We start from the raw sequence: 57,671 nt of genomic DNA on the forward strand, positions 1-57,671 counted from the left end.
GAAGTCGAGGGCGTCGATATGGGCCTTGAGCTTGGGCCAACTGCTGAAGCCGAGCTGTTTGGCGATCTGCCATTGAGCCTTGGACAAAGTCGCAGTCGGGTCCTGGGCTTTGAGGCGCGCCAACAGCTCCTTGGCGCGCTTGCGCTGCTGCTCAAGGTTGAGACGGCCATCGGTGTTGGAAGATAACGGGCGTTGCGGCATACGATCTCCTTGCACAAACCTTTTCCGCTTTCAGGTTGGGAGTCGTAGAAGTGTGATATTCAGTCAAGGATCCTGGGCGCAGCCCTTTCCGCGGAAGGTGGCGTAGACAGCGCCAGGCACGGAATATAGGCAGCGAGGCAGTGGATTGCAAGCCGTTCAACCGAGTAAAGAGTGCATGACTGACACCCCTTTGATACAGACCCGCGGCCTGACGCGCATGGACGAGCGCCGCCAGGTGGCGTTGCTGCAGCCCACGGATTTCACCCTCAAGCGCGCCGACCGCGTGTCTATCACCGGTTCATCCGGTTCTGGAAAAAGCGTGTTCCTGCGTGCGCTGGCCTTGCTCGACACGCCGAGTTCCGGGCAAGTGCTGTGGAACAACCAGCCGATCGCCAACGCGCAGATCCCCCATTACCGCAGCCATATCAGCTACCTGTCCCAGCGCCCTGCGCTGCTTGAAGGCACGGTGGAGGACAACCTGCGTTTCCCGTTCAGCCTTAAGACCCTGCGCCAACGCCAGTTCGACCGGAATGCGGTGACGACCTTGCTGGGGCATGCCGGCAAGGCGGCGGATTTTTTGAGCAAGAACGCGTTGGACCTGTCGGGCGGTGAGTCTCAAGTGGTCTCGCTGATCCGCACCCTGCAACTCAATCCTGAAGTGCTGTTGCTCGACGAACCCACCGCCGCCCTCGACCCTGCGTCATCGCGCGATGTGGAAGCGTTGATCGATGCCTGGTTCGCCGGCGACAAGGCCCGTGCCTATATCTGGGTGTCCCACGATCTGGAACAGGCCCGGCGCATGAGCGACATCCACCTGCACATGAGTGCCGGTGTCCTCAGCGGAGCGGCCCAGCCATGAACTATCAAAACCTTACCGCGCTGGACATGGGCATCGCCGCGTCGCTGATCCTGATCAACGGCGCGTTGTCGTTGCTGCTGCGCCTGGGCCTTGGGCGCCAACTGTTGTGGGCGGCCGTGCGCACCGTGGTGCAATTGCTGGCCATCGGTTATCTGCTGGGCTGGGTGTTCGAGTTCGCCTATTGGTACGTGGTGCTGCCCTTGATGTGTGCGATGACCTTGATCGCGGGGTTGTCGGCGGCGGGGCGTGGGCGCAGGACTTACCGTGGGCAAAAGGTCGACAGCATCCTGTCGGTGTGGGGCAGTTCGTGGCTGGTGACAGCGGTGGGCCTGTTTGCGGTGATCCGCATTCACCCCTGGTACGAGCCGCAATACGCGATCCCGATCCTGGGCATGATCCTCGGCAACACCCTGACAGGCGTGTCCCTGGGCATCGAACGCATGACCCAGGAACTCACTTCGGGCCGCAACACCATCGAAATGATTCTGGCCCTCGGCGGCTCACGCTGGGAAGCCGCCCAGGAAGCCATCCGCCAAGCTGTGCGCGCCGGCATGATCCCGACGCTGAACCAGATGACCGTGGTCGGCATCGTCAGCCTGCCCGGCATGATGACCGGCCAGGTACTGGCGGGGGAAAGTCCGGTGGACGCGGTGCGGTATCAGATCGTGATCATGTTTTTGATCGCCGCATCGTCGGCGTTGGGCACGGTAGGGGCGGTGCTGCTCACCTACCGACGGTTGTTTTCGGTGAGTCATCGGTTTTTGCGCGATCGGCTTGAAGAGCGTGCGTGATTGTTTCGCCAGGTGAAATACTGGATTGTAGTTCCTGGTGATTCCAACGATCAGCGCAGCGGCGGACGATGCTGGTCGTCGATACCCCACTTTTTGGAGCCGTTCATGTCCCCGTCCGCGATCAAACTCTATGGTTTCCCGCTGTCCGGCCACTCCCACCGGGCTGAGCTGATGCTCTCCCTGTTGGGCCTGCCTACGGAATTTATCCTGGTTGACCTCAAGCAAGGCGCGCACAAATCCGCCGAGTTCACTACGACGATCAACCGCTTCGGCCAGGTGCCGGCGATTGACGACAACGGCACCGTGCTCGCCGATTCCAATGCAATTTTGGTTTACCTCGCCACGAAATACGGCAATGGCCAATGGCTGCCGAGTGATCCGGCAGGGCAGGCGCGGGTTCAGCGTTGGCTGTCGGCGGCTGCCGGGCAACTGCATGCAGGGCCCGCGACGGCGCGGTTGGCCACGGTGTTTGGCGCTGACGTGGATGCGGCGGCGGCCATCAGCCGTGCCCATGCCTTGTTGGTATTGCTGGAGCAGCAACTGAGTGAAACCCGCTTCCTGGCCGGCGAGCAACCGAGCATTGCCGATATTGCGTTCTATACCTACGTCGCCCACGCGCCGGAAGGTAATGTGTCCCTGGCCGACTACCCTGAAGTGCGTGGCTGGCTCGCGCGCATTGAGGCACTCGAGGGTTTTGTCGGCATGCCGCGTACGGCGGTGGGGTTGCAAGCGGCATGATATGAACCCCTGTGGCGAGCGAGCTACTGTGGTGAGCGAGCTACTGTGGTGAGCGAGCTACTGTGGTGAGCGAGCTTGCTCGCGCTGGAGTGCGCAGCGCTCCCGGCTTTTCAGTTCCACTGCGCAACCCAACGGGAGCAAGCTCCCCCGCCACAAAAAACTACAGGAGCCCCCGATGGACCGATTTCACGAAATGCAGGTGTTCCTGGCCGTGGCCGAGGAGGAGGGCTTCGCCGCCGCCGCTCGCCGCCTCAATACCTCGCCACCCAGCGTAACCCGTGCGATCGCGGCCATGGAGCAACGCATCGGCACCCAACTGCTGGCGCGCACCACGCGCAGCCTGCACCTGACCGAAGCCGGCCAGCGCTACCTGGAAGATTGTCGACGCATCCTCGCCGAGCTGGACGAAGCCGAGGAAGCGGCGGCGGGCAGTTATTCCATCCCCTGCGGTCAGCTGACAGTGACCGCACCGGTGCTGTTTGGCGAGCTGTATGTGGCGCCGGCGCTGGGTGACTATCTCGACCGCTTTCCCCATGTGAACATCAATGCCTTGTTGGTGGACCGCGTGGTGAACATGACGGACGAGGGCGTCGACGTGGCCGTGCGCATCGGCCATCTGCATGAGCCGGCGCAGCAGGCGATCCGGGTGGGCGAGTTGCGCCGTGTGGTGTGCGCGTCGCCCGGCTATCTCGACGAGCACGGTCGGCCCGAACACCCCGACCAATTGCGTGGGGCCAGGATCATTTCCTTATCCTCTGGCGGCCAATCGGTAAGCGAGTGGGCGTTTGTCCAGGGCGACCAGACGCTGACGGTGCCCATCGAACCGCGCCTGGTCGTCTCGGCGAACAACGCGGCGATCAGCCTGGCGCGCCTGGGTTGGGGCATGACTCGTGTGCTGTCGTACCAAGTCGCGGCGGCAGTGGCGGCCGGTGAATTGGAGATTGTGCTGGAGGCCTATGAACCGGCACCGCTGCCGATCCAGTTGGTGTTCCAGAACAGCGGCCGTGTCCCGGCCAAGGTCAGCACCTTTGTGGATTTTCTCAGCCAGCGCCTGGGCCAGGACGCGGCGCTCCAGCGGCGCGGCTGATGGAGCGTTATCGCGATATGCAGCTGTTCGCGGCCTTGGCCGGTCAACCGAGCCTGGCCTCGGCGGCGCGCCGTGCGTGTGTCTCCGGCCCGACCCTGGTGCGCGCAATCGCCCGGTTGGAAACGCGACTGCACGTGACGTTGCTGCAACGCAGCACCCAAGGCGTGAGCCTGACCGACGCCGGCAGCGCCTACCTGGCCGACTGCCAGCGCCTGCTGGCCAGTGTGGACGCCGCCGAAGCCTCGGCCAAGGGGTTGCACGTGCAGGCCCAGGGCACTCTGCGGGTATTTTTGCCGTTATTGTTCAGCCGTTACCTGATGGCACCGGTATTGGCCGACTACCTGGAGCGTTACCCCAACGTGCGCGTAGTGGCGCGTTATCACGACTACGACCCCAACCTGCACGAAGATGGCCTGGACGTGGCGATCCTGGTGGGCGCGCTGCCCAGTTCTGCGCTGATTGCGCGGCCGCTCGGGCACGTGCGGCAAATCCTCTGCGCCAGCCCCGATTACCTCACCGCCCACGGCGAACCCCGGCACCCGAGCGAGCTCAAGCAGCATCAGTTGATCGCCAGTGCCGATCAGGTGCGGTGGGAGTTTCCCGGCTATTTGCTCAAGGCCCGTGCGCGGTTGGGTTGCTCCACGGTGCAAGGCGCGATCAACGCAGCCGTGCAGGGTGCCGGTGTGGTGCGTTGCCTGAGCTATCCGCTGCACGAGCCGCTGCACAGCGGGCAATTGCGCCGGATCCTGCCGGCCTTTGAAGGGCCGCCGCTGCCGGTCAACGTGGTGTATCGCGAGGGCCGCAATGCGCCGATGCGCGTGCGCAGTTTTGTCGACCATTGTGTGGCGGCGTTGCGCGGTCATCCGGCATTTCAGCTGGCGTAACAGTGGATTGCCTGGCGTGGGTATTCTCTCGCCGCCGTGCAGCGCGCAGCATCGACACATCCCATTGGAGGTGCTCGCCATGAACCCTATCGAACAGTCCCCCTGGCATGCCGGTGAACGGCAGATGCAGGAAAGCGCCGGCGTGGCCGAACGCATGGCCGTGGTTGGCCCCAAAGTGATTCGCGATCATTTGCCGGAGCAGCATCGCGACTTTTATCCCTGGTTGCCGTACCTGCTGCTCGGCGTAGTGGATGAGCAGGGCCTTCCTTGGGCGACGCTGGTGGAAGGCGCGCCGGGGTTCGCCCACTCGCCCGACCCGCACGACTTGCAGGTCGACAGCCTGCCGTCTGCCAGTGATCCCGCCCGCACGGCCTTGCACCTCGGCGCTGCGGTGGGTGTGCTGGGCATCGACCTCAACACCCGCCGCCGCAACCGCATGAACGGCCGCATCGGCGCCCTGGATCACGCGGGGTTTTCGGTAGACGTGGTGCACACCTTCGGCAACTGCCCCAAGTACATCCAATTGCGGCCCGTGGAGGGCGTCGCACGCAAAGCCGGTACCGTGGCCGAACGCACTGCCATCCTGGACCTTGACGCACAAACGATGATTCGCCAAGCCGACACCTTCTTCGTCGCCAGCTATGTGGACGCGGATGGCGAACGCTCGGTGGACGTGTCCCATCGCGGCGGCAACACCGGCTTTGTGCACGTCGATGGCAATGTCCTGACCATCCCGGACTTTGCCGGCAACCTGTTCTTCAACACCCTGGGCAATCTGGCAGCCAACCCGGTGGCAGGGCTGCTGTTCATCGACTTTGAATCGGGGGACGTGTTGCAGATTGCCGGGCGTACCGCGCTGATACTCGATGGCCCCGAAGTGGCGGCGTTTGAAGGTGCGCAGCGGTTGTGGACGGTGACCGTGGAGCATGCGGTGTGGCGCCCGGCGGCCTTGGCGTTGCGCTGGGCGTTTGCGGGTTTTTCGCCGTTCAGTCTGGCTGTGGGGAAAGAGTAGGCCGGGTGGTGCTGTAGGCCGCTTCAGGGAACAGCTGGTTGGTCATTTCAATGATCTTGCTCTGCGCATAGCGAGCTTGCTCTATGTGGTGAGCGGGCTTGCCCCGCGCTGGGCTGCGCAGCGGCCCTAACACCATTCGCCACAAAGTCTCGGGTGAGCGGGGTTGTTGAGTAATGGGGCCGCTGCGCAGCCCGGCGCAGGGCAAGCCTGCTCGCCACCAGGATGTTGCTCGCGTCTGGGAAGTCATAGTGAGCTTGCTCTATGTGGTGAGCGGGCTTGCCCCGCGCTGGGCTGCGCAGCAGCCCCAATACCATTCGCCACAAAGTCTCGGGTGAGCGGGGTTGTTGAGTAATGGGGCCGCTGCGCAGCCCGACGCAGGGCAAGCCTGCTCACTACAAGGAAGTTGCTCGCGTCTGGGAAGTCGTAGTGAGCTTGCTCTATGTGGTGAGCGGGCTTGCCCCGCGCTGGGCTGCGCAGCGGCCCCAACATCATTCGCCACAAAGTCTCGGGTGAGCGGGGTTGTTGAGTAATGGGGCCGCTGCGCAGCCCGGCGCAGGGCAAGCCTGCTCGCCACCAGGATGTTGCTCGCGTCTGGGAAGTCATAGTGAGCTTGCTCTATGTGGTGAGCGGGCTTGCCCCGCGCTGGGCTGCGCAGCAGCCCCAATACCATTCGCCACAAAGTCTCGGGTGAGCGGGGTTGTTGAGTAATGGGGCCGCTGCGCAGCCCGACGCAGGGCAAGCCTGCTCACTACAAGGAAGTTGCTCGCGTCTGGGAAGTCGTAGTGAGCTTGCTCTATGTGGTGAGCGGGCTTGCCCCGCGCTGGGCTGCGCAGCGGCCCCAACATCATTCGCCACAAAGTCTCGGGTGAGCGGGGTTGTTGAGTAATGGGGCCGCTGCGCAGCCCGGCGCAGGGCAAGCCTGCTCACTACAAGGATGTTGCCCATAGGCATTGCTCTAGCGCTGCGTCGTCAGCACTGCCCCATCCCCCCACGCCCCACCCAGCGCGGTGTACAGGTTCACCTGCGCCACCAACTGTGCCAGCCGATCCACGATCAGTGCCTGTTGCGCGCTGAACAGCGAGCGCTGGGCGTCGAGGAAGGTCAGGTTGCTGTCCACGCCGCTGCGATAGCGGTGTTGGGCCAAATCGTAATACGCCTGGTTGGCGGCGACGAAATCCCGTTGTGCATTGAGCTGGTCGGTATAGGTCTGCCGGGCCGCCAGGCCGTCGGCGACTTCCTGGAAGGCGGTCTGGATGGATTTTTCGTACTGCGCCACCGTGATGTCCTTTTGCAGTTTGGCGTAGTCGAGGCTGGCGCGCAGGCTGCCGGCGTTGAAGATTGGCAGGTTGATTTGCGGCTGGAACGTCCAACTGCCAGAGCCGCCCTTGAACAGCCCCGACAGTTCGGTGCTGGTGCTGCCGGCGTTGGCGGTAAGGCTCACCGACGGGAAGAACGCGGCGCGGGCGGCGCCGATATTGGCATTGGCGGCGCGCAGTTGGTACTCGGCCTGGAGGATGTCCGGGCGGCGTTGCAGCAGATCCGAGGGCAACCCGGCGGGCACGCTGGCCACCAGGTCATCCGCCAGTGGACGGGATGGCAACGCTTGATCCACCGGGCCACCCACCAGCAGCGCCAGGTTGTTGAGGTCTTGCGCCACCTGGCGCTCATACCGGGCCACGCTGGCGCGGGTGCTTTCGACGCTGGTGCGCGCTTGCACCACGTCCAGGGCTGACGCTTTACCCGCGGTTTTACTCCGGCTGGTCAGGTGCAGGCTGTGGTCGTTGGCCGTCAGGGTTTGCCGGGCCAGGGCCAGCAGTTCCTGGTCGGCGCGCCAGGTCAGGTAGGCATTGGCGACGTTGGCCACCAGGCTCAATTGCGCGCTGCGCCGCGCCTCTTCGGTGCCCAGGTACGTGAGCATTGCCTGCTCGCTGAGGCTGCGCACGCGGCCGAAAAAATCCAGCTCATAGGCGCTGATGCCAAGGGTGGCGGAATAGGTGGAGGTGATCGCCGACTTACCGGTGCCATTCACCTCCCCAGGCACACGCTGGCGGGTGCCGGCACCGGTGGCGGACACCGCCGGGAACAGGTCGGCACGCTGGATACGGTACTGCGCCTGGAAGGCCTCGACGTTCAACGCGGCCACCCGCAGATCACGGTTGTTGACCAATGCTTCGCGGATCAGCTGTTGCAGCGCCGGGTCATGGAACAGTTGCTGCCAGTCCGAGGAGGGCGCCAGCGTGCCGGCCTGCGCCAGCGCATACACGCCGGCCTGCGGATATTGTTCAGGCGTCGGCGCCACGGGCCGCTGGTACTCAGGGATCAGCGAGCAGCCAGCGAGCACGAAGGCCATGCCGGCGAGAGAGAGTGTTTTCATCAAGCGCCCACCATCCACTTCGCCAACCCATGTCGGCCACTCACACCCAGCTTGGCGGCGGCGCGCTTGAGGTAGGTCTCGATGGAGCTGTTTTTCACGCTGAGCTTTTCCGCCATCTGCGGCACGGTGCCGCCGGTCAACAGGCCGAGGCACACTTCCTGCTCACGGGCCGACAGGGTGATGTCTCCAAGGGACAGGCGCTTGTAGAACTCGCGTTGCAATTGCGATTGCTCAAGCAGCGTATAGCTCGGCTCCGCCTGGGCCTGTGGCGCCTGGCGCAGCACGTTGGCGTGGCGTTCGATCAGTGGCAGCAGGGTGTCGGACAGGCACTTGAGAAACGACAATTGGGCCAAGGAAAACCCGCGCTCGCTCGGCGGCCGGTAGAACGAAATCACACAGCGCCGGTTGCCCTGGCGCGACACCAGGTTGCACTGGTGCGAGGTGCCGCGAGGGTGGGCACTGTTGGGTTTGGCGCTCATCTGGATCAGCAATGGGTCCTGCATGCTGAGCATTTGCTGCAGCAGCGGGTGGTCGTCCAACGGGCGTACGGCCAGAGGCGCAGGCAAGTCCTGCTTCTGGCCAGCGCTGCCAAGGAGCTTGATATCGAGCACGCGGTCGCGCAGCTCGTCGAGGGTCCATTCACTGAGGTCCACCAAGTGGATCGGTATCCATTTGCTGACCAGATGCAGCATATGGTCGGCAAACGCCTCATGGCCGCTGTGTGCAATCAATTCACCCATTTCAGCGTAGAAATTCGGGCTCTGTGTGTTACCCATGCTGCGCTTCAAACTCATAGCCATCTCATCCTTGATGTCGAAAACCGTCAACGAACTCCCTGGGCCTCTGGGGGGCGATCCGTTCCTCATGAACGAGAGTCGGCACTCGAGATTTTATTTAGCCAGGGGATTTGTCCTACGTATGTAGCGGAAACGAGGGACACAAGCTGCCATAAAAACCACGTCATTAATTCGACGTTTCTGAAAGCTGTTTCCGGTCAAGAAAAACGCAGCGCAAATCTGATGACCGATTAAGTTAATGATTTATATAGAAAATAGTTATTTTAAAGGGCCGTTGTAAAAAACCAGCAGCGACCAGATGTAGTCGATGTCCTACAACTCTTTAATCGTTTCAGCAGTGAACCTTCAGCCAACCCGGATCCATCCATTTGAATGTCCGGGTTTCGGGTGACAGACAGCCCCCGACCCCCATGCTCAAATCCGGCAATTTCGCCGTCATGGGGCTCCCTGCGCGGCCAGCGCCTGACACCCATGAGAAGGATCTTATGCAGCAATTTCCCAACCTGCCGGCCAGCTTCCCCCTCACCTCGGCCCAACAGGACATCTGGCTCGATCAACTGCGGATGGGCGACTCACCGCTCTACAACATCGGCGGTTATGTCGACTTCGAAGGTGCGGTGGTGCCCGAGTTGATCCAGCGCGCCGTCGAGCAGTTGGTGGCCCGGCACGACGCGCTACGCACTCAACTGCACAGTGATGACCACGGCCTGCCTCGACAAACCTTCGCCCCTGCGTTGGTGACCGAAGTGGCACAGCACGATTTCTGCGCACTGCCCGACCCGCATGCAGCGAGCCAGGCCTTGATGCAGGCGCACATGGCACGGCCGTATCCGCGGGAGGGCGCGCCGCTGTTCCATTTTTTCCTGGTCAAGCTTGCCGACAACCACTACCGGCTCGGCACCCAGGCCCATCATGTGATCCTCGACGGCTGGGGTTTTGGACAGATGCTGCAATCGTTGGCGCACCTGTATACCGCTCTTGAACAAGGCTACCCACCCGAGCCACCGGCGCTGTCCTATATCGACTTTATCGACGCCGACCAGCGCTACCGCGACTCAACACGCTTCGCCCGCGATCGCGCCTACTGGCTGGATAAATACCAGGTACTGCCGGAGCCTTTGTTCCCGTCGAAGTACGTCGCCAACACGCCCAGCAACACCCTGGCGCAACCCTTTCCCATCGCCCTGCTCAAGCGCATGGAACAGCTGGCCAGCCGTTACCAGGCCTCGGCGTTCCATGTGCTGCTGGCGGCGATGTATGTGTATTTCACCCGCACCGCCCAGCGCCCCGATTGGGTGGTGGGGCTGCCGATCCTGAACCGTTCCAACGCGCGTTTTCGCGCCACCGTGGGCTTGTTTGCCCAGGTCAGCGCAGTGCGTTTGCAGTTCGATGAACACCTGCCGTTCTGTGCCTTGGTGCGCGGCGTGCGCGACCAGCTCAAGCAGGATTTCCGTCACCAGCGTTTCCCGTTGAGCGAGATGAACCGCGAGCTGGGCCTGCACCGTGCCGATCGCGCCCAACTGTTCGACCTGTCGGTGTCCTTCGAGCAGGACGCCCATGAACTGCGCTACGGCGCCACCCAGGCCCGGGCGATCAAGGTGTCCAACCACCATGAAGCGCTGCCGCTCGCCTTCCACCTGCGCAGCAACCGCCACCAGGACACCGCAAGTCTGCATTGCGTCTACAACGAAGCGTACTTCCAGCACGACGAGGTGTTCGCCTTGACCCAGCGCTTTACCTGGTTGCTGGAGCAGGGGCTGGATAACCCCGAGTTGCCAGCCGGCGCGTTCTGCATGGTCACGCCCGCCGAACAGGCCCGACTGCAGCAGTGGAACGCCACTGAACAAGCGCACGCGCAGCCACACACCCTGCACGCCCGCATCGAAGCCCAGGCCGTGCGCACGCCGGACGCTGTGGCCGCGATTTACCAGGGCCACCCGTTGACCTACGCCCAACTCAATCAAAAAGCCAATGGCTTGGCCCATCAACTGATCGAGCTGGGTGTGCAACCCGATGACCGTGTGGCCGTCCTGGCGCGGCGCGGGCTGGACACGCTGGTGGGCCTGCTGGGGATTCTCAAAGCTGGCGCCTGCTACGTGCCGGTCGACCCGGCCCATCCCGCCGAACGCTTGAGCTATCTGCTGCAAGACAGCGCGCCGGTGGTGGTGCTGACCCAGCATGATTTGCTGCAGCGCCTGCCTGCCCAGGCGGCGCCAGTGATCGAGCTGGACCGACTGACGCGCCAGTTCGGTGCCAACCCGCACGTGGCGGTCAAGCCGTCGAACCTCGCCTATGTGATCTACACCTCGGGCTCCACCGGTTTGCCCAAAGGCGTGATGGTCGAACACCACAGCGTCTGCAACTTGGTGGACTGGCACTGCCAGGCCTTCAACCTGCACGCGGGCAGCCACACCGCCAGCGTTGCAGGCTTTGGTTTTGACGCGATGGCCTGGGAAGTCTGGCCGGCGTTGTGCGTGGGCGCCACCTTGCACCTGCCACCGGCCCATGACGGCGCGGAGGACATCGACGCGCTGCTCGGTTGGTGGCGTGCGCAGCCGCTGGATGTGTGCTTCCTGCCGACACCGGTGGCTGAATACGCCTTCAGCCAGCGGCTGGAGCACCCGACCTTGCGCACCTTGCTGATCGGCGGTGACCGTCTGCGCAGCTTCTCGCGTGCGCAGACTTTCGATGTGATCAACAACTACGGTCCCACCGAGGCCACCGTGGTTGCCACCTTCGGCCGCGTCGAGGCAGGCCAGCCGTTGCATATCGGTGCGCCCGTCGCCAACGCGGCGATCTACCTGCTGGATGAGCGGCAGCGCGCTGTTCCCATCGGCGTGGCGGGGGAGGTGTACGTCGGCGGTAAAGGCGTGGCGCGCGGCTACCTGAATCGCCCGGAACTGAGCGCCGAACGTTTTCTCGACAACCCGTTTGCGCCGGGCCGGATGTACCGCACCGGCGACCTCGCGCGCTGGTTGCCTGACGGCAACCTTGAATATCTGGGCCGCAATGACGACCAGGTGAAAATCCGTGGCATGCGCATCGAGCTGGGGGAAATCGAATCGGCGCTGGCCACCCATGCGGATGTTCAGGAAGCCGTGGTGCAATCTCGCGACGGGCAATTGCTCGCCTGGTTTATCCCACGCCAGCCCGTGGACATCGAAACCCTGCGCGCCCACCTGCACGCCTCATTGCCTGACTACATGCTGCCGGCGGCCTACATGCCCCTGGAGGCGTGGCCCCTGACCGCCAACGGCAAACTCGACCGCAAGGCATTGCCGGCGCCGACCCAGGTGGCGTTCGTCACTCGCCGGTTCGAAGCGCCGCGAGCCGGTGTGGAAACCGTCCTCGCCCAACTCTGGGCCGAGCTGTTGCAGGTGCAGCAAGTGGGCCGTCACGACCATTTCTTTGAACTGGGCGGGCACTCGTTGCTTGCCGTGCAATTAGTGCAGCGCATGCGCCAGGCCGGGTTGCGCGCCGATGTGCAGGTGCTGTTCGGCCAGCCGACGTTGGCGGCGCTGGCGGCGGTGAGTGAAGGCAGCGACGTGGAGGTGCCGGCCAATCGCGTCCCCGCTGATTGTCGCCATATCACCCCGGAGTTGCTGGCGCTGGCCGAGCTCGATCAAGCCAGCATTGATCGTATCAATGCCGGTATTCCCGGCGGTGCGGCCAACGTCCAGGAAATCTACCCCCTGGCGCCGTTACAGGAAGGTTTGCTCTACCACCACCTCACCGACGAGCATGACCCGTACCAGCAACAGGCACAGTTCAGCTTTGCGCGGCGCGACCAACTGGACGCCTTTGCCCTGGCCCTGCAACAGGTAATCGACCGCCACGACATCCTGCGTACCAGCCTGGCCTGGGATGCCCTGGAGCAGCCGATGCAAGTGGTGTGGCGTGCGGCCCGCCTGCGTGTGGAACCTTGGCGTGACGGTGACAGCCCGTTGGATTTGCGCCAGGCACCGTTGATGGCGCTGGACTATGCCGAAGCGCCCACGGGTTGGGTGGCCCGGCTGCGCTTTCATCACCTGGTCAACGATGCGACGTCCACCACGATTCTGATGCAGGAAATCCGCGCCCACCTGCTCGGCCAACAGGCGCAATTGCCGGCACCGGTGCCGTATCGCAATGTGGTGGCGCAGTCCCGCTCACCGGCGCGCCAGGCGGCCCATGAGGCGTTTTTTCGTGCGCAACTGGGCGATGTGGATGAGCCCACGTTTGCCTTCGGCGTGCAGGAGCGCCAGGCCAATCGGGCGGATACCGAAGAAGCGCAGCGTGCTCTGAGTGACGACCTCAACCGGCGCTTGCGTGCCCAGGCCCGTGGTCTGGGCGTCAGCGCCGCCAGCCTGTTCCACTTGGCCTGGGCCCAGGTGCTCAGCCGCGTTGCGGGCCGTGCTGACGGGGTGTTCGGCACCGTGTTGCTCGGCCGTTTGCAGGCGGGCGAGGGCGCCGATCGCGCCTTGGGTATGTTCATCAATACCTTGCCGTTACGCCTGCACCTGGCCGGGCAAAACGTCGCGGATGCGTTGCGTGACACCCATCACCAACTCAGCGCCTTGCTCGCCCATGAGCAAGCGTCGCTGGCCTTGGCCCAGCGTTGCAGCGGCGCGGCGCCGCTGTTCAACAGCCTGCTCAATTACCGTCATACCGATACCGAGCGCGACCTCGTGCTGGTGCCGGGCATTGCCCTGGTCAGTGCCGAAGACATTCTCAGCTACCCGCTGATGCTCAGCGTGGACGATACCGCCGGCGGTTTTAACCTCAAGGCCAAAGCCCCGCGCACGGTGGGCGCCGAACGTACCCTGGACTACCTGGAAACCACGCTGATCAACCTGGCCGAGGCACTGGAGCGCACGCCGCAAGCGCCTTTACGTGACGTGCAGGTGCTGCCCGCCCGCGAAGTGCAGACACTGCTGCTGGACTTCAACGCCACCGCCACCGACTACCCTGAAACCCTCACCGTCCAGGCGCTGTTCGAAGCCCACGCGCGGCATATTCCCCACGCGGTGGCGGTGCAGGCCGGTGAGCTGCAACTGACTTATCGCGAACTCAACGAGCGCGCCAACCGCCTGGCCTTCCACCTGCGCGAGCGTGGCGTGCAGCCAGATTCGCGCGTGGCGCTGTGCGTCGAGCGCGGCCTGGACCTGGTAGTGGGGTTGCTCGCGATCCTCAAGGCTGGCGGCGCCTATGTGCCGCTGGACCCCGGCTACCCCCGCGAACGCCTGGCCTACATGCTTCAGGACAGCCAACCGGTGGCGCTGCTGGTGCACGCGGCCACCCGCGACTTGCCCGGTGAAGTCGCCATCCCGGTGATCGATTTTGACCACTGCGCCTGGAGCCACGCGCCGGACGGCAACCCCTCGGTGCCAGGGCTGAGCGTCGCCAACCTAGCCTACGTGATGTACACCTCCGGCTCCACCGGCACGCCCAAGGGCGTGATGATCGAACATCGTGGCCTGGGCAACCTGATGCACTGGGGCTCGCAGTTGTGCCCCAATGCCGAGGGCGGCGCGCTGTTGCAACGGGCGCCGTTCAGCTTTGACGGCTCGGTCTGGGAGTTGTTCTGGCCGCTGGCCAATGGCATGCGCCTGGTTCTGGCGCGGCCCGATGGTCATCGCGAGCCGGCTTACCTGGCGCAGGTGATTCGCGAGCAACAGATCACCGTGATCAAATTCGTACCGGCAATGTTGCAGCAGTTCCTTGAACTGGAAGAGTCCGCGCTGTGCACCAGCCTCACCGATGTGCTGTGCGGCGGCGGCGAACTCACCGAAGCCCTGGCCCGTGGCGTGCAGGCGCGTTTGCCCAAGGTGCGCCTGCATAACGTCTACGGCCCCACCGAAGCCACGGTGGACAGCAGCGCCTGGACCCTGGAACCCGGCGCACCGGTCCCGGCGCTGCAATTGCCCATCGGCCGGGCGATCAACAATACGCGCCTGTATGTGCTGGACGAACACGACGCGCCGGTGCCCATGGGCGTCAGCGGCCAGTTGCATATCGGCGGCGTCGGCGTGGCCCGTGGGTATCTGGGGTTGGAGCAGATGACGGCCGAACGCTTTATCGACAGCCCGTTTGTGCCGGGGGATCGGCTGTACCGCACCGGCGACCTGGTGCGTTACCAGCCGGACGGCAACCTGGAATTCCTTGGGCGTAACGACTTCCAGGTCAAGCTGCGCGGCGTGCGTCTGGAACTGGGCGAAATCGAATCGTGCCTGCTGGCGCATCCAGCGTTGCGTGAGGTGGCGGTGCTGATTCGCGATGAGCGACTGGTCGCTTACTTCACCCTGCGCGGACCGGCGCCGAGCCTGGAAGACTTGCGCGTTCATGTACTGCAGCAGTTACCGGAATACATGGTACCGGCGGCCTTCGTGGCGCTTGAAGAACTCCCCCTCAACCCCGCCGGCAAACTCGACCGCAAGGCGTTGCCAGAACCGGGTTTGGAAGCGGTGCTCAGCCGCGCCTATGAAGCGCCCCAGGGCGAAGTGGAAACCCTGATGGCCGGCATCTGGGCGCAGGTGCTCAAGCTGGAACGGGTAGGGCGCCACGACCACTTCTTCGAACTGGGCGGGCACTCGCTGCTGGCGGTGAACCTGGTCGCGCGCCTGCGCAAGGCCGGGCTGGAGGTGGATGCGCGCAGCCTGTTCAGTCAGCCGACGCTGGCGCAACTGGCCGCCAGAACTGTGGCGCAGGTGCAGCGGGTGGAGGTGGCGCAGACGGCGATTCCGCAGCTTGATCGGCGGCGGCGGATATGAAAGGCAATCAATGTGGGTTTGCAAACTCCCGCAATGATCGCCCGCTTCTAATCCACTCCTGATTTATTCGCTACGGGGTTGTAAATCATCCTTCGAGTACCTTTTTCGACGATAAAGCACGAGCGAGCCAGACGTTAGGGACTGGTATGGACGACTGATAAGAATATATAGGCCGTTTGTCGGATATTTTTGTTGGTTCCCTCGGTACAGCTCTGAATCTTTAAACCCCCCTCGGGGGTAGGAAAGATTTTTAGTGCGAATCTGCGGTTCGTAAGTTGTTAATTCTATAAGTGTTCACATCTTCCCATCCTTGGTTGGTTGGAGGCCGACGTTGCTCGCAAGTATTTAACTTCTGAAATTAGTGAGGGAAACTTCCTAAATTCGGTAGTTAATTTTCCTACGAGGAATTTTTTATCTTTTGGGCTTTTCTCCATGCGTGTACTAGATTGTTTTTGTCACTTTTCGGGAAGTGGCTGAGAACAACTTGTGTGAAAGGAGAGATGAAGTGATGGCAAAATTTTTGAGGAGTCTACGTCGCATTGGTATATGTGTGATTGTCGATGCTGGTTTCCCGGAAGGATAGAATGGTCCCGTTTCCCTGAGGTGTGTAATGAATCGCTACTCATTCGTTAAGCCTGTGTTGCTGGCGTCACTATTCGTTAAAGAACAATTAAAAGAGCCCGTTGCGCTGTTTTGGTCGGTGTTGTCTCCGGTGGTTACTTACTATTTAATAACTTATTCGAGAGGGGCGAATAACGACGCGCCCAATGACTATTTGTCCAGTGCCTCGTGGTTCTATTCCTTCGTCGCTTCAAGTGTTGCCTTGTTTGGATTGGCGTTTTATATCGTTGGTCGCAGGGAAAGTGGGTTTTTGAGGTCTTTTGTCTATACGGATGATAATAAAGTTATTTTTCTTTTTGGGCATTATTTAGCCTATTCTATAATATCGCTCGTATATTGTTGTGTTTTTTATTTGCTGACCCGCAGCTATAATGGTGCGGTCGAGGTAGAAGAGCTTCTTGGCATCCTTGGGCGGTTCTATATTTGTTTTTTATTGTTTTCGATACCGGCTCTCTTATTGACTCTTGTTCCCTTGGGTTTTCAAAATTCAAGCACGGTTTTTTCCATTGCGTCGCTTACAATGTTAGCGCTTGGAATCGTCAGCATTGGGACGTCCAGCCCTGTTCTCGAAAGAGTAAGCTTTATTAATCCTATGTGGTGGGCTAACCATATTATGTTGGTAGGTGTCGCTGAGTGCTGGTTCATAGCGTTGGTTATTGGTGTTTCGTTTTTTGTTACGCTTTGGATTGTGTTTCGGTTTTTAACTATTAACCCTGTATGGAGTCGTTATTGATGAAGCGGCTTGTTGTGAATTCGCTTGAGGTCAGGTGTGCGCGGAAAACTTTGTTTGAAGATGCCGCGCTGACCGTTGAGGCTGGGTCAATATGCGGGTTGTTAGGTGCTAACGGGTCTGGTAAGACAACGTTCTTTGATGTGGTGTGTGGCTTGAAAAAAATCGAAGCGGGTGAAGTCGTTCGGTCTTTTTCGAAGTTACTTTACTTGTCACAAGTGATTAGTACGCCACCTGTGTTTCGTATGTTTGATGTTTTCAGGATGACAATGCTTTTTTGCTCTGACAGTAAGCTTGATAAACAACATGCGCTGGAGAAAATTGAGAAGTGGAGTCCTGGGATAGCAGATCGGTATTGCGAAATATGGACAAAAAAATCATCTCTGTGCAGTTATGGGGAAAAACGCTGGTTTTTTACGTTGTCTCTTCTTAGCGCCAACGCTGATCTGGTTATCTTGGATGAGCCTACCGCGGGTGTTGATCCTGAGTTTCGTCATCATATTTGGAAGTGTCTGGAGGGCGCCGCCGAGGAAGGAGTCGCCGTACTGGTCTCGTCGCATAATGTCGATGAGATCGTTGCTCACTGCGATGATTTCTACATGGTCAGTCAGCGGCGGTTCAATCGTTTCACTGATGCCCAAGGTTTTATGCGGGCGTACGGCGCTAAGAGTCTGGACGAGGCTTTTATTTATGCAGCGAGTCTACGTCTGTAGCAGGCAACTGCGGATACAGAATCAGCTGCAAATACCCCTTGGAATAACGCTTACCCCCAAGCGGCAACTGCCCGGCCTCGCGCATTTCGCTGGTGCTGTCGACCCGCATCAGCACGCCCACCGAGCCGTGCTGGCGCGCCTCGGCGAGCCAGGCCTGTACTTGATCCAGATCGACTTTACGTTGGCCTGCATCGGCGAACTGCAAGCCGTAGCGCAGTTCGCCTTCGGTGCCATACAGCGCCACATCGGTGCGTTGCAGGCGCCAGGCCAGGGCGCTGGCGCTGCCCAGTTCGTTGCTCAGCAGGGCGTGGGTGTGTTGCAACGCGTCCAGGTGTTCCAGCACGAACTGGTCGGGCATTTCGTTATCGGCGATCTGCGCCGGCATGCTCGCTGGCAGCAGGATCACCAGCACGCCGATGCCCACGGCCGGCAGCGCCCATAGCGTGAGCGGGCGCACGGCTTGCAGCAGGTTGGTGAGGATCCACACCAGTAACACGATGAAGGCCAGGGACAGGCTGAACATCTCGGCGAGGCTGTTGCCGTACAGCGGCCGGGCGATTTGCAGGTAGAGCAGGCCGAGCATGGCCGCCATGCCGATCACCAGGTTGAGCAGACCATTGAGCCTGAGCGCGCGTGGGTGGTCGTTGCGCAGCAGGTCGCTCAAGGTGTGTCCCATCAGCAATGCCAGGGGCAACAGGCACGGCATGATGTAGGTCGGCAGCTTGCCGTTGCTCAGGCTGAAAAAGCCCAGGGGCAGCAGCAGCCACAAGGCCAGGAAACCGATAGCCGGCTGGCGTATTTGCTGCCAGGCCTGGCGCAGGGTGCTGGGAAGCAGCCCGGCCCAGGGCAGGCACGACACGGCGATGATCGGCAGGAAGAACCACCAGGGCCGCACGTGTTGCGCGTTGTCGGCGCTGAAGCGGCGAATATGTTCATTCCAGAAAAAGAAGCGCCAGAAGTCCGGTTCCTGGCTATGGATTGCCAGGACCCAGGGTAGGCACACCAGCACCGCCACGCCCACCGCCAGCGGGCCATAACGCAGCAGCTCACAAAGGCGCCGTTGCCAGAGCATATAGGGCACGGCAATCAATACGGGCAGCGCCCACGCCAGGAAACCCTTGGTCATGAAGCCCATGGCACAGGCAAATCCCAACACCGCCCAGGCCGTCAGGCGTCCACGCAGGTTGCTGCTGTCGAGGGCAAACCACAGCGCAACCAGGCTCAGGTTGACCCAGAGGGTGAATTGCGGATCCAGATTGGAATATCCCGCTTGCCCCGCCACCAAGCCAAAACTCAGGTAAAGCAGGGCACAGGCGACGCTTTTACGCGGGTCGTTCCACAGGCGGCGAGCGATCAGGTAGGCCAGCATCACGCTCAAGCCGCTGGCCAGGGCTGAGGCGATGCGTACGCCGAACAGGTTCTGGCCGAACACCGCTTGACCAAGGGCAATCAGCCAATACCCGGCGGCGGGTTTTTCGAAATAGCGCACGCCCATGAAGTGCGGCGCCACCCAGTTACCGGACTGCAGCATTTCCTGGCTGATCTGGGCGTAGCGGGTTTCATCCGGGGTCCACAGGCCGTGCAGGCCCAAGGGCAATAGATAGAACGCGGCGAAGGCAAGCAACAGCAGATACAGGGGATTTGAACGGGTCATGAAAACGTCGCTCCTTGACGTTTAAAGCCAGGGGTTTTAAGTAATGAGGTCATGGTGCAAACAGTCACAGCGGTCACTAAGTAACAGGAGAGAGTCATGGGGGGCTTAATTCAAAGGCGCAACTAAACATGCCAGAACAGGGCTGTCTTGTTGCTGAACACAGGCAATCACTTCAGAGATGGTTGAGCGCAGCCGACCAGTCCGGATTGTTCATGATGCCCAGGGTCTTGAATTTACCGTTCGGCAACACTTGTACGAACAGGGCGCTGCCGTACTCGGGAAATGCCGCACGGGGGAAGCCCTGGGATTTTTCGAAGTCGGCGATGCAGCCGCTGTGCGTTACAAATACCAGGTTGCGCCCCGGCTGCTTGTGGCTGAGCAATTCCTCACCCATGGCTGCGCCGCAGACGGCTTGCTGTCCGGAGGTCAGCTCGTTTTTACCGAACATGAAGCGCAAGGTCTGGGCGGTACGAATGGCCGGGCTGGCGAGTACGTCACTACCGTCCATGCCCAACCATTTAAAGGCGCTGCCGAGTTTTTCTGCCTGTTGGCTGCCGTTGATTGTCAGGCCTTCGACCGGCCCCAGGCACGGGTTGGTCGAGCGGTCGCAGCGCTCTTCATGACGCACCAGCACGATCACGTCGCCGTCGCGCCACAGCGGCATGACCTGGGAGGTCAGCAGGCGGTTGCCCACGCCGAGATCCCGTGGCGAAGCCGGCCAGAGCAGGCTGCAAGCGAGCAGCGCAGTGATCACGGCAATACCAAGCCACAGACGTTGCAGGCGCTTGAAAAAAGCCCGGGGCGAGCGTGGTTTGGTCAGGGTAATGTCTACCACTTCATTCACCTTGGACACTGTTGGCAATGTTGTATTAATTAGGCGCAACTTGTTGGCGAATAGCCGCAGTGAAGCAGGAGGCTGTCACAGGGCTGCTGTCTTTTCGCTGAACATGCGGCGGTTAAAAGTTGTCAGGCGTGGCCACTGATCAAGTAGCCGACGCGTGGCGCATAACCGGCAATTTAGAGGGCTGCGAGTGGGCAACCGGTGAAATCCATGTGAAAAATTTGCGTGGCCCAATGGCGCAGCCGTTATTCTCGATGGCCGCCCATCAATCGAGTGCTCCCATGTTGCAGGTGCAAGGTGTCTTCAAAAGCTACACGACTCCTCAAGGCCCATTGGCGGTGCTGGCCGGTGTTGATTTGCACCTGGCCCCACGCAGCAGCCTGGCGTTGATGGGCGAGTCGGGCAGCGGCAAGAGCACCTTGTTGCATCTGGTGGCGGGGCTTGATCGGCTGGATCGCGGCAGTATCCAGGTGGGTGAGCAGCGTCTCGACCAGATGAGCGAGCCGCAACTGGCCCACTGGCGGCGCACTGAAATCGGCCTGGTGTTCCAGCAGTTCAACCTCATCGGCAGTTTGCGCGTTGACGACAACCTGGCGTTCCAGGCCCGCCTGGCGGGGCGCTTTGATCCGCGCTGGCAGGCGCAGTTGGTCGAACGCCTGGGCCTGGGCGACTTGCTCAAGCGCTATCCGGAACAGCTCTCGGGCGGCCAGCAACAGCGGGTCGCGGTAGGTCGGGCCTTGGCGTCACGGCCGGGTTTGCTGCTGGCTGACGAACCCACCGGCAACCTCGACGAAGCCACCAGCGACGAGGTGCTGCAACTGCTGCTGGACCTGTTGCGTGACAGCCCCACCAGCCTGTTGATGGTCACGCACAGCCCACGCATTGCGGCGCGGCTGGACCAGCAGGTGGTGTTGCATCACGGCCGCGTCCTGCCGGCGGATGCGCGCTGACATGGCGGTGTTTTATTGGACACTGCGCGCGTTGCTCAGCCATTGGCGGCGCCATCCGGTGCAGTTCTTCAGCGTGCTTACCGGCTTGTGGCTGGCCACTGCACTCTTGACCGGCGTGCAGGCCCTCAATACTCAGGCGCGCGACAGTTATGCCCGCGCCAGCCAGTTGATCGGCGGCGAACCCCAGGCCAGCCTCAGTGCGCCGGACGCGGCCAGTTTTCCGCAAGCGCTGTTCGCCCAATTGCGCCGCGCCGGTTGGCCGGTGTCGCCGGTGGTGCAGGGGCGTTTGCAGCTCAAGGGGCATGAGGACGTGCGCCTGCAATTGATGGGCATTGATCCGCTGTCGTTGCCCGGCAGCGGTGCGGTAGCGGGGCAGCGCTTGAGCCAGGCGCAGATGCTTGCCTTCTTTGAACCGCCGGGGCGGACCTGGATCGCGCCGCAAACCTTGCAGGCCCTGGGGCTGCTCGAAGGGCAGCAACCCCTGGCGCAGAACGGGCAACGCCTGCCGCCCCTGCAAGCGCAGCCGGACATGGCGCCCGGCCTGTTACTCACCGATATCGGCTTTGCTCAACCCCTGCTGGAAATGCCTGGGCAACTATCACGACTGCTGTTGGACAAGGCCTTCGCCGCCGGGCATCCCACGCCACCCGCCGGGCTGCAACTCAGGCAGGGCGAGGACAACAACCTGGCGCGCCTTACCGAAAGCTTTCACTTGAACCTGGATGCGCTGGGCTTCCTGTCCTTTGTGGTGGGGCTGTTTATCGTGCACGCGGCCATCGGCCTGGCCCTGGAGCAACGACGCGCACTGTTGCGCACCTTGCGTGCCTGCGGGGTCAGTGCGCGTTTGTTGATCCTCGGGCTTGCGGTGGAGTTGGGCGCGTTGTCGCTGCTGGGCGGTGTGCTGGGCGTTGCCAGCGGCTACCTGCTGGCCAGCCTGCTGCTGCCGGATGTGGCTGCCAGCCTGAGGGGGTTATATGGCGCTGAAGTACCGGGACAGTTAAGCCTGAGCCCGTGGTGGTGGTTGGCGGGGCTCGGCTTGAGCCTGTTGGGCGCCTTGCTTGCCGGCGCCAGCAGCGTGTGGCGGGCGGCGCGCCTGCCGTTGCTGGCGCTGGCCAACGCCCAGGCCTGGCACGAAGCCCATGGCCGTTGGTTACGGCGCCAGGGCTGGATCGCAGCAACCGCGTTGCTGATCGCGCTGTTGGCGCTTTGGCTGGGCGACAGCCTGGCGTCTGGTTTTATATTGATGGCGGCGTTACTGCTCGGCGCTGCCCTGGGCTTGCCGGTGCTGCTCAACGGGCTGCTCAAGGCCGTGCTGGGGCGCAGCCGTTCGGTACTGGGCCAATGGTTTCTCGCCGATTGTCGCCAACAATTGCCGGCCTTGAGCCTGGCGTTGATGGCGTTGCTGCTGGCCCTGGCCGCGAACATCGGCGCGGGTTCCATGACGTCAGGCTTTCGCCACACCTTCAATCATTGGCTGGAGCAACGCCTGACGGCCGAGCTGTACCTCAACCCACAAACCCCGGCCCAGGCGGATCAGCTCAGCACCTGGCTGGCGCACCAATCGCTGGTACAGAGGGTGTTGCCGACCTGGCAGGTCGCGGTGCAAGTGCAGGGTTGGCCGGCGGATGTGTTCGGGGTGGTCGATGATCCGACCTATCGTCAGCATTGGCCGTTGTTGGAGGCTGTCGCTGAGCCCTGGGACCAACTGCTGGGTGACGACACTTTGATGCTCAGCGAGCAGTTGGCGCGCAGGTTGTCAGTCAGGCTCGGGGATTCGATCAATATCCCCACGCCGCAAGGTGCCTGGTCGCCCAAGGTGGTGGGGATCTACGCCGATTACGGTAATCCCAAGGGGCATATCCTGGTCAATTCCGCGCACCTGCTGGCGCACTGGCCGACCCTCTCGCCGGCGCGTTTCAACCTGCGCGTCGCGCCGCCCGATGTGGCGCCATTGGTGCGCGAAGTGCAGCGCGAATTTGCCCTGGACGACAGCCGTATCGTCGATCAACAGCAACTCAAGGGCTGGTCAAGCCAGGTGTTCGAACGTACCTTCGCCGCGACCGCCGCCCTCAACAGCCTGACCCTGGGCGTGGCCGGCGTGGCGCTGTTCATCAGCCTGCTGACCCAGAGCCAGAGCCGCCTCGGCCAAATCGCTCCGCTGTGGGCGCTGGGCGTGACACGGCGACAATTGATGCTGCTGAACCTGGGCCAGACCTGGCTGCTGGCGGTGCTCACCCTGATGCTGGCGTTGCCGCTGGGGGTGCTGCTGGCGTGGTGCCTGGACGCGGTGATCAACGTACAGGCCTTTGGCTGGCGGCTACCATTGCAGGTGTTCCCGTGGCAGCTCGCACAATTACTCGGGCTGGCGATGCTGGCCACATTGTTAGCATCGGCCTGGCCGCTGTGGCAGTTGTACCGCAGCCGCCCGGCGGATTTGCTTCGGACCTTTGCCCATGAAGATTAAGGCGTTGATCTGCACGTTATGGCTGCTGGCGGCCTGTGACAAAGTCCCCGCACCCCAGGAGAGCTTCGCAGGCCTGGGCAGCGATGCAGCGGACTTTGCCCAAGTGGTGCCCGGCAAGGCGTTCAGCTTTCCCGAGGACCACGGCCCCCATGACGGCTTTCGCATCGAGTGGTGGTACGTTACCGCCAACCTCAAGGATGCCGAGGGCAATGTGTTCGGCGTGCAATGGACGCTGTTTCGCAACGCGTTGAAAGCCGGGTCGACCCAGGCCGGCTGGCAGGATTCGACGGTGTGGCTCGGCCATGCCGCCGTCACCTCTGCCAACCGTCATTACGCCGCCGAACGTCTAGCCCGTGGCGGCGTTGGCCAGGCCGGTGCCCAGGCCGCGCCGTTTACTGCGTGGATCGACGATTGGAACTTTGCCAGCCGTCCTGGCGCAGTCGGTGCATTGGCGGATATGCAACTCAAGGCCAGCGATGCGCACTTCGCCTACGACCTGCGCCTCACCGCCAGTCGGCCGCTGGTGTTGCAAGGCGACAACGGCTACAGCCGCAAATCCGACCAGGGCCAGGCGTCGTATTACTACAGTCAGCCGTTCTTCACTGCCGAAGGCAGTGTGCGCATTGACGGTAACACCTATCAAGTCACCGGCCCGGCCTGGCTCGACCGCGAATGGAGCAGCCAACCCCTGAGCGCCAACCAGACCGGTTGGGACTGGTTCTCCCTGCACCTGGATCGGGGCGCGCAACTGATGCTGTTTCGCGTACGCCAGAAGGACGGCGGCGGTTATCTCACCGGCACCTGGATCGACGCCCAGGGACGTACCGAAACGTTGCACAACGCCGATATCCAACTCGCCCCGCTGGAAAGCACGGCCATTGATGGGCGCAACATTCCTACGCGCTGGTCGCTGAAAATTCCTCGCAAACAGCTGGATATCACCACCGAAGCCGTCAACCCGAATGCCTGGATGAACCTGGGGATTCCGTATTGGGAAGGGCCGGTGCGGTTTGAGGGCGGGGTGGGGTATCTGGAGATGACGGGGTATTAAGGCGGATTCGAGGTCCCACATTGGATCTCCATGCTTCAGATAGAGCTCAGGCTGCCCGTCCTTCACTCCGGCGCCAACGCCAGTTGCAACGGCAAGCGCGCCATGCTCGTGCTCTTCAACGAGCCCAGGTACAACCAGTCGCCATACTCCCGCGCGGTGGTAATCGGTGAGTAGTTGCCTGCGCTGCCATCCTGCAAATTGGCGATCACCTTGCCGTTGGTATCCAACCCCAGCACAAAGGCTTTGCGCTCGATGGGCTTGGGCACGACCATCAGTGCACGCACCATCACTTTGCGCAGCAGCGGGTAGCCGGCAAAGCTGTCCAGCAATGGATTGCGCGGTGAATAGAGCGCCACCCAGAAGCGGTCCTGGCCGTTGAAACTCAGGTTGTCCGGCAGGCCTGGCAGGTTGTCGATAAACAGGTCGTGGCTGCCGGCGCGTTCGCCTTTGAGCCAGTAGCGGCTGATGCGATAGGCGCCGGTTTCATTCACCAGTACGTAGCGTTCGTCCGGGCCCAGGGCGACGCCGTTGGCAAATTGCAGTTGGTCGAGCAACACCTCGGTGCGGCCATTGCTGAAGTCGTAACGCAGCAGCCGACCATCACCGCCATGCTCGATCACGGCTTCGCCATCCTGGCCATACCCCCAGCGGCTCGATGCGTCGCTGAAATAGGCATAGCGGCCACTGGCGTCCACGATGACGTCATCGGTAAAACCGAAGGGCACGCCATCGGCGCCGGTGCTCAGGGAGGTGAGTTGGCGGTTGGCATCCAGTGCGAGCAGACCCTTCACGCCATCGGCAATGATCAAGCGCCCATCCGGGTGCAGCGCCAGCCCCAGCGGGCGTCCGCCCGTATTTGCGAGTACCTCAAGGTTGCGGCTGTCGGGGGAGGTGCGGATGATGCGCCCATCCTGCAGGCCGCTGATGAGAAAACCCTGGGCATCCAACAGCAACGCCTCCGGCCCGGCGATGTCCTGGGCGCCGATTTTCTGCACGCCCTTGAGGCGTTGGTTCTCGGCGAAAGGGCCTTCTTTCATCGATGGCGCGTTGGGCGGCGCCCAGTTCACCGGTTGTACCTTGGTCGGCATCAGCAGCAAAAAGGCGACCACCGCCAGCAGCAACACACACAGCAGATGGCGCAGTTTTTTTGGACGGGTACTCATGACGATTCCTGATTGTCGTTGGGGCTCATAGCGGTTTTGGGTGGTGACTGAGCTTAGCCCGGCTTCAGGATCGCGCTAGTTCACTGCCCGTTTCACATCAGTGGATCCCAGCGTTGTGACCAGTCACCTTCGGCCTTGACCACATCGCGCAGTAACGCCAATGCCTGCTGCAACACCGCCGAATCCCGCGCCCTTGAATACACCAGGAAGGTCGGGAAGCTGAACTCCGGCGCCTTGGACACACGCTGCATCACACCGCTGTCCAAGTAGCTTTGCACTACCCGCGTGCGGAAATAGCCAGCGCCGCCATTTTCGAGGATGTACTGCAAGGCCAACGGCCCCAGGTTGAAGCTCACCGCAGCCCGGGCCTTGTCGGGCAGGGCGGCGTCGTGTTGCTGGCGAAAGCCCGGCCCCCAGTCGATGTAGACGTACGGCGCCGGCTTGCTGACCAATTGCACCAGGATCAGTTTTTCTTCCAGTACCTGTTCCACCTGCAACCCCGGCCAGTATTGCGGCTGGAACACCAGCGCCGCGTCGAGCACGCCCAGTTCCAGCTGGCGCAACAGGTAGTCGCCTTCACGCACTTCGGTGCGCAGCGCGTGGCCGGGAATGTGTTCGCGCAGCGCCTTGGCCCACCCGAGCATCAACGGGTTGCACAGGCTGACCTCACCGCCGATGTGCAGCACATTGCGATAGCCATCGGGCAACGGCAGGTCACGCCGCGCGGCTTCCCAGGTTTGCAGCAACTGGTTGGCATACACCACGAAGGCCTCGCCGTCGGCGGTCAGGCGTGCGCCGGCGCGGTTGCGGATAAACAGCGTACTGCCCAGTTGGCTTTCCAGGCTTTTGACCCGTGCGGTGATGGCGGTCTGGGTGACGTGAAGTTTCTCAGCGGCCGCCGCCAGGCTGCCGCAACGGGTGATTTCGAGAAAGGTGCGTGCCAGTTCGATGTCCATGAAGACCCCTGGGGATGAATGGGGGCATTGTAGAACTGATCACGCAGAAGCGGGGATTGGCAGGCGGCTCCATCGGCGCGCTACTCCCAACCGTCTGGGTCAAGACAGCGAGTTGAGCGTGGCGGCTGTCTGCCATACGCCAGGAAGTCGCCCACCCAGCGGTTGATGCAGCCGCCGGCGTCCGGTCTTGCGGGATCCTTGAGGCGCAGTAGTTCGACCTGGGATGCAGCTGTCGTGCTGTGTTCAGCGTTGAGCAGCACCATGCGTGCGACACGCTCTGGATACAGCGCACTGTAACGGCTGCCCAACCGCGTGCCATCGGCGTTACCCAGATAGAGCAGTTGTGCGTCCCCCAGTTGGGCACGTACGAACTCCATGTCCCGTGCGGCGTGTTCTACGCCGTTCTGTTGGCTGAGGTCACGAGGGCTGAGCTCGATGACGTCATAACGGTTGACCAGCTTGCGATACGCTTGTGTGGCATAGGATTCCCAGCGGGTGGCCAGGTGAATCACGAAGGTGCTCTGGTTGTTGGGCGCGGTATCGCCGGCCTGGGTGAACACCACTCCCTCGCGGCTCAACGGCTCGCGGGCGCCGACGCGGGTCAGGTGCAGGCGCAGGGTGCCTTGCCGAGGCGCGGCGTAGTTGCGCGGTACGGTCACGACGCCGCACTGGGTGCGTGACACCACGTTGGGGTCCAGCCGTTCGAGGGCGGGGAGGGGGCAGTCCAGCAGCCAATCGATGGCGGTGGGTTGGATCAGTGATGCGGTATGGCCAATGTTTACCATCAAGCACAGACAGCCACACGCGAGGTGTTTTGCAATCGTCATCAAGAGGTCCTGGGCAGCCGTGTGATAACGGCTTTTTTACCAAGGACCTTGGTTCGAGGAATGTAGGGGAAGAACGTGGGTTGCGTAGGAAACTGGAGTTTTGTTTATCGGATATCGGTTTTCCAACCGCCACCCAGTGCCTTGTACAACGCAATGCTGGCCTGCAGGCGCGCCAGGCGCAGTTGCACGTTCAGGTCCTGGGCAGCGTACAGCGTGCGTTGGGTTTCGAGCACCGTGAGCAAGTCCTCGGCGCCGGCCTGGTAGCGGCTTTCGGCGATCTGGAAGGCAGCCTGGGCCTGCTGCAATTCATCCGTTTGCCAATGACGCTGCTGGTCCAGCCGCGTGATGCTGCTGAGGGTTTTTTCCACATCGGCAAAACCGTTGATGATCGCACCGCGGTAGGCGTACAGCAGCTCATCCTGGCGTGCTCGGGCCTTGTCGCGCTCGGCACTTAAACGGCCGTTGTTGAAGATCGGCCCCACCAGGCCGGCCGTCAGCGTGTAGTAGGGGCTGCGCAGGATGTCCACGGCCTTGTAGGCGTCGGAGCCCAGTGTGGCGCCGAGGGTCAGGGCTGGCAGCATGGCCGCTCGGGCCACGGTGACATTCGCCTGCGCGGCTGCCAGCTCGGCCTCGGCCTTGGCAATATCGGGTCGGCGGCTGAGCAACTGGCTGGGCATGCCGGCGTCGATGGTTGGCCACGTCATGGCCTGGAAGGGCTCTGCACCCAGGTCCAGGTTTTGCACCGGCTGGCCGAGAAGCGCCGCGAGGGTGATCTGGGCGTCTTCGGCCAGTTGCTGAATCAAGGGCAATTGGCGCCGCTGGCTGGCTACCAGGCTTTTCTGTTGGGCCAGTTCCAGCGCCGTGGCGGAGCCGGCGTCGTAGCGGGTCTGCACCAGGTCGAGCACGTTGCGGGCATTGGCCAGGTTCAGCTCGGCGATCTGCTGGCGCTGGCGCGCGGCCAGGGTTTGCGCGTAGCGGTCGGCCACGTTGCTGAGCAAGGTCAGTTCCACGGTGGCCTGGTCGAATTCGCTGGCCCGCAGCCCTTGCAGCGCGCTGTCGCGGGCGGCAGCACGTCCACCCCAGAAATCCACTTCGTAACTGGCCGCCAGGCTGGTGCCGAAATTGTCCACCGCGTCATCGCTCGGCGAAGCGTCCAGGTCCGGCCCGCCCTGGCCGTGCAGCAATTTCTGATGGCTGGTGGTGAGGTCGAACTTTACCTCGGGCAACAGCGGCGCCCCGGCGATCACCGCGCTGGCCTGGGCCTGGCGCACGCGGGCCATGGCGGCGGCCACGTCGACGCTGTCACGCCGGGCCTGCTCGACCAGCCGGTTCAACTGCGGGCTGCCGAATTGCGTCCACCAGCGCTGGTTGGTGGCCTGGGCCGCGTCGCGCTCGGCGAATTGCCAGGCGGCCGGTGGCGCAATGCCGCTGTCCACCGAGGGCGGATCGCCGGCGCAGGCATTGAGCAGCAGGCACAGGCTGAGCAGGGACAGCTGCGAGGGGATGGATCGTTTATTCACTGGTCAATGCCTTAACCGGATCGAGCCGGGCAGCTTTACGGGCCGGCATAAAGCCGAATACGACGCCGGTGACCAGCGCGCAACCAAGTGCGCCCAGCACCGCCACCAGGGAAAATTGCACCGCCACCTTGGCCAGCACCAATACGCCGCCCACCAGCAGCGCCAGGGCAATGCCGCACAGGCCGCCGACCACCGAAAGCATCACCGCCTCGGTCAGGAACTGGCGCAGGATGTCGCGTTGGCGTGCACCGGTGGCCATGCGGATGCCGATTTCACGGGTGCGCTCGCGCACGGTCATCAGCATGATGTTCATCACGCCGATGCCGCCCACCAGCAAGGAAATCGCCGCAATCGAGCCAAGCATCAGCGACAGGGTGTTCTGGGTCCGGGCCTCGGCCTGGATCATTGCGGCGTTGTTGGTCAACTCGTAGTCGTGTGTGCCGTTGTGCAGCTTCTGCATCAGTTGGTCGATGGCCACTTCGGCGTCGTGGACCCTGCCCGCGTCGGCGGCGGCGATCACCACGTATTCGGGGTCGTAGCTGCCAAACAAACGCACGCTGGCGGCGGTGTAGGGGATGGCGATGCGGTCGTCACTGTCCTTGTCGCCGGAGGCGGCGCCTTTTTCCGCCAGCACGCCGATCACCTGGAAAGGTACGTTCTCGATCAAGATGTATTGCCCGATCGGATTGACCTGGCCCTTGAACAGCTTTTCGCGGATACGGTGGCCGATCACGGCGACCGTGGCCCCGCTGCGCTCGTCGGCGGTGGTGAAGTAACTGCCCTCGACCACCGGCCAGTTGAAAATGTCCGGAAAATTGGTGTCGTTGCCGCCCACATACGCCATGTAATCGACGTTGCCATAGCGCACACCCGCCTTGCTGCCATTGACCGGCATGATGCGCTTGACCTGCGGCAGCGCGGCCAGTGCCTGGACGTCATTGAGGGTGACCACGCCCAGTGGCGCGCGTGGGTTGGGCGACGCGCCGCTCAGATAGAGAATGTTGGAACCGAACGCGCCCATCTGCGCCATGACCTGGCGCTTGCTGCCTTCGCCGACGGCGAGCATCACCACCACGGATGCCACGCCGATGATGATCCCCAGCAAGGTCAGTGCGGTGCGGAAACGGTTTATCCACATCACGCGCCAGGCGGCTTGCACAGCGTCCAGCACTTCGGCTCTCCACGCGCCGTTATGCTCGGCGCCGTCGATCAGGCGTTGACGCAGGTCCACGGCTTGCAGGGCGCCGTTGGCGGCGGGCGGGGCGGTAGCATTGTCGTCGGCCGAGTCGCTGATGATCAGGCCATCACGGATCTCGATGATGCGGTTGGCCCGTGCTGCGACTTCGCGGTCGTGGGTGATCAGGATCACCACGTGGCCCTGGCTGGCCAGCTCGTCCAGCAGGGTCATTACCTCGGCGCCGCTATGGCTGTCGAGGGCGCCAGTGGGTTCGTCGGCGAGAATGATGTGGCCGCCGTTCATCAGCGCGCGGGCGATGGACACCCGCTGCTGCTGGCCGCCGGACAGTTGATGGGGACGGTTGCCGGTACGCTCGGCCAGGCCCAGGCGGGTCAGCAGTGCGTTGGCTCGGGCGTGGCGCTCGGCCGCGCTGATACCGGCGTAGATCGCCGGCATCTCGACGTTCTCCTGGGCCGAACCCGAGGGGATCAAGTGATAGCCCTGAAACACAAAACCAAAGGCTTCGCGGCGCAGCCAGGCCAGTTCGTCACTGTCCAGGTGAGCCACGTTTTCCCCGGCGAACAGGTAGTCCCCCACCGTGGGGCTATCGAGGCAGCCGAGGATGTTCATCAGCGTGGACTTGCCGGAGCCGGAAGCGCCGACGATGGCGACGAATTCCCCGGCATGGATCGACAGGTCGATGCCGCGCAACACGTCCACCTGCGGGCTGTCGCCACCGCCGTAGGACTTGCGGATGTTCTTGAGTTCGATCAGGGGCGTGGTCACCTCAACCCCCACTGCCAGCAGCCGGGCCGATCAACAGGTGGTCGCCTTCGCTCAGGCCGCCGAGCACCTGGACCCGCAGACGATCACTGATGCCCAGTTGCACCTCGCGTTCCTCGATGCGGCCGTTCTCCATCACCACGCGGGCGATCTGCTTATCGGCGTTGCTGGTGCCCAGCAGGGCGGCAACCGGCGCGGTGAGGGCGTCCTTGACCTGTCCTGCGACAAAAAACACCTGGGTGGTCATTTCGGCCATCAATGCGTTGTCGCCGTTGTCCACATCCAGCAGTACGGTGTACAGCACCACGCGGCCGGTGCCGCTTTTGCTGGAGCTGTTGGGACTGCCGCTGCCCTGGGTTTCGTTCAAGGGTTTGGGCGGGATCGGCAGGATCTGCCGCACGGTGCTCGCCCAGCGGCGGTTGCCGCCGCTCAGTGTGGTGAAGTAGGCCGTCATGCCGGGTTTGACGTGGCCGATATCGGCCTCCGAGACTTCGGCCCACACGGTCATCGGCGACAACTTGGCGATGCGCAGGATCAACGGCGTCTGCTGCTGGGCATTGAGGGTCTGGCCGACCCGTGCGTCGACTGCGACCACGGTGCCGGTCATCGGCGCGTAGATGCGTGTATAGCCCAGCTCCGCCTCATCGCTGCGCAGGCTGGCCTGGGCCTGGAGGATCTGCGCCTGGAACATATCGACGCGGGCCTGGGTGGCGCTCAGTTCGGCCTTGGCGGTTTGCACATCTTCCTCGCGGGTGGCGTTGCCCGCGACCAGGCGCTGCTGGCGCTGGTACTTCTGGCGCGCCAGTTCGTGCAGGGCCTTCTGTTCCTGCAACTGCGCCTTGAGGTTTTCGATGGCGTAGCGGCTGGCATCGAGCTTGGCTTTTTGCGTCGAGGGATCGATCTCTACCAGCAATTGGCCTTCCTGCACCTGATCGCCGGCTTCAACGTGGATCTTGCGGATTTGCCCGGACGCCTGGGCGCCCACGTCCACGTAACGACGCGGCTGCAAGGTGCCCAGGGCCGTCACGCTGTTTTCGATATTGCCGCGGGTCACGGTGACGGTGGTCAGTGTGTCACGGCCGGGCGGCAGGACCTGCCAGGCGGCGACGGCGATGACGGGAATCAGGCACGCCACAACTAGCAGGGCGCGTCGGGCAGGTCGAGGGCGTTTCATGCTTAGGTTCCAGCCAGGAAAGTTCGGAGCGCAGTTGCGCAGAGCTGACAGTTAAACGAGAGAAACACGTGGGGATTTAGGCTGTTACACACCGTGAAACACGTCTGCCGGGTAAAAAAAACGACCGATGGCGCAAGACTTGTTTAAAAGTAGATGAGAATTACTATAAATTGCACGCACCCAAACTGCCATTACGCAGTGGGTTGTCATTTTTCAGGTACTCAAGGAACGGATATCGCCCTTCTGCGGCGGTCGGGAGTCATGTTGGAAAACTACTATCGCGAGCTGGTGTGTTTCCTCAACGCCAAGCTGGGCAACCGTCAGGTGGCCGAAGATGTGGTGCATGACGCTTACGTTCGGGTACTGGAACGATCTAGCGCCGTCCCCATCGACCAGCCCCGCGCGTTTTTGTACCGCACCGCGCTGAACCTGGTGATCGACGGCCATCGGCGCAATGTGCTGCGCCAGTACGAACCGCTGGAAATACTCGACAGCGAAGAACGCTTTTCCCCCGGTTCCCCCCACGCCAGCCACGACCAGGACCAGCGCCTGGAGCTGCTTGAGCGTGCCCTGGCCGAGTTGCCGAAAGCCTGTCGCGACAGCTTCCTGCTGCGCAAGCTCGACGGCATGACCCACCTGCAGATTGCCGAGCGCCTGGGTATTTCCCGCGCCCTTGTGGAAAAACATATCGTCAACGCCATGAAGCACTGCCGGGTGCGGATGCGCGAGTGGGAAGCACACTGATCGCTGATCAGTTAAATTTTATTTCACTGTCCTCGTTTCCTATCAACACATGACCTGTTGTACAGGTCTTGAAGGTATTCCTGCCCCATCGCCAAGGGGCTTATCCAGAGGACACTGGAATGACACAGGCAATTGCTTCGCCCGCGGTTCACGACCTTATCGGTATCGGTTTTGGCCCATCGAACCTGGCGCTGGCCATCGCCCTGCAGGAACGAGAGAAAACCCAGGGCAAACTGGACGCGCTGTTTCTCGACAAGCAGGCCGATTACCGCTGGCACGGCAATACCCTGGTAACCCAGAGCGAACTGCAGATTTCGTTCCTCAAGGACCTGGTGACCCTGCGCAACCCCACCAGCCCTTACTCGTTCGTCAATTACCTGAAGGCCCACGACCGCCTGGTCGACTTCATCAACCTGGGCACCTTTTACCCGTGCCGCATGGAGTACAACGACTACCTGCGCTGGGTCGCGGCGCAGTTCCAGGGCCAGGGCCGTTATGGCGAGGAAGTGCTCGCGATCGAACCGATCCTGCATCAGCAGCAGGTTGAAGCACTGCGCGTGATTTCCCGCGACGCCCACGGCGAGCAGCATGTGCGCACCACGCGCTCGGTCGTGGTCAGCGCCGGTGGTACGCCACGGGTGCCGGAGGCGTTCAAGGGGCTCAGGGACGACCATCGCGTATTCCATCACTCCCAGTACCTGGCACGCATGGCGCAACAACCCTGTGTGGACAGCAAGGCGATGCGCATCGCGATCATCGGCGGTGGCCAGAGCGCGGCCGAAGCCTTTATCGACCTCAATGACAGCTACCCGTCGGTGCAGGTCGACATGATCCTGCGCGGTTCGGCGCTCAAGCCCGCCGATGACAGCCCGTTCGTCAACGAGGTGTTCTCGCCGGCCTTTACCGACCTGGTGTTCCAACAAGTGGGGGCCGAGCGCGAGCGTCTTGTCGCCGAGTACCAGAACACCAATTACTCGGTGGTGGACCTGGACCTGATCGAGCGTATCTACGGAATTCTCTACCGCCAGAAAGTCTCCGGCATCGCGCGTCACGCCTTCCGCACCATGACCGTGGTGGAAAAAGCGCTGGCCGGTCCGCTGGGTATCGAATTGACCCTGCGCAACTCTGCCACCGGTGACATCACCGTCAATCATTACGACGCCGTGGTGCTGGCCACCGGCTACGAGCGCCAGATGCACCGCGAACTGCTGGCACCTCTGGAAGCGTATATGGGCGATTTCGAAGTGGCCCGCGACTACCGCATCGTCACCGACGAGCGCTGCAAGGCTGGTATCTATATCCAGGGCTTCAGCCAGGCCAGCCATGGTTTGAGCGACACCTTGCTGTCGATTCTGCCGATTCGTGCCGATGAAATTGCCGCATCGTTGTACGAAAACGACCGCAGCCGAGGCAAGGGGCGTTCGGTGAAGGACCTGCTGCTGGCCACCGCCAGCTGACAGGCTGCACTTGTGACTCGGAGGGTCGCCTGATACTGTACAAAAAACCAGTATCGGTAGCCCTCCATGCAGTTGATCGAAAAACTCAGCATCCTCGCCGACGCCGCCAAGTACGACGCTTCGTGCGCCAGCAGTGGCGCGCCCAAGCGCAGTTCGGAGGGCAAGGCGGGGCTGGGCTCCACTGATGGCATGGGCATCTGCCACAGCTATACTCCCGACGGCCGCTGCGTGTCGCTGCTCAAGGTGCTGCTCACCAACTTCTGTCTCTACGACTGCCAATACTGCGTCAATCGCCGCTCCAGCGACGTACCCCGCGCGCGTTTCAGCCCGGAGGAGGTGGTCACCCTGACCCTGGACTTCTACAAGCGCAATTGCGTCAGCGGGCTGTTCCTCAGCTCCGGCATCATCCGTTCGTCCGACTACACCATGGAGCAACTGGTGCGGGTGGCGAAACTGCTGCGTGAAGAGCATGACTTTCGCGGCTATATCCACCTCAAGACCATCCCCGACGCCGACCCGGCGCTTATCGCCGAGGCCGGGCGCTATGCCGACCGGCTGAGCGTGAACATCGAACTGCCCACCGAGGCCAGCCTGAACACCCTGGCGCCGGAAAAACAGATCGTCACGATCAAGCAGGCCATGCAGACCATCTACACCGGCGAGCAGACGGTGCTCAACGAACCCCGCGCCCCGCGTTTCGCCCCGGCCGGGCAGAGCACGCAGATGATCGTCGGCGCCGACGACACCGATGACAGCACCATCCTTCACGGCGCCGAGGCGCTGTATGGCAACTTCAAGCTGCGCCGTGTGTATTACTCGGCGTTCAGCCCCATCCCCAACAGCCCGAAAAGCGTGCCCCTCGCCGCGCCGCCCTTGATGCGCGAGCACCGTTTGTACCAGGCGGATTTCCTGCTGCGCAGCTACGGCTTCAGTGCCAATGAATTATTTGAAGGCCCCGGCCATCTGGCGCTGGATATCGACCCCAAGCTGGCCTGGGCCCTGGAGCATCGCGAGGTGTTTCCCCTCGACCTCAATCGCGCCGAACCGACCCTGATCGCACGCATCCCCGGCATCGGCCTGCGCACCACGCAACGCCTGGTGGACCTGCGCCGTGAACGCAAGATCCGCTTCGAAGACCTGGCGCGCATGCGCTGTGTGCTGGCCAAGGCCAAGCCGTTTTTCATCACCAGCGACTACCACCCGCAGCAAGCCGACAGCACCAGCGTGCTGCTGCGCGAACAACTGCGTGACCGCCCGCAACCGCAACAGATGGGGTTGTGGGGATGATCAGCCTGGAATGCGACAACCTGTTCAGCACCTGGCGCGAGCAAGCCCGCTGGCTGCTCAGCCATCAGGTCGACCCCAGCCAGGTGAGCTGGGGCGAGGCCGAAGTGGCGGACCTGTTCGCCACTGACGAAGCGATCCCTGAAGGTCTCGGCCCTTACCAGGCGCGCATTCCCAAGGCGCTGATCGAGCTGCTGGAGTCGGCGGCCTGCTATCACGGAGACCAGCGCTGGAGCCTGCTGTATGAAGTGCTATGGCGCGTCAGCCATGGCGACCGCACGGCGATGCTGGCGGGGGACAAGCTGGGCAGCGAATTGCAGCGGCGTATCAAGCAGGTCAGCCGTGAAGCCCACCACCTGCATGCGTTTGTGCGGTTCATTGCGTTGCCTGCAGAGGCGGGCCCTGAGTTGCCGGAATATGTGGCCTGGCATGAGCCGGCCCACGACATTTTGAAATCGGCCAGCCAGCACTTTGTCGGGCGTATGGGGCGACATCGGTGGATGATCGCCACCCCGCTGGATGGGGTGTATTACGACGGTGAACAGCTGATTCATCAGCGCGAGTGCCCCGAGGCATGGCAGCAGTTGGCGCAGAATGTCGAAGACCCGCACAGCGCTATGTGGCTGACCTACTACAGCCACATTTTCAATCCGGCGCGGTTGAACCCCAAGGTGATGGAAGGGCACTTGCCGAGTCGGTTCTGGAAGAACTTGCCCGAGGGCAAGTTGATACCGGGGTTGATCAGCGAGGCGCGTACGGGCAAACAGAAGGATGGGCAGGCGAAGTTGGTTGGCACTAAGCCGGGAAAACGGATTTCGAGCAGGCACGTTTGAAAGTGGGGAATGGGTATCTACACAATTTCCAGTGGATGCTGAATCTATGGCCAATGGGCTGTTGTGGTGAGCGGGACACGCCCGCTCGCCACAGAGTTATGTATCAGCCTTCAAGAGTTGTGTAGATACCCATGGCCATCGGGGGCAAGCCCCCTCCCACATGGGATCTCCGGTGTTTGGGGGAGTGGGGTCAGGTCAGTTCGGTCGCGGTGTTTTTAACCACCGCCAACTCCGGGTGCGCCACCAACTTATCGATGTGCAACTCATCATTGTTCAACCAGGTCTCCGTCAGCACCCGGTAATGCTCCATGTCCCGGCAACGCATGCGCAGGCTGTAGTCAAACGGCCCGCTGATCAATTGGCATTCGAACACCTGGGGACAGGCCTTGACGCAGGCTTCGAAGGCCTTTTGCGCCGAGCGCCCGCTTTGGTTGGACAAGGCCACCAGCACCAGCAACGACAGCCCTGGCGAGACCATCTGCACATCGATGATCGCCCCATACCCACGGATCACCCCGCGGCGCTCCAGCTTGCGCACTCGCTCCAGGCAGGGTCTGGGGGTGAGGTGCACCAGTGACGAGAGCTTTTCGTAGGTGATGCGCCCCTGATGGCGCAGCACTTCGATGATTGCTTCATCGATGCGGTCCAGCGCGGGGGAGGTATGGGGTCCGTTGGCCTTGGTATCCATGGGTTTCACTTCAAACGATTGGAAAGAAATTGCTGCAAGCGCTCGCTCTTGGGGTGATCGAGGATCTCGGCGCCGCCGTGTTCCTCGACCCGGCCCTGGTGCAGGAACAGCACTTGGCTGGACACCTGGCGGGCAAAGCCCATCTCGTGGGTGACCATCAGCATGGTACGACCTTCCTCGGCCAACGTCTGTATGACTTTGAGGACTTCTCCTACGAGCTCAGGGTCGAGTGCGGACGTTGGCTCATCGAACAGAATGATTTCAGGCTCCATCGCCAACGCCCGCGCAATCGCCACGCGCTGTTGCTGGCCACCGGACAGGAACGCCGGGTATTGATCCGCGACGCGGCCGGGCAGACCGACCTTGTCCAGGTACATCCGTGCGCGCTTTTCTGCTTCAGCCGCACTGACGCCCAACACCCGGCGGGGCGCCATGGTGATGTTTTCCAGCACGGTCATGTGGCTCCACAGGTTGAAGTGCTGGAACACCATGGCCAGGCGCGTGCGCAGGTTTTGCAATTGCGCTTGATGCGGCGCACGGGTGCCGGCGCGGCCTTGCTGCATTTCGATGCTGATGCCGTCCAGGGTGATCACCCCGGCGTCGGGCTGTTCCAGAAAGTTGATGCAACGCAGCATCGTACTTTTGCCGGAACCACTGGCGCCAATCAGGCTGATTACATCGCCTTGGCGGGCGTTGAGCGAAACCCCTTTGAGCACTTCGTGCTCGCCGTAGCGTTTATGAATGCCTTCAACTTGCAGCTTGATCGCAGCGGTTGCGGTGTTGGCAGTGGGTTCGTCAACAGGATAAGTGGCCAGGGCCTGCGCGGACTGATTCATGGGTTAGCCTCGGGTAGGAACAAGAAAACGCATCCAGCGACGTTCGGCCAGTCGAAACAGGCCCACCAGTGCAAAGGACAGCAACATGTACAGCAGCGCGGCGATGCCGAAGGCCTGGAACGTCAGGAACGTCTCGGCATTGGCATCGCGGGCCACTTTGAGGATATCGGCGACGGTGGCGGTGAACGCCAGCGACGTGGCGTGCAGCATCAGGATCATTTCATTGCTGTAGGCCGGCAACGCACGGCGCAACGCGGCAGGCACCACCACAAACAGGTTCAAGCGCCAGCCGTGCAGGCCATAGGCGCGGGCAGCTTCGATCTCGCCGTGGGGGATATTGCGGATGGCTCCGGCGAAAATTTCCACGGTGTAGGCGCAGGTGTTCAGCACAAAGGCCAGCAAAGTGCAGTTCAGCGCGTTGCGGAAAAACTGATTGAGCAGTGCGTTGTCCTGTACCACGTCCAGGCTGTACAGCCCGGTGTAGCAAATCAGCAGTTGGATATACAGCGGCGTGCCGCGAAACAGGTAGGTGTAGACCTCCACCGGCCAGCGCAGCCAGAAGTGCTCCGAGACCCGAGCCAAAGCCAGGGGAATCGACAGAACGAAACCCACCACCACCGAAATGATGAACAGCCAAAGCGTCATGGCCACGCCGGACAAGCCCGCGCCATCACTGAACAAGTAGGCCAGGCCGTATTGCTGGAACAGTTCGATCATCGCGCCATCCCCTTGATGCCGAGGTTGTAGCGCCGTTCGAGGCGCTTGAAGATGCGGTTGGAGAGGGTGGTGATCACCAGGTAGACCAGGCCGGCGAGGATCAGGAAGTACAGCGGCTCGTTGGTGGTCTTGCCGGCGTTTTGCGCGGCCTTGACCAGGTCCGACAGGCCAATGATCGACACCAGCGCCGTGGACTTGAGCAGCACCAGCCAGTTATTGCCCAGGCCCGGCAGCGCGAAGCGCATCAACTGCGGGAACAGCACCAGGTGAAACCGCTGCCAGCGGCTCAGGCCGTAGGCGGTGGCAGCTTCCAGTTGGCCGACGGGCACACTGAGGATCGCGCCACGGAAGTTCTCGGTGAAATACGCGCCGTAGATAAACCCAAGGGTAATCACCCCGGCGGTAAACGGGTCGATTTCAAAATAGGCCCAGCCAAAGCTTTCGGTCAGGTCGTTGAGCCACAGTTGCAGGCTGTAGAAAATCAGCAGGATCAGCACCAGGTCCGGCACGCTGCGGATCAACGTGGTGTACAGCGTGGCCGGCACCCGCAGCCAGTTGGCGCTGGACAGCTTGGCACCGGCGGCGAGCAGGCCGAGGGTGAGGCTCAGGGCCAGCGCGAGGAACGCCAGTTTGAGCGTCATCCAGGCACCCTGGGCCAGCATGGGGCCGTAGCCTTGCAGGTTGAGGAGGTCGTTCATGGGAGAAATCTCTGAAGGCGCAGATATTCCCCTGCGGGCCCGGCTTGTGTAGGAGGGGGCAAGCCCCCTCCCACATGAGTCCTCTACCACAGGGGGCTCGGCGTTGGCTTACTCGTGGTAGATGTCTTGATCGCCGAAGTATTTTTTCTGGATCTGCGCGTAGGTGCCATCGGCCTGGACGGCGGCGATGCCCTTGTTGATCAGCGCGCGCAATTCCTGGTCGTTCTTGCGCAGGCCCATGGCAATGTCCAGCGGCAAGGTCGGGTCCTTGAAGGCCGGGCCGGTCTTGAAGTCGGCGCCTTCGGGCTTGGACAGGAAGTTGAGCTGGGCTTCGAGTTTGTCGGTCAGGGTGGCATCGAGGCGACCGTTTTGCAGGTCGGCGTAGTTCTGTTCCTGGGACTGGTAGGCCTTGACCTGTGCCCCGAGCTTGGCCAGGTGCGCACGGGCATAGGCTTCCTGCAACGAGCCTTGCAACACGCCGACCTGCTTGCCTTTCAACGATTCGGGTGTGTCGCCGAAGTCGGCGCTTTTACGGGTGATCACCGACGTGGGGCTGAGGAACAGGCGGTCGCTGAAATCGATGACTTTCTCACGGGCCGGGGTCACGGCCATGGACGACATGATGGCGTCGAACTTGCGTGCGCGCAGGGCCGGGATCATGCCGTCGAATTCGTTGTGCACCCAGGTGCATTTCACGTCGAGCTTGGCGCAGATGGCGTTGCCCAATTCGATATCAAAACCTTGCAGGCTGCCGTCAGCGGCCACGGATTCGAAGGGCGGGTATTCGGGGAACACGCCGAAGCGGATTTCTTTCCAATCCTGGGCGTGGGCGGCGGTGGCGCACAGTGGCAACAGCAACGCAGCGAACAGTGATCGCAATGGAGTCATGGTGTAGTCCCTATATTTTGTAATTGATGTCAGGGCAGTAAAAAAGAGGTGCAGCTGCATTCATTCGGTGACTCTCTGGTCGGGCTCAGAATGCTTCATGGTGGTGCGTTTTTTGTGTCGTTTACCCGGTGCGCAAAGCGCGAATTGCGCTGTAAAAAAGCGCAATGCAGCGGAATCGGCTGTCGGACCCGCTGAATCGGCTTTTCAACGCTGTAAATAGGGCCTGCCCTAGGCGCAAAGCGGCAGGCCAGAGCGGTCTCAGGCGCGCTTTTTGTGCTGTGCGCGTGGCTGTTGGGCCAGGCGCGCAAAGAGGTCTTTCGGGTCGGCGAGGTCCGGCACCAATTCCAATTCGCTGCCCACATCCAGCGCCTTGGCCACGTCCAGCACATAGCGCAGGGCCGAGTAGTCTTCGATGGCAAAGCCCACCGAGTCGAACAGCGTGATCTGGCGCGCGTTCTCGCGGCCCGGTTGCTGGCCGTTGATCACCTGCCAGAGTTCGGTCACCGGCGAATCTTCCGGCATGTGCTGGATCTCACCTTCAATACGGCTTTGCGGCTCGTACTCGACGATCACCCGGGCGCGCTCGACGATACGGCGGTCCAGTTCGGTCTTGCCTGGGCAGTCGCCGCCCACGGCATTGAGGTGCATGCCCGGCTCGATCATCTCGTCCGTGAGGATGGTCGCGTAGGCCTTGTCGGCGGTCACGGTGGTGACGATGTCCGCACCTTTGACCGCTTCGGCCACGCTGCCGGCCAGGATCACCTTGATCGCCGGGAAGGCCTTGAGGTTGGCTGCCAGCTTGGCAGTGGCCTTGGCGTCGATATCGAACAGACGGATTTCATTGATGCCGAGCATGGCGTGAAAGGCCAGGGCCTGGAATTCACTTTGCGAGCCGTTACCGATCAGCGCCATGCTGCGGCTGTTGTCGCGCGCCAGGTAGCGTGCGACCAGCGCCGAGGTGGCGGCAGTGCGGATGGCGGTGGTCAGGGTCATTTCTGCCAGCAGCACCGGCTTGCCGGTGTCCACATCGCCCAACGCTCCGAACGCCATGACGGTGAGCATCCCCGCCAGGGTGTTCTTCGGGTGGCCGTTGACGTATTTGAAGGCGTACAGCGACGCGTCGGACACCGGCATCAGCTCGATCACACCGTCCGGCGAGTGGTTGGCCAGGCGTGCGCATTTTTCGAAATCCTGCCAGCGCAGGTAGTCGGCGCGGATGTATTCGGCCATCTCGGTGATGCAGGTTTGCAGGCCTTTTTGCGAGACCAGGTAGCTGAGGTCGTTGACGTCGATATAGCGGGTCATGGCAAGACTCCTTATTGAAATGAGGGGCGGGCAGGCAGGTGCACTTCCGCCAGCATGCAGCGGGCGCTGCCGCCGCCGATGCGTTCGATGTTGTCGATGTTCACCACCACCGGTCGGGTATGGCGTTCCACATGCTGGCGCTGGGCCGGTTGCAACGCGCCCCAGGCACTGGCGGACATCACCAGCAGCGGCTGGCCATCGCGGTCGTGGACTTCGAGCATGTTGCCGGCGAAGGCTTCCAGCTGGTCAAAATCAAGGGCAAGGATGTCCTTGCCGGTGTCGTGCAGGGAGCGCTCCAGGGTCAGGCGTTCGCCTTCGTCGGGCAGGGCTTGCAGGCACACCACCGAGAGGTCGCGGCCCACGCTCATCATCACGTTGCTGTGGTAGATCGGCGCGTGGTGGCGGTCCACCGCATGGAATACGCAGAGCTGGTAGTCGAGGTGCGCGGCGAATTCGCGCAGCGCATCGTGGTGGGTACGCCCGGAATGGCAGGCGTAACTGATGCGGTGCTGGCGGTCGAGCACCATGCTGCCGGTGCCTTCAAGGAAGATGTTGTGTTGTTCGAGGTGGCTGAGGTCGATGGTGTTCTTGACCGCAAAACGTTGTTCCAGTACTTGCAGCACGCCCTTGTTGCGCTCCAATCGACGGTTCTGGCCTTCCATCGGGTACAGCACCAGACTGCCGTCGGCATGGCTGCTCCACCAGTTGTTGGGAAAGATCGAGTCGGGGGTATGGGGCGCCGGGGTGTCCTGCACCACCAGTACTTCCACGCCGTGCTGGCGCAGGGTATCGACATAGCCGTCGAACTCTTCCAGCGCTTTCTGCTGTGCGCTGAGTGGGTCCAGGGGCTGGCGTTGGAAGCGGTTGTTGATCGCGGTGTCCGGGTTGAAGGCAAAGCGCGCCGGGCGAATCATCAGGACGGTGTTGGTGGTTTGCATGGGGGCACGAATCCATGGGGTTGGGCAGTGGGGCTATTTTGTGCGCTGTGGCAGAGGAATCCCGGCTGAAACCAAGGAGCGCCTCAGCCGGGAAAGCTGAAAAGTGGGGTATGGCAGCCGAACCGGCTGTAGGGGTGAAATGCGCTTGAAGTGTGGGAGGGGGCTTGCCCCCGATGGCGGTGGCTCAGCCAGAAAATCCATATCTGAAGGATTGCTTTCGGGGGCAAGTCGAATCGTCGCACCGCCCCTCCCACATTGGTATTGTGGTGTCTGTTCCAGCGTCGTCAGCCAGGAGGAATCATGTCCACCGTCGTTCGTCTCGCCCAAGCCACCGATGCCGAAGGCATCAGCCAAGTCATCCTGGCGGCCCTGCGCAGCAGCAATGCGCAGGATTACCCCGCGGATGTGATTGCCCGTGTGGCGAGCAACTTCACGCCGGACGCAGTGCTGGCGTTGCTCAAGCGCCGTATCGTGCTGGTGGCGATCCAGGATCAGAGCGTGGTCGCCACTGCGGCGCTTGACGCCAATGTGGTGCGCTCAGTGTTCGTCAACCCGAGCTTGCAGGGGCAGGGCATCGGCCGGTTGCTGATGATGGAAATCGAGCTGCGCGCCCGTGAAACCGGGGTGACGGTGTTGAGTGTGCCGTCTTCGCTGACCGCCGAGCCGTTCTACACCAAGCTGGGGTTTCACACAGTGCGCGACGTTTACCATGGCAACGAGCGCACGCTGGTGATGGAAAAGACGCTGTCATCACGCTATCCCATCGGGCCGTATCGCGACCGCTCGCACCGTGCGCAAGTGATTGAGTTATGGCAGGAGGCGTTTGGCTATGACACCGCGCATAACCTGCCGAGCCTGGCGATCGATAAAAAGCTGGCCGTCAATGACGGGTTGTTCTTTGTGGCGACGGATAAAAAAGCGGTGATCGGGACCATCCTTGCCGGTTACGACGGCCATCGCGGCTGGCTGTATTCGGTTGCGGTGCACGCGGACTATCGGCGTCATGGCCTGGGCGCGTCGCTGGTGCGGCATGCGGAGCAGGCTTTGACGGTGCTGGGCTGCATGAAGATCAACCTGCAGATCACCAGTGGCAACGAGGCGGTGGCGGGGTTTTACGAGGCGCTGGGGTATGGGGTGGAGCCGAGGATCAGCATGGGCAAGAAGATTGCTGGGAATATCCCTCAATCTTGAAAATACTGGAGATCAAAATGTGGGAGGGGGCTTGCCCCTCCCACACTTTTTTGCGGTGTTGCTGGGTCAGACCTTGACGATCCAACCCGCTGGCGCTTCAACGTCGCCGGTCTGCACGCCGGTCAGCTCTTTGTAGAGCTTCTGGGTGATTGGGCCGACTTCGGTTTCGCTGTGGAACACATGCAGGTTGCCGTTGTACTGGATGCCGCCGATCGGCGAGATCACCGCCGCAGTACCGCAGGCGCCGGCTTCCTTGAAGTCGGCCAGTTTGTCGATGAACACTTCGCCTTCAACCACTTCCAGGCCCAGGCGGGTCTGGGCCAGTTCGATCAGCGACAGGCGGGTGATGCCTGGCAGCACCGAAGGCGACTTCGGCGTGATGAACTTGTTGTCGTGGGTGATCCCGAAAAAGTTGGCCGAGCCGACTTCTTCGATCTTCGAGTGGGTCATCGGGTCCAGGTAGATCGCGTCGGCGAAGCCGGATTTTTTCGCTTCCGAGCCCGGCATCAGGCTGGCTGCGTAGTTGCCGCCGACTTTCGCAGCACCGGTGCCCTGTGGGGCGGCGCGGTCGAACGTGGAGATCTGGAAGTTGTGTGGCACCAGGCCGCCCTTGAAGTAGGCGCCGACCGGGATGCAGAACACCGAGAAGATGAACTCCGGCGCGGTCCGCACGCCGATGTTGTCACCGGTGCCGATCACGAACGGGCGCAGGTACAGCGCGCCGCCGCTGCCGTACGGCGGGATGAACCGCTCGTTGGCCTTGACCACTTGTTTGCAGGCATCGATGAACACGTCGGTCGGCACATGTGGCATCAGCAGACGGGCGCAACTGCGCTGCATGCGTGCGGCGTTCTGGTCCGGGCGGAACAGGTTGATCGAGCCGTCCTTGCAGCGGTAGGCCTTGAGGCCTTCAAAGCACTGCTGGCCATAGTGCAGGGCGGTGGAGCCCTCGCTGATGTGCAGCACGTTGTCGTCGGTCAGGGTGCCGGCTTGCCACTCGCCATCCTTGAAGGTCTGGAGGTAGCGTTTGTCGGTCTTGATGTAGTCAAAACCCAGCTTGTCCCAATTGATGCTTTCGTTACCCATGACACCCTCTATCTTTGGTCAAGTCGGTTTTTTTCTGAATGGGCGCAACAATACTTCATTCTTGGCTTGTGTGGGAGCCATGGGGTGGATGCCTTCAGGCTCTGTGTTGGCTGATCCACCGCTATCGGGGGCAAGCCCCTCCCACATTTGAAATGCATTCCAAATGTGGGAGGGGCTTGCCCCCGATGGCCTCGCCACGGTTTTACAGATGCAGCGCGTGGCCCAATGCCCTCAATGCAGCTTCCTGCACCGCTTCGCCCAAGGTCGGATGGGCATGGATGGTGCCCGCCACATCCTCCAGGCGTGAACCCATTTCCAGGCTCAGGCCAAACGCGGTGGACAGTTCCGATACACCCACGCCCACGGCTTGCCAGCCGACGATCAGATGATTGTCACGCCGCGCCACCACCCGCACGAAGCCGGTTTTCGACTCCAGGGTCATGGCCCGGCCATTGGCCGCAAACGGGAAACTCGACACGATGCAGTCCAGGCCCGCCGCCTTGGCGTCGTCCGGGGTCTTGCCGACCACCACCAGTTCCGGGTCGGTAAAGCACACCGCCGGGATCGCTGCCGGGTTGAATTCACGGGGTTGACCGCTGATCAGTTCGGCAACCATTTCGCCCTGGGCCATGGCGCGGTGGGCCAGCATCGGCTCGCCGCTCAGGTCGCCGATGGCGTACACATTGCGCATGCTGGTCTGGCAACGGCTGTCGATCTGGATCGCCGCGCCGTTCATCGCCAGGTTCAGCGCTTCAAGGTTCCAGCCCTGGGTGTTGGGTTTGCGCCCCACCGCTACCAGGACTTGATCGGTCTCCAGGGTCAATGTATCGCCGTTCGGGTCACGCACCTGCAGGCAGTTGTCGGCGAACCCGGTGACGCTGTGCTTGAGGTACAGCTTGACCCCCAGTTGCTTGAGGGATTCGCTGACCGGCTGCGTCAGTTCGGCGTCGTAGGCCGGCAGGATGCGATCCTGGGCCTCGACCACACTGACCTCGGCGCCCAGCTTGCGATAGGCAATCCCCAGCTCCAGGCCGATGTACCCGCCGCCCACCACAATCAGGCGCTTGGGCACACGGGTTGGCGCCAGGGCTTCGGTGGACGAAATGATCGGCCCGCCGATCGGCAGCATCGGCAAGTTGACGCTGGTCGAACCGGTGGCCAGCAGCAGGTGTTCGCAGTGGATGCGCTGGTCGCCGACGTCGACGGTCTTGCCGTCCACCACCTTGGCCCAGCCGTGGATCACCTGCACTTTGTGTTTTTTCAGCAGTGCCGCGACGCCGGTGGTCAGGCGGTCGACGATGCCGTCTTTCCATTCCACGCTTTTGCGGATGTTGAGGGTCGGTACGTCCACATCGATGCCCAGGGGCGAGCCCTGGCTGTGATGCACGGTTTGCTGGAACTGCTCGGCCACGTGGATCAAGGCCTTGGACGGAATGCAGCCGATATTCAGGCAGGTGCCGCCCAGCGCCTGGCCTTCCACCAGGATGGTCGGGATGCCCAACTGGCCGGCGCGAATCGCCGCCACATACCCGCCAGGCCCGCCGCCGATGATCAGCAAAGTGGTATTCAAGGTCATGACTTACTCCAGGAACAGGCTGGCGGGTTGTTCGAGCAGGCCGCGAATGGCCTGGATGAATTGTGCCGCGTCCATGCCGTCGACCACGCGGTGATCGAACGAGCTGGAGAGGTTCATCATCTTGCGCACCACGATCTGGCCCTTGATCACCATGGGCCGTTCGACGATGCGGTTGACCCCAACGATGGCCACTTCCGGCAAATTCAGCACCGGCGTGCTGACGATGCCGCCGAGGGCACCCAGGCTGGTCAAGGTGATGGTCGAACCCGACAGCTCATCGCGACTGGCCTTGCCATTGCGTGCGGCCGTGGCCAGGCGCGCGATTTCCTCCGCGTTGCCCCACAGGCTGCGGGCTTCGGCGTGACGCACCACTGGCACCATCAAGCCCACGTCGCTTTGGGTGGCGACGCCCACATGCACCGCACCAAGGCGGGTGATGATCTGGGCTTCGTCGTCATAACGCGCATTGATCTGCGGGAAATCGCGCAACGCCACGACCATGGCCCGCACGATAAACGGCAGCAGGGTCAGCTTGCCGCGTGTGGCGCCGTGTTTCTCATTGAGGTGCACACGCAACTCGTCCAGTGCGGTGACGTCGATCTCTTCCACGTAGCTGAAATGCGCGGCGCGGCGGGTGGCGTCCTGCATGCGCTGGGCGATCTTGCGGCGCATGCCGATTACCGGGATCTGCTCTTCGGTAGTGCGTTTGGCGTAGGGATTGGCGGCTGTCGAGGACGGTGTCGCGCCTTGCTGAAGGTAAGCGTCGAGGTCTTCATGCAAGACCCGGCCAGCGGGCCCGGAACCTTGCACCAGACGCAACTGGATACCCGCATCCAACGCATGCTTGCGCACGGCAGGGGAGGCCAGCGGGCGTTCATGGGTTTCGCGGGCCACCGGCGCCGCTGCGGGTTGGGTCGCGGGTTTGGCCTCAACCACCGGCGCGGGCCGGGCTTCGACCACAGGCGCAGCCTTCACCGGCTCAGCCGCGACCGGCGCGTCCTTGGTGTTACCGGCGCCTTCGACTTCGATGCTGATCAGAATACTGCCCACGGCCATGACTTCACCCGGCTCGCCGCCGAGGGAAAGCACTTTGCCGTGCACCGGCGAGGGAATGTCCACCATCGCCTTGTCGGTCATGACATCCGCCAGCACCTGGTCTTCGACGACCATGTCGCCGACCTTCACATGCCATACCGACAATTCAACTTCTGCGATGCCTTCGCCAATGTCCGGCATCTTGATAACGTGCGTGCCCATTCAGACCTCCATGACCCGTTTCAACGCCGCGCCCACTCGGGTCGGCCCTGGGAAATACGCCCATTCCTGCGCGTGCGGGTAGGGAGTGTCCCAACCGGTGACGCGTTCAATCGGCGCTTCCAGGTGGTGGAAGCAATGCTCTTGCACCAGCGCTACCAACTCGGCGCCAAAACCGCAGGTGCGAGTGGCTTCGTGCACCACCACGCAACGGCCGGTTTTTTTCACCGATTTGACGATGGTTTCCAGGTCCAGCGGCCACAGGCTGCGCAGGTCGATGACTTCGGCGTCGATGCCGGTTTCTTCAGCGGCAACCTGCGACACATACACCGTGGTGCCATAGGTCAGCACGGTAACGGCCGAGCCCGGACGCACGATGGCTGCCACGTCCAGCGGCACGGTGTAGTAACCGTCGGGAACCTGTGCTTGCGGGTGCTTCGACCACGGCGTGACAGGACGGTCGTGATGGCCATCGAACGGGCCGTTGTACAGGCGCTTGGGCTCCAGGAAGATCACCGGGTCATCGTTCTCGATGGAGGCGATCAGCAGGCCTTTGGCGTCGTAGGGGTTGGACGGCATCACCGTGCGCAGGCCGCAAACTTGCGTGAACACCGCTTCGATACTCTGGCTGTGGGTCTGGCCGCCGTAGATGCCACCCCCGCAGGGCATGCGCATGGTCAGGGGGGCGGTGAACTGGCCCGCCGAGCGATACCGCAGGCGCGCGGCTTCGGAGATGATTTGGTCGGTGGCGGGGTACACATAGTCGGCAAACTGGATTTCAGCGACCGGGCGCAGACCATAGGCACCCATGCCCACGGCCACGCCGATAATGCCGCTTTCCGAGATCGGCGCGTCGAATACCCGCGAGCTGCCGTACTTGCCCTGCAACCCTTCGGTGCAACGGAACACGCCGCCGAAGTAACCGACGTCCTGGCCGAACACCACCACGTTGTCGTCACGCTCAAGCATCACATCCATGGCCGAGCGCAGGGCCTGGATCATGGTCATGGTGGTCGTGGTCATGGCGGTTTCCAATTCGATGCTGTTGTTGTGATCGTTCATGTCAGATCCCCAACTCTTGACGCTGGCGCTTCAAGTGCTCCGGCATCTCTTTATAAACGTCTTCGAACATGGTCGCGGCGCTCGGAATCTGGCCGCCGGCAAGGGTGCCGTACTGTTCGGCTTCTTTCTGCGCCTTGACCACTTCGGCCTCAAGCTCGGCACTGACCGCCGCGTGCTCTTCTTCGGACCACTGGCCAATCTTGATCAGGTGCTGCTTGAGACGGGCAATCGGATCGCCCAACGGAAAGTGGCTCCAATCGTCGGCAGGGCGGTATTTGGACGGATCATCCGAGGTGGAGTGCGGACCGGCGCGGTAGGTGACCCACTCGATCAGGCTCGGCCCCAGGTTGCGCCGCGCACGTTCGGCGGCCCAGGCCGAGGCGGCGTACACCGCGATAAAGTCGTTGCCGTCCACGCGCAGGGAGGCGATGCCGCAGCCTACGCCGCGTCCGGCGAAGGTGGTGGCTTCACCGCCGGCAATGGCCTGGAAGGTGGAGATGGCCCATTGGTTGTTTACGACGTTAAGGATGACCGGCGCACGGTACACGTGGGCGAAGGTGAGGGCGGTATGGAAGTCCGATTCAGCGGTGGCGCCATCGCCGATCCAGGCGGACGCGATCTTGGTATCGCCCTTGATCGCCGAGGCCATGCCCCAGCCCACACCCTGTACGAACTGGGTGGCAAGGTTGCCGGAAATGGTGAAGAAGCCCGCATCCTTGACCGAATACATGATCGGCAACTGGCGGCCCTTGAGCGGATCGCGCTCGTTGGACAGTAACTGGCAGATCAGGTCCACCAGTGGCACTTCGCGGGCCATCAGGATGCTTTGCTGGCGGTAGGTAGGGAAGCACATGTCGTCGATGTTCAAGGCCAGGGCCTGGGCACTGCCGATGGCTTCTTCGCCAAGGCTCTGCATGTAGAACGACATTTTTTTCTGACGCTGGGCGACCACCATGCGGTTGTCGAAGATGCGCGTCTTGAGCATGGCGCGCATGCCTTTGCGCATGATTTCCACACTGACACCTTCGGCCCATGGCCCCAGGGCCTGGCCCTGGTCGTCGAGCACGCGGATCAGGCCCTTGGCCAGGTCGGCGGTGTCGGCGGGTTCTACGTCGATGGCGGGTTTGCGCACCAGGCCTGCGTCGGTCAGGCGCAGGTAGGTGAAGTCGGTCTTGCAGCCTGGTCGGCCCGAGGGTTCAGGGACGTGCAGGCGCAGTGGTTCATACTGCTGGGTCATGGCTTCTACGCTCGATCTTGTGAATTTCTTGTAGTGGGCGCGCTAGCTGACAGTCAGTCTTCGGGTAGAAGAAATCTTGTCCTACAACAATCATAGGCGGGGCGTAGAAGAATATTTATCTGTGTTTCGTTGCGCTCAGGATCATTTGCGGATAAAAAAACTGCATAAACATAATAAACAGGTGATTTTGTCTCATGCGCAAACTGGACCGTACCGACATCGGCATTCTCAATGCCCTGCAGGAGAATGCCCGCATCACCAACGCCGACCTGGCCCGCTCGGTCAACCTGTCGCCCACGCCGTGTTTCAACCGGGTCAAAGCGATGGAAGAGTTGGGGTTGATTCGTGAGCAGGTCACGCTGCTCGACGCCGACCTGCTGGGGCTGCACGTCAATGTGTTTATCCACGTCAGCCTGGAAAAGCAGAATGAACTGGCGTTGCAGCAGTTCGAAGGCGCGATCTCGGACCGCCCCGAAGTGATGGAGTGCTACCTGATGGCCGGCGACCCGGACTATCTGATCCGGGTGCTGGTGCCGACGATTCAGTCGCTGGAGCGCTTCATGATGGATTTTTTGACCAAAGTGCCGGGGGTGGCGAATATCCGGTCGAGTTTTGCGTTGAAGCAGGTGCGCTACAAAACCGCGCTGCCCTTGCCCGCCAATGGCATCAGCCTGGGCGGGTAGGGCTATGACGCGCTAGTGGCGTCGGCTGTTTCGTTCGCCGTCCATTTTTCGTAGCAATAGGATTTCTGGTCGGCATAACCCGATGCTGTTTCGCCTGGGGTGCTGATTTCACGCTCCAACAACCAGTGGCATTGGAGCTCGGCCCGGGTAATGCCCACATAGGCAAGACGCAAGGCCTCGTCGGACTGGGCTCTGTCATAGGCCATGGACTTGCCGTCCCCCAGGCCCGCCAGGTTGTACAGCTGATTGCGCTTGGATTTGGTCGGCTTGTAAAAGGTATCGCCGATGACGAATACGGTTTGCGCCTGCAGCCCCTTGGACTTGTGAAACGTCATCAACTTGACGTTTCGATCGTGTTTTCTGGCATCACGCAATAACCCACCCAGGGCCCGCCGGTAAGCGGTCACCACCGTGCCAACCCGGAATACCATCAGAATGCTGTGCCCGTCTTCGTAGGCCTTCTGGACAAGTTCCAGAATCGTTTCGTCGGGCTGACTGATCTTGGTCTTGGCCTTCACGTAATGCAGGTAGACCGGCGACACGCGGTCAATCACCTTGGCATTCGCGGCGACACCGTGCTTGGCTTTGTCATTGGACGTTGAGCGCACCACCTGTTCTGCCGCATCAATGATTGCCTGATGGGAGCGGTAGTTGTTCTGCATGTACAGCGTTTGTCGTGTGTGGCTGAGAAAGTGCTGGTGAAAGTCCATCAGGTACTGGGGCGAGCTGCCACGCCAGCCGTAAATGCTCTGCCAATCGTCACCGACCGCCATCAGCGAATTGCCGATACCGGCCTGGCCCTGGTTGCGGCGCCGAATCTCCTTACAGCACTGGCGAATCCAGGAAATGTTCAACCCGGAGACATCCTGGAACTCGTCGATCATCAGGTGACGCATACCGTCCAGCTCGGCGGTGGGGATTTGTTTGATGGCCTCGGGGTTGCGTTCACCAAAGAGGGCGAATGCTTGATTGAACGTGATCAGCGGCTTGGGGGACATGCCTTGAAGGTGCGTATGGAAGGCTCGCCAAAAACCCTTGAGTGCCAGGTAGAACGATTCACGTGCGTCGCCTGGAACGAAGGTCATCTTGCCGATCGCATTGTCGACATCCAGCCCCAGGTTTTCGATGTAATTGCCTTCCGAGAAAAATACCTGGATCAGGTTGGTTTCCTTCAGCGTGGTACCAGGCAAGTCGTATTCGAATTGCGGGGCGCTGATGACCATGTGCTCGGCGTTGTCCATCAGTGTCTTCGCTGCTGTCACATGATTGAGCAGTACGAAGTTTTTCTTGTAACAGTCACTGATGATTGCCTGCCTGGCCCAGCTCTCACGCTTGAGGTTGACGCGGGCGCCTTCGCGAAAGGGGATATCGTCCTGGGTTACACCGGTATCCGGCCAGCCGAGAATCAGTGCTGCGTCATATTCCTCCAGATAGCCGTTGACGATGTAGGGCTGGCCTTCCAGGGTAATGATCTGGCGCTCGCCCAAGCCTGCAATCGGCCACAGTCCGAGATCCGTCCAGGCCTTTTCGATGGCGTCACACACGGCCAGGTCCCGCTCGGAAGTGGCCTTGAGCGTGTGGGCGCGGTTTTTGCGCATTTTGTCCGTCATCGGCATCGGCGGTGCAAACGCTACCGATTTATACAGGGCCAGGATGTGCTTTTTGAACTCGGCGTCGTGCTTGTAAAGGTCATTGAACACCTTGTAGAGCACGGCCAACTGTTCGGTGTTGAGGGTGGACGAAAACGGGTTGTCGAGCTCCTCGTCATCGTCTTTCATGTCGGGGCCTAAAAAGTCAAAATAACCAAGGGGGCCGCCGGTAAAGGCCTTCATGAAACCGAATACTTTGCTGTGGAACGTGCGCACCAGGCTTTTGATTTGGTCTTCGCTGAGCGGGATGCCCCAATGTCCAAAAATCTTGACGATTTTTTTCATCAGGTCTTTTTTCGATTCAGTCGTGAACGTGGTGACTTGAAGATGATTGAGGGGGATACCCAGATGAACGTGTTTGAGCACGACCCGCAACGCCAGCGTCGTCGACTTGCCGGAACCAGCGCCGGCAATTACCGAAGTACAGGTGTTTTCGGCGAAGATCATTGCCCATTGTTCCGCGCTCGGTTGCTCGTGTTCGGGTAAATACATGGCCACTTCGGCGCGCATTTTTTGCTTGATGGCCTCGGTGACCGGCAGTAGTTCGTCATCGAACAGGCAGTGATCTTCGCCCGGCAAGGGGGCGACGCTGCGCAGGTCGTTGAACTCAAGCACGGCGCGCCCCGCCGCGTAGCCATCGTCATAACCGCTGAGCTTTCCTTCTTCGATACCGCGCTTTCTACCTTGCTTGATTCCCACGGACTTCCCCTTGAGAAACGAAGGGGCATTGATCGCGCCCAGCGCATCGAGTGACAGGGACAAGAGAGAGGCCAGCAGGCGTGGGATTACAGAAAGGTGTTGATTCAGGCTGGACGCGGACTCTTCGCCGGGTTCAGGGGAGGGCGGTTGGTTGCTCATAGTGTCCTTGCCAAAAAAATCCTGACGTCGAAGAGCGTCTTCGACGAAAACCGGGTAGTAACAGGCCGCAAAAGCGCACAGGGCCTGGGTGGAAAATATCTATTTCCGAATACTACACGGTGCTGGCTTTTTGGCTAAGCCGCGATTGGCCGCCACTGTTTCGGCGCCCGTATCGATGCAGGCTCGACAAGGGCAGGGTCTTACAGTTGATTGAGCGGGATTTTCAAATACACCACGCCGTTGTTTTCCGCCGGCGGCATATTCCCCGCCCGCACATTCACCTGGATCGCCGGCAGCAGTAACGTCGGCATGCCCAACCCGGCATCGCGCTGGGTGCGCATTGCCACAAACGCCGCCTCATCCACCCCGTCATGCACATGGATATTTCCCGCGCGCTGCTCGGCCACGGTGGTCAGGCACTTGGCCTCGCGTCCTTCAGGCGGGTAGTCATGGCATACGTACAGTTGGGTGTGCGGCGGGAAGGCCAGCAACTTGCGCATCGACGCATACAACTGCCGCGCATCGCCGCCGGGGAAGTCGCAGCGGGCGGTGCCCACATCGGGCATGAACAGCGTGTCGCCTACCAGGATCAATTGATCCTCGATCAGGTAAGCCATATCCGCCGGGGTGTGGCCGGGCACGTGCAGGGCCTGGGCCTTCAAGCCGCCAATATGGAAAACCTCATCCGGCGCAAACAGGTGATCGAACTGCGAGCCGTCGACGCGAAATTCCGGTTCCAGGTTGAACAGATTCTTGAACACGTCCTGCACCTTGCTGATCGACTGGCCGATGGCGATCTTGCCGCCCAGCGTGCGGCGCAGGTACGGCGCAGCCGACAGGTGGTCGGCGTGGGCGTGGGTTTCCAGCAGCCACTGCACTTGCAGGCGGTGTTCGCCCACGAAGGCGATGACTTTGTCGGCCTGGCGTGTGTCCGTGCGCCCGGAGGCCGGGTCGTAGTTGAGCACCGAGTCGACGATGGCACAGGGGCCGCCGTCCGCTGCATAGACGACGTAGGTGTAGGTCGACGACGCCTCGTCCAGAAAGGATTGAATCAACGCTGACATGGCGACGGTCCTTGAGGGTGGATTGCGGCTTACATTCAAGATGTTTTCCACATAGGCTTGCGAGCTTAAGGGAAAAAAACGGTCAGAGGCAAAGCTTCGACCCATCATTGGGCGTGACGCCATACGGCAACGACCCTTGTGTGCATTGACAAAAAAAAGGCAACAGACCATGACCGAACAACACTGGGGCCCAACCATCAGTGGCGATATCGTTGTCATCGGCGGCGGCTCGGCAGGCATTGGCCTGCTGGCCAGCCTGCTCAAGCGCGACCCCGACCTGAACATCACCCTTATCGAACCCAGCGACCACCATTGCTACCAGCCGGCCTGGACCCTGGTGGGCGGCGGCGCCTATGACCTGGAGAAGACCCGTCGCCCGCTGGCCGACGTGCTGCCCAATGGCGTCACCTGGATACAGGCCGCGGTCAGCGAAGTCCTGCCGGACGAGCAGACGTTGGTGCTCGACAGCGGCCAGCGTGTGAGTTGGCAGACTCTCATCGTCTGTCCCGGCCTGCGCCTGGCCTGGGAGAGCATCGAGGGCCTGCAGGACACCCTCGGCCAGCACGGTGTCACGTCCAACTACAGCTACGAACACGCCGCCTATACCTGGCAGTTGGTGCAGCAACTCAAGGGCGGCAAGGCGATCTTCACCCAGCCGGCCATGCCGATCAAATGCGCCGGCGCGCCGCAGAAGGCCATGTACTTGTCGTGCGATCACTGGCTCAGGCAGGGCCATCTCAAGCACATCGAGGTGGAATTCAACCTGGCCGGCGCGGCGTTGTTCGGGGTGGCAACTTTTGTACCGCCGTTGATGAAATACGTAGAGAAATACAACGCCCGCCTGGCGTTCAATTCCAATCTGGTGAAGGTCGATGGCCCGGCGCGCAAGGCCTGGTTTGCCGTGAAGGACACTGAGGGCAATACGACGGTTGAAGAGAAATCCTTTGACCTGCTGCACGTCGTGCCGCCGCAAGTCGCGCCGGACTTCATCCGCCAAAGCCCGCTGGCCGATGCCGCCGGCTGGTGTGAAGTGCACCCCAACACTCTGCAACACCTGCACTACCCGCACATCTTCGGCCTGGGCGATGTATGCGGCACCCCCAACGCCAAGACCGCCGCCGCCGTGCGCAAGCAGATCGTGGTGGTTGCCGAAAACCTGCTGGCCCTGCGCAAACAGGCGCCGATGCCGCTCAAGTACGATGGCTACGGCTCGTGCCCGCTGACGGTGGAGAAGGGCAAGGTGGTGCTCGCCGAGTTCGGCTACGGCGGCACGTTGCTGCCGACCTTCGGCCTCGACCCGACCACGGCGCGTCGGTCGATGTGGTTCCTCAAGGCCACGCTGCTGCCGTGGTTCTACTGGAACGGCATGCTCAAGGGCCGTGAATGGCTGACCCGTCTGAGCAAGGTGGACTGAATGCTGCTGGCCAGTGTGTTGGGTGTGTTGATGGGCCTGGTCATGGGCCTGACCGGCGCGGGTGGTGGCATCCTCGGGGTGCCGGCGCTGGTGCTGGGCTTGGGTTTGACCATGACTCAGGCCGCGCCGGTGTCGTTGCTTGCGGTGGGCGCGGCGGCGGCAGTCGGTGCGATTGATGGTTTGCGCCACGGCCTGGTGCGTTACCGCGCCGCGCTGCTGATCGCCTTGCTCGGCGCGCTGTTTTCGCCCTTGGGGGTGTTTCTCGCGCACCAGATGACGGAGCCGGTGCTGATGGCGCTGTTCAGTGGGTTGATGGTGCTGGTGGCCTGGCGCATGTTGCAGCGTGAAAAGGTCGAGGCCGGGCCGAGTGACCATGGCGCCGCGTCCTGGGGCCAGAAGAACTGCATGCTCGATCAACAGACCGGGCGCCTGGCCTGGACCGCCAAATGCAGCGCCACCCTGGCCGTGCTGGGTGCCGTGACCGGTGCGGTGTCCGGTTTGCTCGGCGTGGGCGGCGGCTTTCTGATCGTGCCGGCGTTCAAGCAACTCACCGACGTGCAGATGCGCGGCATTGTCGCCACGTCGTTGATGGTCATCAGCCTGATCTCGCTGATCGGCGTGGCCGGCGCGCTCCATGCCGGTGTGCATATCGAACCGCTTGGCTGGGTATTTATCGGCGCCAGCATCGTCGGCATGCTGGTAGGCCGGCGCCTGTGTGCCGTGATACCGGCGCGCACGTTGCAGGTGGGGTTTGCCAGCCTGTGTGTGGTGGTTGCAGCGGGAATGCTTTTCAACGCTTTACGCTGAACTTGAAATGCAATCCCACATTCAGATCTCCACATAGCAGATAGGTTTACCCCGCTTTTGATCTGCTTTTGATCTGGCTCTTACATCCTTGACCACCACCGAAGCCCCCAACCACCCCCCCAACATGGCAAGATGAACCCCACTCAGGTTTACTACTCTGAGTACTGGTTTCACCCACCGACCCCGTCGGCCCATCTAGGTCATCGAATGGACAAATACACCCCCCACACCTGGGAACCCCACGAGCGCCCGAGCCTGCCCGGTTCGCCGTCGACGCCGTGGCACCCCACGCACAAGCGCTGGCTGTATGCGCTGGTCGGTGTGCTGGTCGCCATCACCGGTGGCCTGGGTAACGCCCTGGTCATCGCCAACCTGCAATACCTGCAAGGCGCGCTCGGTGCGACCACGGCGGAAATGGCCTGGCTGCCCGCCGCCTATGTGATGACCAACGTATGCATGAACCTGCTGCTGGTGAAGTTCCGCCAGCAGTTCGGCCTGCGGGTGTTCACCGAAGTGTTCCTGGTGTTGTACGCGCTGGTGACCTTTGGCCATTTGTTCGTCAATGACCTCAGCTCGGCCATCGCGGTACGCGCAGCCCACGGGATGGTGGGCGCGGCGCTGAGTTCGTTGGGGTTGTACTACATGATCCAGGCGTTTCCGGCCAAGTGGCGGCTCAAAGCCCTGGTGCTGGGCCTGGGTACGGCGCAGTTGGCGTTGCCGCTGGCGCGGTTGTTCTCCGAAGACTTGCTGCAAATCGCCGAATGGCGCGGCTTGTACCTGTTTGAATTGGGCATGGCGCTGATCTGCCTGGGCTGTGTATTCCTGCTCAAGTTGCCGCCCGGCGACCGTTTCAAAACTTTCGAAAAACTCGACTTCCTGACCTTTGGCATCCTCGCCACCGGCGTGGCCTTGCTCTGTGCGGTGCTGTCGCTGGGGCGTATCGACTGGTGGCTGGAAGCGCCGTGGATCGGCGTCGCCTCGGCCTGTTCCCTGGTGTTGATCATGGCCGGCCTGGCCATCGAGCATAACCGCGCCAACCCGATGCTGATGACCCGCTGGCTGGGCAGCGGCACCATGATCCGGCTGGCCTTGGCGGTGATCCTGATTCGCATGGTGCTGTCCGAGCAATCCACCGGCGCGGTGGGCTTTATGCAGATGCTCAATATGAGTTACCAGCAGATGCATACCCTGTATGTGGTGATGCTGGCCGGCGCGATCAGCGGGCTGGTGGTCAGCGCGTTGACCATCAACCCGGCGCACCTGCTGATGCCGCTGGTGATTTCCCT

At 61.9% G+C, this 57,671-nt stretch carries 46 protein-coding genes (2 of these 46 only partly in view); 21 read left to right on the forward strand and 25 right to left on the reverse strand.

Annotated features, from left to right (window positions below; all coding sequences use genetic code 11):
* Positions 1–201, reverse strand: partial view of a DUF1835 domain-containing protein gene (locus tag AOA60_RS24890; RefSeq protein ID WP_099586575.1) — the start only. 1,011 nt of this gene lie to the left of the window's left edge; the window shows 201 of its 1,212 coding nt (coding positions 1–201); the start codon lies at positions 199–201; the stop codon falls past the left edge of the window.
* Between the two features lie 175 nt (positions 202–376).
* On the opposite strand from AOA60_RS24890, the gene AOA60_RS24895 reads away from it, so the two are divergent.
* The 6 genes from AOA60_RS24895 (at position 377) to AOA60_RS24920 (ending at position 5,572) form a co-directional block, all read left to right on the forward strand.
* Positions 377–1,060: an ATP-binding cassette domain-containing protein gene (locus tag AOA60_RS24895; RefSeq protein ID WP_099586576.1), complete on the forward strand. Its 684-nt coding sequence runs from the start codon at positions 377–379 to the stop codon at positions 1,058–1,060.
* Positions 1,057–1,851: an iron export ABC transporter permease subunit FetB gene (fetB, locus tag AOA60_RS24900; RefSeq protein ID WP_099586577.1), complete on the forward strand. Its 795-nt coding sequence runs from the start codon at positions 1,057–1,059 to the stop codon at positions 1,849–1,851. Before AOA60_RS24895 ends, fetB begins: the two co-directional genes overlap by 4 nt.
* A gap of 105 nt (positions 1,852–1,956) precedes the next feature.
* Positions 1,957–2,589: a glutathione S-transferase family protein gene (locus AOA60_RS24905; protein ID WP_099586578.1), complete on the forward strand. Its 633-nt coding sequence runs from the start codon at positions 1,957–1,959 to the stop codon at positions 2,587–2,589.
* Between the two features lie 175 nt (positions 2,590–2,764).
* Positions 2,765–3,676, forward strand: coding sequence for a LysR family transcriptional regulator (locus tag AOA60_RS24910; protein ID WP_099586579.1), 912 nt, complete (start codon positions 2,765–2,767; stop codon positions 3,674–3,676).
* Positions 3,676–4,560 (forward strand): LysR substrate-binding domain-containing protein, encoded by an 885-nt coding sequence (locus AOA60_RS24915; RefSeq protein WP_099586580.1) that lies wholly within the window; start codon positions 3,676–3,678, stop codon positions 4,558–4,560. Before AOA60_RS24910 ends, AOA60_RS24915 begins: the two co-directional genes overlap by 1 nt.
* A gap of 79 nt (positions 4,561–4,639) precedes the next feature.
* Positions 4,640–5,572 carry a pyridoxamine 5'-phosphate oxidase family protein gene (locus AOA60_RS24920; protein ID WP_099586581.1) on the forward strand — a complete coding sequence of 311 codons (933 nt, stop codon included), beginning with the start codon at positions 4,640–4,642 and terminating at the stop codon, positions 5,570–5,572.
* A 955-nt stretch (positions 5,573–6,527) separates the two neighbouring features.
* On the opposite strand, the gene adeC is transcribed toward AOA60_RS24920, so the two are convergent.
* Both adeC and AOA60_RS24930 read right to left on the reverse strand, forming a co-directional pair.
* Positions 6,528–7,946: an AdeC/AdeK/OprM family multidrug efflux complex outer membrane factor gene (gene adeC, locus AOA60_RS24925; RefSeq protein ID WP_099586582.1), complete on the reverse strand. Its 1,419-nt coding sequence runs from the start codon at positions 7,944–7,946 to the stop codon at positions 6,528–6,530.
* Positions 7,946–8,740, reverse strand: a complete 795-nt coding sequence (locus AOA60_RS24930) for a helix-turn-helix transcriptional regulator (protein ID WP_099586583.1) — start codon at positions 8,738–8,740, stop codon at positions 7,946–7,948. The genes adeC and AOA60_RS24930 overlap by 1 nt, the downstream gene beginning before the upstream one ends.
* Before the next feature lie 488 nt (positions 8,741–9,228).
* On the opposite strand from AOA60_RS24930, the gene AOA60_RS24935 reads away from it, so the two are divergent.
* The 3 genes from AOA60_RS24935 (at position 9,229) to AOA60_RS24945 (ending at position 17,556) form a co-directional block, all read left to right on the forward strand.
* Positions 9,229–15,492 carry a non-ribosomal peptide synthetase gene (locus tag AOA60_RS24935; protein WP_099586584.1) on the forward strand — a complete coding sequence of 2,088 codons (6,264 nt, stop codon included), beginning with the start codon at positions 9,229–9,231 and terminating at the stop codon, positions 15,490–15,492.
* A 610-nt stretch (positions 15,493–16,102) separates the two neighbouring features.
* On the forward strand, positions 16,103–16,846 hold the full coding sequence (locus AOA60_RS24940) for an ABC transporter permease (protein WP_099586585.1): 744 nt from the start codon (positions 16,103–16,105) through the stop codon (positions 16,844–16,846).
* Positions 16,846–17,556, forward strand: coding sequence for an AAA family ATPase (locus AOA60_RS24945; RefSeq protein ID WP_099586586.1), 711 nt, complete (start codon positions 16,846–16,848; stop codon positions 17,554–17,556). Before AOA60_RS24940 ends, AOA60_RS24945 begins: the two co-directional genes overlap by 1 nt.
* Here the strand turns inward: AOA60_RS24945 and arnT are convergent.
* Both arnT and AOA60_RS24955 read right to left on the reverse strand, forming a co-directional pair.
* Positions 17,528–19,210, reverse strand: coding sequence for a lipid IV(A) 4-amino-4-deoxy-L-arabinosyltransferase (gene arnT, locus AOA60_RS24950; RefSeq protein ID WP_099586587.1), 1,683 nt, complete (start codon positions 19,208–19,210; stop codon positions 17,528–17,530). The genes AOA60_RS24945 and arnT overlap by 29 nt on opposite strands.
* Before the next feature lie 172 nt (positions 19,211–19,382).
* Positions 19,383–20,063, reverse strand: a complete 681-nt coding sequence (locus tag AOA60_RS24955) for a histidine phosphatase family protein (RefSeq protein ID WP_099586588.1) — start codon at positions 20,061–20,063, stop codon at positions 19,383–19,385.
* Positions 20,064–20,332: 269 nt separating this feature from the next.
* On the opposite strand from AOA60_RS24955, the gene AOA60_RS24960 reads away from it, so the two are divergent.
* From AOA60_RS24960 to AOA60_RS24970, 3 genes are read left to right on the forward strand one after another with little or no spacing between them, the layout of a single operon-like run.
* Positions 20,333–21,001 carry an ABC transporter ATP-binding protein gene (locus AOA60_RS24960; RefSeq protein ID WP_099586589.1) on the forward strand — a complete coding sequence of 223 codons (669 nt, stop codon included), beginning with the start codon at positions 20,333–20,335 and terminating at the stop codon, positions 20,999–21,001.
* Between the two features lies 1 nt (position 21,002).
* A complete protein-coding gene (locus AOA60_RS24965) occupies positions 21,003–23,465 on the forward strand; it encodes an FtsX-like permease family protein (protein WP_099586708.1) in 2,463 nt (820 codons plus the stop codon).
* The gene (locus tag AOA60_RS24970) at positions 23,455–24,516 is read left to right on the forward strand and encodes a lipocalin-like domain-containing protein (protein WP_099586590.1); all 1,062 of its coding nucleotides are present in this window, start codon (positions 23,455–23,457) and stop codon (positions 24,514–24,516) included. Before AOA60_RS24965 ends, AOA60_RS24970 begins: the two co-directional genes overlap by 11 nt.
* A 62-nt stretch (positions 24,517–24,578) precedes the next feature.
* Here AOA60_RS24970 and AOA60_RS24975 read toward each other — a convergent pair whose 3' ends face one another.
* The 6 genes from AOA60_RS24975 to AOA60_RS25000 form a co-directional block, all read right to left on the reverse strand.
* Entirely contained in the window at positions 24,579–25,679 is a 1,101-nt protein-coding gene (locus AOA60_RS24975; protein WP_099586591.1) for an SMP-30/gluconolactonase/LRE family protein, read from the reverse strand.
* 92 nt (positions 25,680–25,771) lie between these two features.
* A complete protein-coding gene (locus tag AOA60_RS24980) occupies positions 25,772–26,635 on the reverse strand; it encodes a LysR family transcriptional regulator (protein WP_099586592.1) in 864 nt (287 codons plus the stop codon).
* 80 nt (positions 26,636–26,715) lie between these two features.
* Positions 26,716–27,462, reverse strand: a complete 747-nt coding sequence (locus AOA60_RS24985; protein WP_099586593.1) for an alpha/beta fold hydrolase — start codon at positions 27,460–27,462, stop codon at positions 26,716–26,718.
* A gap of 104 nt (positions 27,463–27,566) precedes the next feature.
* Entirely contained in the window at positions 27,567–28,982 is a 1,416-nt protein-coding gene (locus AOA60_RS24990) for an efflux transporter outer membrane subunit (protein ID WP_099586594.1), read from the reverse strand.
* Positions 28,975–30,945, reverse strand: a complete 1,971-nt coding sequence (locus tag AOA60_RS24995) for a MacB family efflux pump subunit (RefSeq protein WP_099586709.1) — start codon at positions 30,943–30,945, stop codon at positions 28,975–28,977. Before AOA60_RS24995 ends, AOA60_RS24990 begins: the two co-directional genes overlap by 8 nt.
* A 1-nt stretch (position 30,946) precedes the next feature.
* Positions 30,947–32,116 carry an efflux RND transporter periplasmic adaptor subunit gene (locus tag AOA60_RS25000; protein WP_099586595.1) on the reverse strand — a complete coding sequence of 390 codons (1,170 nt, stop codon included), beginning with the start codon at positions 32,114–32,116 and terminating at the stop codon, positions 30,947–30,949.
* Between the two features lie 261 nt (positions 32,117–32,377).
* On the opposite strand from AOA60_RS25000, the gene AOA60_RS25005 reads away from it, so the two are divergent.
* From AOA60_RS25005 to AOA60_RS25020, 4 genes are all read left to right on the forward strand, one after another.
* A complete protein-coding gene (locus AOA60_RS25005) occupies positions 32,378–32,860 on the forward strand; it encodes a sigma-70 family RNA polymerase sigma factor (RefSeq protein WP_099586596.1) in 483 nt (160 codons plus the stop codon).
* A 119-nt stretch (positions 32,861–32,979) separates the two neighbouring features.
* Positions 32,980–34,317: a lysine N(6)-hydroxylase/L-ornithine N(5)-oxygenase family protein gene (locus AOA60_RS25010; RefSeq protein WP_099586597.1), complete on the forward strand. Its 1,338-nt coding sequence runs from the start codon at positions 32,980–32,982 to the stop codon at positions 34,315–34,317.
* Positions 34,318–34,383: 66 nt separating this feature from the next.
* Positions 34,384–35,604, forward strand: a complete 1,221-nt coding sequence (locus tag AOA60_RS25015) for a putative DNA modification/repair radical SAM protein (protein WP_099586598.1) — start codon at positions 34,384–34,386, stop codon at positions 35,602–35,604.
* On the forward strand, positions 35,601–36,434 hold the full coding sequence (locus AOA60_RS25020; protein WP_099586599.1) for a TIGR03915 family putative DNA repair protein: 834 nt from the start codon (positions 35,601–35,603) through the stop codon (positions 36,432–36,434). The genes AOA60_RS25015 and AOA60_RS25020 overlap by 4 nt, the downstream gene beginning before the upstream one ends.
* A gap of 190 nt (positions 36,435–36,624) precedes the next feature.
* Here AOA60_RS25020 and AOA60_RS25025 read toward each other — a convergent pair whose 3' ends face one another.
* The 7 genes from AOA60_RS25025 to ctlX form a co-directional block, all read right to left on the reverse strand.
* Positions 36,625–37,122: an Lrp/AsnC family transcriptional regulator gene (locus tag AOA60_RS25025; RefSeq protein WP_099586600.1), complete on the reverse strand. Its 498-nt coding sequence runs from the start codon at positions 37,120–37,122 to the stop codon at positions 36,625–36,627.
* 5 nt (positions 37,123–37,127) lie between these two features.
* Positions 37,128–37,958: an ABC transporter ATP-binding protein gene (locus AOA60_RS25030; protein WP_244653863.1), complete on the reverse strand. Its 831-nt coding sequence runs from the start codon at positions 37,956–37,958 to the stop codon at positions 37,128–37,130.
* 3 nt (positions 37,959–37,961) lie between these two features.
* A complete protein-coding gene (locus AOA60_RS25035; protein WP_099586601.1) occupies positions 37,962–38,675 on the reverse strand; it encodes an ABC transporter permease in 714 nt (237 codons plus the stop codon).
* Positions 38,672–39,373 (reverse strand): ABC transporter permease, encoded by a 702-nt coding sequence (locus AOA60_RS25040; protein ID WP_099586602.1) that lies wholly within the window; start codon positions 39,371–39,373, stop codon positions 38,672–38,674. Before AOA60_RS25040 ends, AOA60_RS25035 begins: the two co-directional genes overlap by 4 nt.
* Positions 39,374–39,481: 108 nt before the next feature.
* The gene (locus tag AOA60_RS25045) at positions 39,482–40,261 is read right to left on the reverse strand and encodes an ABC transporter substrate-binding protein (protein ID WP_099586603.1); all 780 of its coding nucleotides are present in this window, start codon (positions 40,259–40,261) and stop codon (positions 39,482–39,484) included.
* A 258-nt stretch (positions 40,262–40,519) separates the two neighbouring features.
* Entirely contained in the window at positions 40,520–41,566 is a 1,047-nt protein-coding gene (locus AOA60_RS25050; protein WP_099586604.1) for an ornithine cyclodeaminase, read from the reverse strand.
* Positions 41,567–41,577: 11 nt separating this feature from the next.
* Positions 41,578–42,504 (reverse strand): citrulline utilization hydrolase CtlX, encoded by a 927-nt coding sequence (gene ctlX / locus AOA60_RS25055; RefSeq protein ID WP_099586605.1) that lies wholly within the window; start codon positions 42,502–42,504, stop codon positions 41,578–41,580.
* A 300-nt stretch (positions 42,505–42,804) separates the two neighbouring features.
* Between ctlX and AOA60_RS25060 the strand changes: the two genes are divergently transcribed.
* Positions 42,805–43,695 (forward strand): GNAT family acetyltransferase, encoded by an 891-nt coding sequence (locus tag AOA60_RS25060; RefSeq protein ID WP_099586606.1) that lies wholly within the window; start codon positions 42,805–42,807, stop codon positions 43,693–43,695.
* Between the two features lie 66 nt (positions 43,696–43,761).
* Here the strand turns inward: AOA60_RS25060 and AOA60_RS25065 are convergent, their stop codons facing one another.
* The 5 genes from AOA60_RS25065 to AOA60_RS25085 form a co-directional block, all read right to left on the reverse strand.
* Complete coding sequence (locus tag AOA60_RS25065) at positions 43,762–44,781, reverse strand: branched-chain amino acid aminotransferase (RefSeq protein WP_099586607.1); 1,020 nt, start codon at positions 44,779–44,781, stop codon at positions 43,762–43,764.
* Between the two features lie 202 nt (positions 44,782–44,983).
* Positions 44,984–46,357, reverse strand: coding sequence for a dihydrolipoyl dehydrogenase (gene lpdA / locus AOA60_RS25070; RefSeq protein WP_099586608.1), 1,374 nt, complete (start codon positions 46,355–46,357; stop codon positions 44,984–44,986).
* A gap of 3 nt (positions 46,358–46,360) precedes the next feature.
* Positions 46,361–47,614, reverse strand: a complete 1,254-nt coding sequence (locus tag AOA60_RS25075; RefSeq protein ID WP_099586609.1) for a dihydrolipoamide acetyltransferase family protein — start codon at positions 47,612–47,614, stop codon at positions 46,361–46,363.
* Positions 47,615–48,673 (reverse strand): alpha-ketoacid dehydrogenase subunit beta, encoded by a 1,059-nt coding sequence (locus tag AOA60_RS25080; RefSeq protein WP_099586610.1) that lies wholly within the window; start codon positions 48,671–48,673, stop codon positions 47,615–47,617. It lies immediately after the preceding gene.
* Position 48,674: 1 nt separating this feature from the next.
* Positions 48,675–49,910 carry a 3-methyl-2-oxobutanoate dehydrogenase (2-methylpropanoyl-transferring) subunit alpha gene (locus tag AOA60_RS25085; protein ID WP_099586611.1) on the reverse strand — a complete coding sequence of 412 codons (1,236 nt, stop codon included), beginning with the start codon at positions 49,908–49,910 and terminating at the stop codon, positions 48,675–48,677.
* Positions 49,911–50,104: 194 nt separating this feature from the next.
* Between AOA60_RS25085 and bkdR the strand changes: the two genes are divergently transcribed.
* The gene (gene bkdR, locus AOA60_RS25090) at positions 50,105–50,593 is read left to right on the forward strand and encodes a Bkd operon transcriptional regulator BkdR (RefSeq protein WP_099586612.1); all 489 of its coding nucleotides are present in this window, start codon (positions 50,105–50,107) and stop codon (positions 50,591–50,593) included.
* 2 nt (positions 50,594–50,595) lie between these two features.
* Here the strand turns inward: bkdR and AOA60_RS25095 are convergent, their stop codons facing one another.
* Entirely contained in the window at positions 50,596–53,100 is a 2,505-nt protein-coding gene (locus AOA60_RS25095; RefSeq protein WP_099586613.1) for a UvrD-helicase domain-containing protein, read from the reverse strand.
* 200 nt (positions 53,101–53,300) lie between these two features.
* A complete protein-coding gene (locus tag AOA60_RS25100; RefSeq protein WP_099586614.1) occupies positions 53,301–54,164 on the reverse strand; it encodes an MBL fold metallo-hydrolase in 864 nt (287 codons plus the stop codon).
* Between the two features lie 169 nt (positions 54,165–54,333).
* Here AOA60_RS25100 and AOA60_RS25105 point away from each other — a divergent pair, with 169 nt between their 5' ends.
* From AOA60_RS25105 to AOA60_RS25115, 3 genes are all read left to right on the forward strand, one after another.
* Complete coding sequence (locus AOA60_RS25105) at positions 54,334–55,578, forward strand: FAD/NAD(P)-binding oxidoreductase (RefSeq protein ID WP_099586615.1); 1,245 nt, start codon at positions 54,334–54,336, stop codon at positions 55,576–55,578.
* Positions 55,579–56,385, forward strand: coding sequence for a sulfite exporter TauE/SafE family protein (locus tag AOA60_RS25110; RefSeq protein WP_099586616.1), 807 nt, complete (start codon positions 55,579–55,581; stop codon positions 56,383–56,385).
* A 207-nt stretch (positions 56,386–56,592) separates the two neighbouring features.
* A protein-coding gene (locus AOA60_RS25115; RefSeq protein ID WP_099586617.1) for an MFS transporter crosses the window boundary here: on the forward strand, positions 56,593–57,671 show its 5' portion. Its footprint extends 565 nt past the window's final position; 1,079 of the gene's 1,644 nt are visible here — the first part of the coding sequence; the start codon lies at positions 56,593–56,595; the stop codon falls past the right edge of the window.

It is taken from the genome of Pseudomonas sp. 2822-17, from assembly GCF_002742485.1.
Classification (GTDB): Bacteria; Pseudomonadota; Gammaproteobacteria; order Pseudomonadales; family Pseudomonadaceae; genus Aquipseudomonas; species Aquipseudomonas cyclaminis.

Coding starts and splice junctions, on each gene's coding strand:
- AOA60_RS25035 (WP_099586601.1), bottom strand. CDS start 38,675: ATGATCGAACTGTTCCAGCAATACGGCCTGGCCTACTTGTTCAGTGAT.
- AOA60_RS24975 (WP_099586591.1), bottom strand. CDS start 25,679: ATGAGTACCCGTCCAAAAAAACTGCGCCATCTGCTGTGTGTGTTGCTG.
- bkdR (WP_099586612.1), top strand. CDS start 50,105: ATGCGCAAACTGGACCGTACCGACATCGGCATTCTCAATGCCCTGCAG.
- AOA60_RS25080 (WP_099586610.1), bottom strand. CDS start 48,673: ATGAACGATCACAACAACAGCATCGAATTGGAAACCGCCATGACCACG.
- AOA60_RS24960 (WP_099586589.1), top strand. CDS start 20,333: ATGTTGCAGGTGCAAGGTGTCTTCAAAAGCTACACGACTCCTCAAGGC.
- AOA60_RS24910 (WP_099586579.1), top strand. CDS start 2,765: ATGGACCGATTTCACGAAATGCAGGTGTTCCTGGCCGTGGCCGAGGAG.
- AOA60_RS25045 (WP_099586603.1), bottom strand. CDS start 40,261: ATGACTCCATTGCGATCACTGTTCGCTGCGTTGCTGTTGCCACTGTGC.
- AOA60_RS24920 (WP_099586581.1), top strand. CDS start 4,640: ATGAACCCTATCGAACAGTCCCCCTGGCATGCCGGTGAACGGCAGATG.
- AOA60_RS25075 (WP_099586609.1), bottom strand. CDS start 47,614: ATGGGCACGCACGTTATCAAGATGCCGGACATTGGCGAAGGCATCGCA.
- AOA60_RS24895 (WP_099586576.1), top strand. CDS start 377: ATGACTGACACCCCTTTGATACAGACCCGCGGCCTGACGCGCATGGAC.
- adeC (WP_099586582.1), bottom strand. CDS start 7,946: ATGAAAACACTCTCTCTCGCCGGCATGGCCTTCGTGCTCGCTGGCTGC.
- AOA60_RS24970 (WP_099586590.1), top strand. CDS start 23,455: ATGAAGATTAAGGCGTTGATCTGCACGTTATGGCTGCTGGCGGCCTGT.
- AOA60_RS25015 (WP_099586598.1), top strand. CDS start 34,384: ATGCAGTTGATCGAAAAACTCAGCATCCTCGCCGACGCCGCCAAGTAC.
- AOA60_RS24985 (WP_099586593.1), bottom strand. CDS start 27,462: ATGACGATTGCAAAACACCTCGCGTGTGGCTGTCTGTGCTTGATGGTA.
- AOA60_RS24945 (WP_099586586.1), top strand. CDS start 16,846: ATGAAGCGGCTTGTTGTGAATTCGCTTGAGGTCAGGTGTGCGCGGAAA.
- AOA60_RS25020 (WP_099586599.1), top strand. CDS start 35,601: ATGATCAGCCTGGAATGCGACAACCTGTTCAGCACCTGGCGCGAGCAA.
- AOA60_RS25085 (WP_099586611.1), bottom strand. CDS start 49,910: ATGACCCAGCAGTATGAACCACTGCGCCTGCACGTCCCTGAACCCTCG.
- AOA60_RS25000 (WP_099586595.1), bottom strand. CDS start 32,116: ATGAAACGCCCTCGACCTGCCCGACGCGCCCTGCTAGTTGTGGCGTGC.
- AOA60_RS24935 (WP_099586584.1), top strand. CDS start 9,229: ATGCAGCAATTTCCCAACCTGCCGGCCAGCTTCCCCCTCACCTCGGCC.
- AOA60_RS24915 (WP_099586580.1), top strand. CDS start 3,676: ATGGAGCGTTATCGCGATATGCAGCTGTTCGCGGCCTTGGCCGGTCAA.
- ctlX (WP_099586605.1), bottom strand. CDS start 42,504: ATGCAAACCACCAACACCGTCCTGATGATTCGCCCGGCGCGCTTTGCC.
- AOA60_RS25025 (WP_099586600.1), bottom strand. CDS start 37,122: ATGGATACCAAGGCCAACGGACCCCATACCTCCCCCGCGCTGGACCGC.
- lpdA (WP_099586608.1), bottom strand. CDS start 46,357: ATGACCTTGAATACCACTTTGCTGATCATCGGCGGCGGGCCTGGCGGG.
- AOA60_RS25110 (WP_099586616.1), top strand. CDS start 55,579: ATGCTGCTGGCCAGTGTGTTGGGTGTGTTGATGGGCCTGGTCATGGGC.
- AOA60_RS25065 (WP_099586607.1), bottom strand. CDS start 44,781: ATGGGTAACGAAAGCATCAATTGGGACAAGCTGGGTTTTGACTACATC.
- AOA60_RS25095 (WP_099586613.1), bottom strand. CDS start 53,100: ATGAGCAACCAACCGCCCTCCCCTGAACCCGGCGAAGAGTCCGCGTCC.
- AOA60_RS24940 (WP_099586585.1), top strand. CDS start 16,103: ATGAATCGCTACTCATTCGTTAAGCCTGTGTTGCTGGCGTCACTATTC.
- AOA60_RS25040 (WP_099586602.1), bottom strand. CDS start 39,373: ATGAACGACCTCCTCAACCTGCAAGGCTACGGCCCCATGCTGGCCCAG.
- AOA60_RS24930 (WP_099586583.1), bottom strand. CDS start 8,740: ATGAGTTTGAAGCGCAGCATGGGTAACACACAGAGCCCGAATTTCTAC.
- AOA60_RS24980 (WP_099586592.1), bottom strand. CDS start 26,635: ATGGACATCGAACTGGCACGCACCTTTCTCGAAATCACCCGTTGCGGC.
- AOA60_RS25050 (WP_099586604.1), bottom strand. CDS start 41,566: ATGACCCGCTATATCGACGTCAACGACCTCAGCTACCTGGTCTCGCAA.
- AOA60_RS25100 (WP_099586614.1), bottom strand. CDS start 54,164: ATGTCAGCGTTGATTCAATCCTTTCTGGACGAGGCGTCGTCGACCTAC.
- AOA60_RS25010 (WP_099586597.1), top strand. CDS start 32,980: ATGACACAGGCAATTGCTTCGCCCGCGGTTCACGACCTTATCGGTATC.
- AOA60_RS24965 (WP_099586708.1), top strand. CDS start 21,003: ATGGCGGTGTTTTATTGGACACTGCGCGCGTTGCTCAGCCATTGGCGG.
- AOA60_RS24905 (WP_099586578.1), top strand. CDS start 1,957: ATGTCCCCGTCCGCGATCAAACTCTATGGTTTCCCGCTGTCCGGCCAC.
- AOA60_RS25005 (WP_099586596.1), top strand. CDS start 32,378: ATGTTGGAAAACTACTATCGCGAGCTGGTGTGTTTCCTCAACGCCAAG.
- arnT (WP_099586587.1), bottom strand. CDS start 19,210: ATGACCCGTTCAAATCCCCTGTATCTGCTGTTGCTTGCCTTCGCCGCG.
- fetB (WP_099586577.1), top strand. CDS start 1,057: ATGAACTATCAAAACCTTACCGCGCTGGACATGGGCATCGCCGCGTCG.
- AOA60_RS25105 (WP_099586615.1), top strand. CDS start 54,334: ATGACCGAACAACACTGGGGCCCAACCATCAGTGGCGATATCGTTGTC.
- AOA60_RS25030 (WP_244653863.1), bottom strand. CDS start 37,958: ATGAATCAGTCCGCGCAGGCCCTGGCCACTTATCCTGTTGACGAACCC.
- AOA60_RS25060 (WP_099586606.1), top strand. CDS start 42,805: ATGTCCACCGTCGTTCGTCTCGCCCAAGCCACCGATGCCGAAGGCATC.